This window comes from Paraburkholderia sp. BR10882 (assembly GCF_040948855.1).
GTDB lineage: Bacteria > Pseudomonadota > Gammaproteobacteria > Burkholderiales > Burkholderiaceae > Paraburkholderia > Paraburkholderia nodosa_A.
Genome location: NZ_JBFPKP010000010.1, coordinates 56881 through 114551 on the forward strand (window position 1 = coordinate 56881; position 57671 = coordinate 114551).

Genomic DNA, 57671 nt, shown 5'->3' on the forward strand with positions numbered 1-57671 from the left:
AGAAGTCAGCGGGCGCCGTCCGTTGCCTGTGAAAGGGCAACCGGCACCGACGCTTCGCTTGTTGGCATCAAGAAAGTGAACGTTTCACGCAGATACAGCCTGACCGTAGTGTCGGTGTGGCCAAGATAGCCGATGGAAAGCTCCTCGCCGAAATGGAGCTCGTAGTCGCCCCCGCGTGTATCATGGCGCGCGCGTTCCAGTTGCGAGAGCCGGGGTCGCTGTTCACGACCGTGGTGGTGGCGTCGCGGTTGTCGGGCAAGTGTGCGGCCAACTCGAAGCGCAGGTCGATCGTCGCCGCAATAAAGTTCGCGAAGGCGCCGACGGAACGCATCACGGCTTGCGGCTCGGTACCTGGCCTCTTCATCGGGAGACTCCTGAATAACGATGTGTGATATCCACGCAGTCAATACGTTGAATCACACTGTTTCAGTACGGCGAGAAGCCGCCTTTCAATACACCGTGGACTATCCGGAAGACCGCGCCCGGGGTTGGGGGAAATCGCGGCGAAACCAAAAAGGGACAATTTGACGATTGAATTCTATTGTCGGATTCAGCGGATGTGAACATCTCGCCATCCGATACTTTATATCGGCGAATTCATGACCGAGCCAATTCACGATATCAGGTATCGGGTTCAAGAGAGGAACCCGACAATTTTGCGTGGTGAATTTCGATGTACGATTTGTCCAATGTGGCGATAAATGCATTGCATTGCTCACACGAAATGCATGAGGCGCCGTTCGGCCCCGACCTGATCACGGGGTCTTGATTTTTGGTTTCGTCAGCTGCCGCCGGTCCGGTAGCGCTTTCCAACGGGGTTCAGTGATGAAATTCGATAACGAGGCGAGCGCGCGTGTGGATGCGCCCAAAAAAGCCGGGCCGCACCTGACTACGCACGAACATGTGGGGCTGAACGGCAAGATTGCGGTCGCCATTACCAATGTGGTGGGGACAATGTGGTGCGCTTATGTCTTTGCGGCGATTGCACTTGTGAGCTTACCCTCGGCAATCCAAAGCGGCATTTCAGCGCTCGTTGCGTGGATCGCCCAGACCTTTTTGCAGCTCGTACTGCTTTCGGTAATCATGGTCGGCCAGAAGGTGGCAGCAGCGGCATCCGACAAGCAGGCATTGCAAACCTACAAGGACGCCGAGGCACTCCTGAAACTGCAGGACGAAATGCGCAGCCTCATTGAAGTTAACAATACGCTAACGGAAGCAATTCATCGCGCAGTGCAGGAGATGAGAACCTCGACGACCGGACGGCCGGCCGCGCCGGCGGATTGACGACCAGCAGCCTGCGTTATCACGGAGACCCCGGATGGTGCCAACCGAGAATGTGACGTACAACGGGTTTGTGATAACGACACGATCCCGCAACAACGAGCGCGGCGGCTGGGTCGCGCACGTGGAGATTCGTCGCGACGGCCGTTTGTTTGTTTGCAGCCCTGACGCCGTCCAGCCGGAATGGTTGACGGAGACGGAGGCCAATCGGGATGGCCTCGAGCGAGGCTGCAAATTCATCGACCGTATAAAGAACGACCGTCAGGATCGCTCGTGGGTCGCCGTTCGCGAGCACGCGGAGCGCTGGTTCTTCAGACTCGAAACCTCGCAGGAAGCGCAGCAGATCGTCCGCGATCTCGATGCGCATTGAGGGGACCCGCTAGCGCAGTCGAACCACGCCATGCACCGTGGCTGTACCGCGCCGCATCAACTGTCGTCGACATTGTTGGCGTAGTGATCGATTGCGACCTTGCACTCGTCTACGATGACCCGAAGCTGGTCCGGCGTTGGCGACTCATATCGGTCGACCCTTTCCCTGGATGGTGAAGCTGTGCCGCGTGCGAATCAGGCTGCAACGCAACGCCTTACCACGATAGAGATTGTGTGAAGATTTTGCCGCCATAACCGCGCACGACGTCCTCCACTTCATTGTCAGGTGGATTCCTGGTTTCGAGAATGAGCGCGAAGGTCCCGGACGGAGTTCGAGTTCAATCGCGCCCGTTAGTTTCTTGTCCAGAACGTGCTCCAGCGCCCGACCCGCGAGCCCGGCACCCGCGCCTGCGACAGCGCCCGCGATTGCGCCGGGCGGCCCACCCAACAGACCGATCAGCGCACCGCTTACTGCGCCGATCACGACGCCCCAGTGCGGCTCGCTGTATTGCGTCAGCACGTGCAGCTTGCCGTCCGAAGTCTTTTCGACCATCACGCCGCTTTCAATCTTGAAGTCATCGTCCTTTTCGAAATTGTGCAGATCGCGCGAAGCTCTTTGAGCGACATCCAGATTGCCAAACGTTGCCACGATCAGTTTCTGAGTCATGCCCTCTCCTGTGATCATCATCCGGGACTCTTCAAGATAGTCAATCGGGATGCTCGCGTCATTGAACATTATTCCGATATTAACTATGGGTTCAACGCCTCCGAGATGTAGCTTCTGAGCGTGTCGACGACTTTACGGACCCGCAGGGCAATTGGACGCTGCGGCTGGATCAGCAGGTTCAGGGCAAGCGCGGGCACTTCATATTGGGGAAGCACCCGCACCAGTTCGCCGGTCGCGAGGGCGTCCTTCACGGCCGGCGCCTCGAGCACACCGAGCCCGAGTCCAGCCAAGACCAGTTCATACATCGGACGCCAATGCGTCGTCTTGATGATCGTCTGAACCGGCACGGAATCGATGAGCGCGCCGTCCCGGCAGATGGGTAGCAGGTCCGCATCGAAAGCACCCTTCACGCGGATCAGATTGTGTTGCGAGACATCCGCCAGGTCGTCGATCGCGTCGCTGCGGCTCAGATAATCCGGCGAAGCAACGAGCACGCGTTCGATGTCCCCAAGCGGCCACGCGATGTACGCACCGTCGCCCAGCTGTCCGAGACGAAACGAGATATCGACGCCCTCGGTGACAAGATCGGTGACCTTGTCGTTGAGCACGAGCTCGATGTCGATGCGCGGATAGCTTTCACGGATACGCTTGACGCCCTCCGGCAGAAGGGTTTCGCCGAAGCAATGCGGCGCTGCAATACGGATCGCGCCCTTCATTGCCTGTTCGTCGTTCGAGACTTCGGCCACGGCTTGCTCCACAGCGCCTAGAACAGCCTTGCTGCGTTCATGGAAGATGGTTCCCTCAGGTGTGCACTTGAAGGCGCGCGCGTTGCGCAGCAGCAGGCGGCATCCAAGGTACTTTTCGAGCCGCTCGATGCGCTCGCTGACGGCCGGCTGGCCGATGTCCAGATCTCTTGCTGCGCCCGAGATGCTGCCTCTTTCCACGACTCTGACGTAAATCCGCATAGCCTCCAGCAGATTCACATTGCGTTCCCTGCCGTGGCCGGGGATATTCGCGGTGCGTCCTTCCGTAAGTGGCGTTGACATACGATTCCTCTCATTTCTTTAACTCCAATTCTTGCGTCGCATCCAGAAGAGGCGACGTGGCGATGGAACAAGAGTAAGAGGGGGGACTCATGCGTGGAACGCACAAATCGCACTCACTGAGTAGAGTACAGTTTGGATGCACGAGCGCCGGGTGAAGAGCGTAGATAACAGTTGGAGCCCTGGCCAGCCCTGAACTGTTATGGAAACTGGATCGCCCAGTGTCGGGAGCGCTGGCGCAAGCTGCCTGCACAGTGCCACGGCTGAGGACGCGCTCGCGTTGCGCTTTCTGCCGCTCGCGTCGGCACTTACGTCAATCGCGTGCCACGTGGAACTTTTCCACCACGCATGATCGAACCCGTACAGTTTCAGGGAGATCGGCTCAAATGAGCTTGCGTGTCCACTCAGGTAAGCTGATAGGGGCGAACGGGAGCAACCGGCTCGGGAACGGGACATCCACATAGCTCCAGAACGGAGCGTTCAATATTGCGCGACATCGCGTCGAGTGCGAGCGCATTGGGCGCGACGCTGAACGGATCGGCGACTTCACTGGCAATCGCTTCGAGCGCTATCAGCGTATAGGCAATGAAAACGCACAGCAGCGGCGTAAAAAATTCCGTGGAATCCACGAGCCCGAACGGCAGTAAAACACAGTAGGCATAGACGGTTCGATGCAACAACACGTTATAAGCAAACGGAATCGGCGTTGCGGCGATACGCTCGCAGCCGCCCAATGCCTTGCCCAGTTCGTCGATCTGTGCGTCGAGCATCCACAGCTTCGTGTCGGGCGTGTGAAGGCGATGCTTCGGGAGCGAGAGCTCGCGCCGTATTTCGTTGAGAATGTACATCGGTTGATAGATCTGGCCGCCTACGATCTCGGCCTGCTCGCGGCCGAGGAGCCGCTGAAAATCCACCGTGGGATCGGTGCCGCGCAGTTCGTGCTTGAGGGCGTAAATGAATCCGACAATCAGCTGGGCGATGCGCAAGGTGTCTGCGCGCTCCGGAATGTAACAAAGCATCTGCGAAGTGAGCGTGCGTGATGCGATCAGAAAAACACCCCAGAGATGCCGCGCTTCGTTGAAGCGCTCATAACTCGCATTGTTTCGAAACGCGAGGAAGATAGCCAGTGCGACGCCGAACAGGGTGAAGGGCGCGGTGTTGAGCGGGATCTTTTCTCCAAATACGCGCCCGTGCGTGAAGACCGCCAGTGTACTCACCACCGCCATGAAGCACAGTTGTGGGATGATGGATGACAGAACCGAGCCGTTCCAGACGAACAGCAACCGGAACCAGTTTTCTCGGGGCCGGACGATCATGATGGACTTTTATTATCTGGAATAAGGAAATACGTTCGCCTGGCCTTAAGGCATGCGTGATCCATTCAGGTTTCCTCGCTGGCGCGCGCCGTAGTTATTCGGAGCTTACGCGCGCCGCGAGGAATCATGTGCTTCAGTGATAGCCGTGGTCTCCTTCACGCACCTTGCCGCGGAAAACGCGATATTGCATCGCGTTGTAGACGAGAATGATCGGCAGCACGATGATTGTGCCGACGAGGGCGAACAGTTGGCTCGAGTGGCTCGACGACGCGTCCCAGATCGTGAGCGAGGGCGGAATGATGTACGGCCAGATGCTGATAATAATGCCGGTATAACCGAGGAAGCAGATTGCCAGGGAGAGCAGGAAGGGGGTCGACTCGTGGCTCTGGTTAAGCGCGCGGTAGATGCCCACGACGCACAGCACAACCAGGATCGGCACCGGCAGGAACCAGCCGAGATTGCCGCTGAAAAACCATCGCTGTCTCACGGCGGGCAGGCCTAGCACCGTCCAGAGGCTGACGATGGCAATCGCGAGGAGCAGAACCGCGAGCAGCGGGCGCATCACCACGCGCATCTTGCGCTGAAGTTCGCCGTCGGTCTTCAGGATCAGCCAGCCGCAGCCGAGCGTCGCATACGTGAGCAACACGCCGAAACCGCAGAAAACGCTAAACGGCGAGAACCAGTCGAACGGGTCGCCCGCGAACTTGTCGTCGACGATCTTGATCCCCTGCAACAGCGATCCGAGCGTGATACCCTGGCACATTGCCGCGAGCGCCGAACCGCCGATGAACGCGAGATCCCATGCATGTTGCGTGCGCGTGGCTTTTGCGCGCAACTCGAACGCCGCGCCACGGAAAATCAGGCCGACCACCATGAGAATCAGCGGCATGTAGTTGGCGGGCAGCAGCGTTGAATAGGCGATCGGGAACGCGCCGTAGAGGCCGGCGCCACCGAGCACGAGGAACGTTTCGTTGCCATCCCATACCGGCGCGACGGTATTGAGCATCACCTCGCGTTCGGCTTTCCCTTCGAAGAACGGAAACAGCAGCCCGATGCCCAGATCGAAGCCGTCGAGCATCACGTAGATGAAAACGCCGAGTCCGATGATGATTGCCCAGATCACAGGAAGATCGATTTGCATGGCCTCATTCCCCCACCACAGCGTCGAGTGCGCGATTGTGCAGTCCCGGATACTTGAGCGATTCGATGCTTTCCACTCCGGTGGCCGGACCCTTTTTCATCATCTTGAGCATGTAATAGACGCCCGTTCCGAACACGAGAAAATAGACAATCACGAAGATCAGCAGCGAAACACCCGCCTGCTGCGCGCCAATGGGCGACATGGAGTCGACGGTACGCACGATGCCGTACACGGTCCACGGCTGCCTGCCCACTTCAGTCGTAATCCAGCCCGCCAGTAGTGCCAGAATGCCGGATGGTCCCATGCATAATACGAACCACTGGAACCAGCGCGCTTCATAAAGGCGGCCGCCGCGACGAAGCAAAAGTGCGACCACGGCAGTGAGCAACATCAGCATGCCGAGTCCGGCCATGATGCGGAACGTCCAGAAGATAATTGGCGAAAACGGGCGATCCTCCGGGGGAAACTCCTTGAGTCCGCGAATTTCGCCGTTCCAGCTGTGGGTGAGAATCAGGCTGCCGAGATGCGGGATGCGGATCGCGTAACGCGTCACTTCCGCGTTCATGTCGGGAAAGCCGATTAAATTGAGCGCGGTGCCGCCGCGCTCGGTTTCCCAGAGCCCTTCTATTGCGGCGATCTTCGCCGGCTGATACTCCCGGGTATTGAGGCCGTGCGCGTCGCCGACCAGAATCTGAATGGGCGCGAGAAAGAGCAATATCCACAGCGCCATCGAGAAACTGCGCTTCACCGGCACGTCGCGCCGCCCCTGAAGCAAATGCCACGCGCCGCAGGCGGCCACGATAAAGCCGGCAACGATAAAGGCTGCGATGGTCATATGCGCCAGACGGAACGGGAACGAAGGATTGAAGATCACCTTCCACCAGTCCACCGGCACGATGCGGCCATTCTGAATCGCGTAGCCTTGCGGTGTTTGCATGAAGCTGTTTGACGAGAGAATCCAGAATGTCGAAATGAGCGTGCCGATCGCGACCATGAGCGTGGCGAAGAAATGCGCTTTCGGACTCACGCGATTCCAGCCGAACAGCATGACGCCGAGAAAACCCGCCTCGAGAAAGAATGCGGTCAGGACTTCATAGGTGAGCAGTGGACCCGTGATATTGCCCGCAATCGTCGAGAACCCACTCCAGTTCGTCCCGAACTCGTAAGCCATCACGACGCCCGAGACCACGCCCATGCCGAACCCCACCGCGAAAATCTTCGACCAGAAGCGGTACATGTCCTTATAGGCCGCATCGCCCGTGAGCAGGAGGCGCCATTCGAGCACGGCGAGAAAGCTTGCCATACCTATGCTGATCGCCGGAAATACGATGTGAAACGAGACGGTGAATGCGAACTGCAGCCTGGCGAGATGAAATGCGTCGAAGATGTCCATGATTCTTCTGAGCTCCTGGTGACGACTGCATTTGCCTGCCAAGGACAGGCCGGCCGCGGGAAGCCGGGCACCCGGCCGGACTACCGGAATACCATGAGACTAGTTTCCCGCCGCGCGCACGACATGCACGGGCACTGACTTGTACGAAGGCGTTCCGCTTTCCTTGTCGATATAGTCCAGTGGGACAAGCACGTTGGCTTCCGGGTAATAGGCCGCCACGGAACCGCGTGCGATGCTGTACACAATGGCCGTGATGTTCTTGAGCCGCAGCTTGCGGCCCGAGGTGACCGTTTCGATGTCGACAAGATCGCCGTGTTCGATGCCGTACGCGGCCATGTCGTCCGCGTTCATGAAGAGCACGTCGCGCCGTCCAAACACGCCGCGGTAGCGGTCGTCCATCGCGTAGATCGTCGTGTTGTACTGGTCATGACTGCGGATCGTGATGAGCCGCAGCACGTTTTCCGCACCCAGCACGTCGGCGTCTTCCTTCACGCCGCCATAGACGGAGAACTCGGCCTTGCCCGATGGCGTGTGCCACTGCCGTTCGGTTGGCGGAAGCGGCAGGCGGAATCCGCCCGGTACGCGAATGCGCCGGTTGAAGTCCTCGAAGCCGGGTACGGTCTGCTCGATCAGATCGCGAATCTTGTCATAGTCGGCGATCAGGTCCATCCACGCCACTTTGGTGGCGGGCAGCGTGGCACGCGCCATGCCGGCAACAATCGCGGGTTCGGAGCGCAACTGTTCGGAAGCGGGCGTGAGCTTGCCGGCCGATGCATGAACCATGGACATCGAATCTTCCACCGTGATGGATTGACGCCCGGTACCCTGCATGTCGAGTTCCGTGCGGCCGAGGCACGGGAATAGATAGGTTTCCTTCGAAACGAGCAGATGGGTTCGATTGAGCTTCGTGCCGATGTGCACGCCCAGGTCGAGTGCAGCCATCGCGGGAAACGACTGTTCGGAGTCGGGTAGCGCAACGGCGAAATTGCCACCCAGGCAGAGCAGCGCCTTGGCCTTGCCGTCGATCATGGCTTGCATGGCTTGCACCGCGTCATGACCGTGCGCTTCGGGCGGCGTGAATCCGCAGGCCTTCTCGATCAGCCCGAGAAACGCTTTCGACGGCTTTTCGGTGATGCCCACCGTGCGGTTGCCTTGCACATTCGAGTGGCCGCGCAGCGGACAGATGCCGGCGCCGGGCTTGCCGAAATTGCCGCGCAGCAACAGCAGATCGGCGATCAAGCGCACGTTGGCGGTGCCTTTATTGTGCTGCGTGACGCCCATGCCGTACGTGACGATCGTCGCGTTCGATTTGGCGTAGGCGATCGCCACATGTTCGAGGTCGGGCCGCGTAAGGCCACTGGCTTTCTCGATGTCTTCCCACGAAGTGGCTTCGAGGTCCGCCGCGAAGGCGTCGAAGCCTTCGGTGTGCTGAGCGATGAACGCCTTGTCGAGTATGTCGCCTTGCTCCGACTCCATCTGCAGCAGCGCTTTCATGACGCCCTTGAGCGCGGCCGCGTCGCCGCCGGCGTCCAGCTGAAAGTAGGTCGACGCGATGCGGGTCGAGCCGAACGTCGCCATTTCAATCATGCTTTGCGGATCGGCAAAGCGTTCGAGCGCGCGCTCGCGCAGCGGATTGAAGACGATGATCGGCACGTTTCGCCGCGCAGCTTCGTGCAGCGTGCCCATCATGCGCGGATGGTTCGTGCCCGGGTTGTGACCGATGGAAAGAATGAGTTCGGTCGAATCGAAATCTTCGAGCGAGACAGTGCCTTTGCCGATCCCGATCGATTGCGGCAGACCAACGCTCGTCGGCTCGTGGCACATGTTCGAGCAATCGGGGAAATTGTTCGTTCCGTACTCACGTGCGAATAGTTGATACAGAAACGCCGCCTCGTTGGATGCGCGTCCGGACGTATAGAACTCGACCTGGTCCGGCGTAAGCGAGCGCAGGATCTCACCGATGCGCGCGAATGCGTCTTCCCAGTCGACGGGCTGAAACTTGTCGGTGGCGCGGTCGTATACAAGAGGATGTGTGAGCCGCCCCATGTCTTCGAGCTCATAGTCCGTTTTCTGCAGCAGCGAGCTGACTGTGTTCGCAGCGAAGAATTCCGGCGTCACCCGCTTCGTGGTGGCTTCCCAGGTCACCGCCTTTGCACCGTTCTCGCAGAACTGGAACGTGGACCGGTGTTCCTTGTCCGGCCACGCACAGCCGGGGCAATCGAAACCATCGGGTTGATTGGTCCGCATCAGCGTAATGGGCGCCTCGATGCTTTCCATTTGATCGTGAATCGCCTGCGCGGTTGCTTTGAGCGCGCCCCAGCCGCCGGCGGGGCCGGTGTAGGGATGGACGCCGGGCACATCACGTAGCTTCGTCATGGGAAACTCCATTGGGTTTTCTACGCACGCTGCGAAAAGCCGGGACAATGCCATACCGGGACCGCACAAGTCCGCGGATGATATCCGGCGTGCCACGCTTGATTCTAGGCAATCCCGAATTCGGAACAAGAATTAACTTATTAACTTCGACTTTTTATTTTATCGTTGTGTATATTCGAATATCTCGATCTCCATTGCTGGACAGACACCGTCACATGACGATCGTCCAAACAAAAATGAGGTGGAGCTAAAATTCTCCACCCCATTCTAGGGATGCAGCGCGTTGTCGTGAACTGCCGCCTAACCGATATTAGCTATCGGGAGCGCAGGCGTTAGTGCTTGACCGGTACCACCTTGCCTCGGAACAGATAGAGGTTGTACCCGATGATGACCGGAAACACGATACCAATGCCGAACAGCATAGGCGTAAGCGTGGTGCTGTCCGAGGCGGCGGCGGCCACGGGCGTGAATACGGCGACGATTGCCGATGCCGACCGTTGTCGGCAGGCCGCGGCTCGTGGCCTCATGGCGCATGTTCGAGCAGTCGGGGATATTGTTGGTGCCGTACATGCGTACGAACAGCTGATAGAGGAACGCAGCTTCGTTGCTTGCGCGGCCCGATGTGCCCATGAGGGTGTGCGCGGTATCTGGATAGGCGCAAGCGTAGAAGTTAAGAGGGGCTTGCATGACACACAGAATCCACCTGGAACATGGAGTACAGTTTCGTCCGCCGCAGTACACTGTATGAACTGTGCTGTGAGAGATTGCCGGGGAGACCACAGTGAAACTCTATGAAAAACTCGCGGACGATATCGAGACGCTGATTCGCAAGGGCGTCTACCGCCCCGGCGACCGCGTGCCGTCGGTTCGCCAGGCGAGCCAGCAGCACCGCATCAGCATTACCACCGTGATACGCGCCTATCTGCTGCTGGAAAGCCGCGGCGTGCTCGAGAGCCGCCCGCAGTCCGGGTACTTTGTGAGCACGCGCGTGGGCGAAGGACGCACGCATTCGGACGAATTGCGCACGAGCCGGCCGATTGCGGTGTCGGCGACGGTCGATGTGAGCCGCCTCGTGCTGTCCACGCTGCGCTCCATCGGCGCCGACGACGCTGTGCCGCTCGGTTCGCCGTATCCGGACCCGCAGCTTTTTCCCTATGAAAAGCTCAACCGCTACGCGTCGGCCGCGGGACGCACGAAGTCACTATGGGGCGTGACCAACGCGCTGCCGCCGGGCACACCGGAACTGGTCCGGCAAATTGCACGGCGGTACCTCGAAAACGGGATGGCCGTGGACCCCAACGAGATCATCGTGACGGTGGGGGCGACGGAGGCCATCAATCTGTGTCTGCAGGCGGTCGCCAAACCGGGCGACGTGATCGCCGTGGAATCGCCCACGTTCTACGCCATGCTTCACGCCATCGAGCGCTCGGGCATGAAGGCGATCGAGGTGGCGACGCACCCCGAGTACGGCATCGAAATAGAGGCGCTGGAGAAGATCATTGAATCAGGGCCGATTGCCGCCTGCATGGTGATGCCGAATTTCCAGAATCCGCTCGGGTTTCAGATGCCTGACGAGCGCAAGCGCGAACTTGTCGCCCTGCTAGCGAAGGCGGGGATACCGGTGATCGAAAATGGTGTGTACAACGAACTGTATTTCGGCGATTCGCATCCCACCACGCTCAAGTCGTATGACAAAAAGAACATGGTGCTTCACTGCGGTTCATTTTCGAAGAGTCTGACAGCGGCGTATCGCATCGGCTGGGCTTTACCCGGCCGTTATCGCGACGAAGTCGAAAAGCTGAAGTTTCTCAATACGCTGACGACTTCGGTGATTCCTCAGCTCGCGATCGCCGAATATCTCGAACGGGATGGTTACGAGCATCACTTGAGGCGCATCCGCAAAAACTACGCGCAACAGGCCAATCTGATGAAGTCGATGGTCGCGCGCTTTTTTCCGGCGGGCACGCGCACGTCGAGTCCGACGGGTGGATACGTGTTATGGATCGAATTGCCGGCGAAGGTGGATTCGATGAAGCTCTACCAGCTCGCTCTGGCGCGGGGAATCACGATCGGACCGGGCCATATGTTTTCCGTCTCGGACAACTATCGCAACTATATCCGGCTCAATTACAGCACGCCGTGGTCGCCGGAAATCGAGCAGGCGGTCATCACGGTCGGCAAACTCGCAGCGTCGTGCGCGCGATAGGGAAAGCGTGCTGCTCAGGTAAGCCAGCAACCAAAGTCATAATATCGGACGAGTTCGCGCGGTCGTACATTTGTACCGGGCCGTGATGTGCCGTCAACGTTTGGTCAACGGCATGCACCACGCAACTTGAATGTTATTTGTCGATCTGATGCGGCGCGGCGCGCAGTGGATTCCTGTGAAATAACCCTCTGCGTATTCCTACTTCTTCATCATGGCCATAACGAGAAAATGAAACGGTAGCGTGAGTAGAACGGTCGCGCCGAATCCGACGCACCAGAGAATGGCCATCCACTTCAGATCGTGCAGAAAACGGTGCCTTCGGCTCTTTCGCTCAAGCGCCACGATTGACTCCCGCTGGTCGTCAGGAAACTGATTATGGCACCGGCACGCGAGAGCAAGCAAGACGGATTGGTCCAGCAGGCCCGCGAACACCGGACTTACACGTGATGCCAAGTATCGGAAGAGATGAGGGAGATTTTATTTCGGGACTTGCTGCCGCGGCACAGACCATGGCGCAGCAGGCACAGGTACTGTGTACATGCGTTGCCATTTTCAAGCTCGATGGCGAGCCGGTGGGCCGACTCTCATCGAAGCCGTCAGTGGCCGATTCGTGGTGATATGCTCGAAGCGGCGCTCACGAGCCTGTCGCGAAGGCGGGCGGCCCGGGCTGGATTGAAGCGTCTGCTGCGTTCGTCGAACGGTACGCGTTGGAATCGTAGGGTGGACTGCGATCACGAGGTTACTCATGGCCATCGACTTCACGTTTTCGATGAAGGTCTTCTCCTCGCTCTTTGCGATCATGAATCCCGTCGCGAACATCCCGGTTTTTCTTTCGCTAACCGAAGGGATGGCGGAAGGGAAGAAGCGGGCCGTTGCGGCCACAACCTTTATCGGCGTGACAATTGGCTGTGCCATCTCCGTCACGCTGGGCGAGACGATCCTCAACGTGTTTGGGGTCAGCATCGACGATTTCCGTCTCGCGGGAGGCTTGCTTGTATTGCTGATCGCGCTGGACATGGTACACGGCTCGCCCAGCGCGCAGCACACGCCGCAGCAACGCGAAGTGGGGGAGAGCGGCTATGATCAGGACGTGGCGATCTTCCCGCTGACGACGCCTCTTCTTGTCGGCCCCGGCACGATCGCCACGCTGGTCGTGTTCGGGCACGCCGCAGCCGCCAACGGAGAGATTGGGAGTCTCGCCATTGGGCTGGTCGTATTCCTCGCATTGCTGGCCGTTGCGTTGTTTTCCGCGCCGTATCTCGGGCGCTTTCTGTCTGCCAAGGTGACGGCAATTGCCAGACGTCTGATGGGTATGATACTGGCAGCCATCGCAGTCGAAATGATGGCCGCAAGTTTGACGACAATATTCAAGGGTTTGGTTCACTAGCTCGCAGTGTCATTGATGGATCTTCGGGAGAATCGCTATGACTGGCCAGATATTGAGCGAAGCGTTCATCGAGAATCAGCGTCAGCGCTTGCTGGCGATGCAACGCGAGGTGCTCGGCGGTGAAGAAGGGACGATTTCGGCCGAGCGCAAGGAGGAGGAGGCGTCCGGCGACGAGGCGAGGGAGTTCGAGGACGATGCCCAGAAGATGGAGCAGGATATCGCCAATCAGGCGCTGCGCAGCGTGAACGACCGCAGGATCGCCGACATCCAGCGTGCGCTTGAAAAGATCGTCGAAGGCACCTATGGGTATTCCGATAGAAGCGGCAAACCTATTCCCATCGAGCGACTGAAGGTACTGCCCGAGGCAATCCTAACGGTACAGGAGGAAAGCGAGCGCGATGCCGGCCGCTGACTTCGCCCGCTTTTCACTTACTCCGCCACGCGACGGGAAGTAGCCGCGATCACCCTGCGATGCTGCTTAAAAATTGTCGCGCCGGCGCAAAGAACGTCACCCCCGTTACGGCCTTTGAGAAGTCCAGAATCCGGTCGTGGAGCGGTGGCGGATCACCGATAAACATTCGCTCGAGCATTTTTTCTATCACCCACAGATGGCGGGAATAGCCAATGAAATAGGTGCCGTACTCGTTACGACCCGGCGCGGCGAACGGCATGTTGTCGCGGAGAATATCGTGTTCTCCGTCTGCATCTTCAATGGTGCAGAGCGTCTTGTGCGATTTCTGGCCCGTCGTCGCGTCCGCCAGCTCGACATTATCGAATTTTTTTCGACCTATGATGGCTTCTTGCGTCTCCACGCTTTGTGCTCGCCAGGCAGCCATGTCGTGCAGATACTTCTGGATCACGACATAACTGCCGCCGGCATATTCCGGGTCTTCCTCCGCGATTATTGTTGCGTCGGGCAGATCGAGACCATCGGGGTTCGCGGTGCCATCGACGAATTCCAGCAGATCGCGTCCGTCGAAATAACGGAATCCCGCCACGTCGTCAATGACTTCGACTGCGGTGCCGAAGGCTTCGAGGAGAATTCTTTCGAATTCGACGATGACGTCCGTCGATTCCGCGCGTACATGATAAAGCAGATCGCCCGCGGTTGCGACGGCGGTGTGAGTCGCGCCCCGTACTTCCTGGAACGGTCTGAGCTCCTTCGGCAGCGGCTTCCCGGTGAGTGGCCCCCAGGCGCGATGTGAGATCCCTACGTTACAGCTAAAGTGGCCACCGCTGGCTCGAATCCGGACGTCTTTGACAAGATCGTCGGTGCTGGCGATGACGGATCGAGCGAGAGCGATCGACGCGTTGTCGTCCTTGACCACGAGTACGAGGAAAGCGGCGGCCGCCGAGCAGGGTGCATCGATCGATTGCGGTTCGACCGCGAGTGCTTGTTGTTGCGCGGATGGGATCTGCGAAGTTGGCACGTTCAAGGGCCCTCCTGTGGTGACGCGAACTGCCGGATCGCATCGGGACGATGTTCAGGGACGGCAGGTTTGTGGCATGAGCCGCTACACAATCACGATAACATCCATGCCGCTTCTCCATTTTTTGGGCAGACATTGGGCGCCCGCTTTCTTCGCCGAAGTCAGGAACAAACGGCAATAAACTTACGAATGACGGTCTCTTTCCGTCATATCTCTTGTAGTTTTGCGCGATCTGAAGCTGCGGCATGCTCCGATTCTTAATATCGGATGAAACCAATCTGAGGTAATGCGAGAACGGACCGAAACCAAAAAGTAATGCCTAGCGGATCGGCGCGGTCGAGTCGCCCGCAAGGAGCAATTGAGGGAGCTGCGAAAATGACCAGTTGTCCCCGGTGCGATCGAATATCCATACGACGTCGAAGCGGTCATCGGGCCACGTTGCAGGGACGATGGGCGCGCGCGGCATGTGCCCGATGAGCGACGGCAGCACTTTGTGCTCCCATGCAATCAACACGACGCCCGCGCGAGTGAGTACGTCTGCCATTAGCGCTCGACCGTCGTCTTTCAGATAAGTCGTGACGTAGTCGACCTGCGACGTCTCACGCAGCAGCGAAACAAGGGGCGCCACAGTTTGCATCGACCGCTTGCTCTTGCTCGAAGGACCTGCACCCGCAGCGAATACGGTGGCTGGTTTGAGTTGCGCCGCATGCGCTTTCTCGATTGGGCAAAAGAATCGTGCCAGAGCGCCAGCACGCTGCCAACCGCGAACGCAAAGGCTCTCCGCGTCAGGCTTGCCGTCCGCTTCGATTCCCATACCTTCATTTGCGGCGGGCTTATCCGCGTGCCGGATAAACATGATTCTGTCGGGTCGCATGCTGCCTCCAGAGGGTACCGGTTAAAACACGGTCTACGATGTTATAACGAATGTCGAGTCGACTGGCTGATGCGGTTCGATACGGGGCAGTGGCGGGTCGGGACTTGTGAGAAAAGCGATCGAAGAGCGGCGAGCGCCGAACAAATGGAGCGCAAGACGCGGCCGCCTTCTGTCAGGACTACTCCGCGGATGCGCAATACCAGCGAGCACGCGTCCAACGACCGGGCTTGGCAGCGCGAGACCGTATGCCGGGCGCGGATGCCGGAGCGCGCTGGGACTCCCTTTCATCGGGAGCACTCGTTCTGCGGGATGTTTCGCCCCATGGCGAATCCCCGAAGGTCTACAAGGTACCGGGTTACCCGGCCCTCGGAAACCGCAACTGCATCCTGCATCCGGGCTCGTTGTCCAGGATCTCGATGGCCGCGTCATGAACCCGCGCAATGGCGGCGACGAGGCTCAGGCCAAGGCCATGGCCCGGGATTGAGCGTCCGGACGTGTGTCCGCGATAGAACGCCCGCAGCACAGCACCGCGCTCGGCAGGTGCGATGCCGTGCCCTGTATCGGCTACGACGAGCAAGGGTTGCCCGCCGTCGATCCGCGCGCTCAGCTTGACTGCACCGCCTTCGGATGTGAACTTCAGCGCGTTGTCGACAAGGTTTTCGATTGCGCCGAACAGGAGATCGAAGTCCCCATTGACTTCGACTGGCATGGACGTATCCAGAGTCAGCGAAAGGCCGCGATGCTCCGCAAGGGGCTCATACAGTTCGGTGACATCGCGCATCACGGCGTCGAGGGAGACCCTTCGAAAACTCGCGCGGCGGCTGCCGGACTCGACTTCCGCAATGCGTAGCAGCGCGCTGAAGCGATTGAGCACGAGGTCCGACTGGCCAATTGCCTCATCGATTGCGCGAGCGTACTCGTCGGATGTGCCCGTGCGCCGGCGTGATCGCTCGAGTCCAGCACGCAGGGAGGTCATCGGCGTGCGCAGATCGTGCGCCACGCCCGCACACACGCCGCGCACTTCCTCCACTAGCCGTTCGATCTCGTCGAGCATCGTGTTGACGATCGCGGCAAGGTGGTCGAGGTCGTCATTGGTGCCGCGCTGCGGGAGCCGCCGATTCAGCTTGCCCGCCATGATTTCGCGGGCGGTCTCGCCGATTGCCGCAATCCTGCGGTTCGCGAGGTGGTTGAGTGCCGCGCCGCAAGCGAGCGCGAGCAGGCTCGCCAGCGCCACGCCGGCGCACAGCGTCTTGAGCAGGGTGCGGTCAAAGCTGAGCACTTCGTCGATCGAATGGCCGACCACGATGCGCAACCCGCTCGTGGTCGGAATGATGATGCCGCGATAGTGCGTGGTCACGGTGCGGTTGCCGTCCTGGATCGTCTCCGTATAGTTGAATGGCTTGCGATCCTTCTGCGGCGGCAGTATCGAGACATTGCCCGCGAGCCGTATGCCATTCGCCTCGAACACGCCATAGGGCCGCGTGCTGGCAATGTCCCGATGGCTGAGCGCGCCAATGGTCGCGATCGCCTGGTCGCGACTGATCGCATGAAACTCGGCAAACTCGCCGCGCAGGCGTTCGTCGACCTCGTGCAGCAGATAGCTGCCCGTGAGCCAGTAGAGAAGCGCGAAGAGCATGATCGCCGAGCCGACGAACGCCAACAGCAGCCAGCCGACGCTCCTCATCCGCGCATGCCCGCGCCTCTTAAGCCGTTGCATGGATGATGTAGCCCGCGTTGCGCACCGTAACGACCATCGCCGAGAGGCGCCCGTTGAAGCTCAACTTGCGGCGCAGGTTGCTGATATGCATGTCGATTACGTTCGTCTGCGTGTTGAAGTGATAGTTCCAGACTGACTCGAGCAGCATCGCGCGTGTGACCACCTCGCCCGCGTGACGCATCAAGTATTCGAGGAGGCTGTACTCGCGCGGCTTCAGTTCGACGAGCTGTGCACCGCGCCGCACGATGCGCGTTTGCGTGTCGAGCGTGAGGTCGTCGACCCGTAGCAGTGACGCTGCGGGCGTGCCGCTCGTTGCCGCATACCGGCGGCGCAGCAGCGCGTTCAGTCGCGCCGTGAGCTCGAGTCCGTCAAATGGCTTGACGAGATAGTCGTCGCCGCCCGCCCGCAAACCCCGAACGCGTTCGTCCACCGCATCGAGCGCGCTCAGAATCAACACGGGCGTTTCCTTGCCGATATTGCGCAACGTCGCGAGAATCGACAGGCCGTCGAGGTCCGGCAGCATGCGATCCAGCACGATGGCATCGAAATCGCCATTGGTCGCGCGCAGCAGCCCATGAAAGCCGGTGGGCACGCATTCGGCGTCGAACCCGTAGTCTTCGAGCGCTGCGGTGATTTCGAGCCCCGCGCCGGGGTCGTCTTCGACGACCAGAACGCGGGAGCGGCTTGAGGACGGACTGCTCATCGGGGGCTCATTGGCGGGTCGATGGCCGCGCTGCGGCGTTGGCGTTCTTGTCGTCATAGGCGAGCGAGCCCGTCGCAGTCCAGCGCGTATCCGGCAGCACCGGTGTGCCTTCGAGCTTGACGGCCTGTAGTGCATCGGGCGGGAGGCCGAGCGCCGCGAGTATCGATGGCGCGACCTGGGTCGTCGATACAGGCCACGTCACGCTGCGGCCCGCTTGTGCAAGCCGTGGGCTCGATATGAGCAGCGCGACATGGGTGTCGTCGTCGTGGAACCCCCCGTGTTCGGCGAGCTTACCATCGTGAGGCGGCGTAAATATGACGCCGTTGCGCGACACGATCACGATGTCCGGCGTGCGGCTATCGGCGGCGGGCGCGGGGAACCGCAGCGCGAGACGCTCACCGCTGATGACGTCGACGATACCCAGTTCGCGCGCATGCGCACGCAGCGCGGCGGTGATGCTTTGCGCGGCGGACGGGTGGCGCAGCCAGACGAGCGCGCCGTGGTCCGTGGTCAGTTGCGCGAGCGCGCCGGGCGCTGCCTGGTCGATCACGCCAGCGAGGCGCGCCTCGTCGATCTTGTCGAGGCGTGCTCGATCGATCGGCCCGTTGCCGTGCTTGGCAGTCACGATCACGAGCGTGTCGTCGCGCAGGTGCTGTCTGTCGAGTTCACTCAGGAAGCTGCGCAACTGTGCATCGACATGCGCGATCGCGCCGTCGAGACCTGGCGTGAGCTCGCCGTTGGCGTCGCGATAGCCGTAGATTTTCTGGGCGACGTTGACCGATTGCAGGTTCAGGCCGAACACGTTCGGCACGGTTGCCGCTGCGCTGCCGTCGTGAGTGCGGCCATCGATCTCGTTGACGATGGCGCGCGCCTTCATGTCGTCATAAGCCTCGGTTTTCGCGAGCGAGCCGGTGATTTCGCGGGGCTTCGCGTCGCTCAGGCCTTCGTAGTTCGCGCCGATCTCCGGCAGGAACAGATCGTCGACACCATGGCCGGACGGGCCTTCCACCAGTTCGTAGGTCGGGTGCTTGTCGATCCAGGCGGTGTAGCCGCCCGCGTCGCGCACCGCCTCGAAAATTGTGTTCACACGCAGGTACGCGTGCGGGTAGACGGGCGCGCAACCGTGTCGCGGGTCGCGCGGCAGCTTGGCCGGGTCGATCATGTCGTGGCCGTGGCCGTCGTCCTCGTCGAGCGATTCGTCGTAGCGCACGCGCGTGCCCATGCGGCTGCAGTCGCTGCCGGGAGGGGAGAGGGCGCGGTCATAGGAGTCGTCGTAGTAGACGCCGGTGGCTGCGGGAGTGCCGCCCGTCACGAGTGCGAGCAGGCCGGGGAAGGAGTCGGCCGGCACGACCGCGCGGGCGTGTGTGTAGTTGACGCCCTGCGCCGCAAGCTGCGCCAGTTCGCTGTCCGGATGCGCGGCAACGAAGCGGGCGAGATCGCTCGCATGCAAGCCGTCTACGCTCACGAGCAGCACGTGGTGGACGTTCGCTTGCGCGGGCAACGAAGCGGCGGCTGCGGCGCTGCCCGTCAAGAGGGCGAAAGCGCCGGCGAGCGCGGCGGCGAGCGTGGTGACCATGGAAGGCAGCAGACGATTCATTCCTGATCGGCGAGATTGAAGTTGACCCATAGTTGTTCGGTAAGAGTTTTTCCTGCGAAGTCGGATTCCGGCATCGGATAGTTGGCGTCATGCACGGCGGCCAGCGCGGCGCGGTCGAGCAGGCCGATGCCGCTGGACACGAGGACCGTGGCGCCCGACACGACGCCGTCGCGGTACTGGAACGCGACGCGCGTTCGCCCTGACATGCCCGCCATGCGTGCCGACTCCGGGTAGTGCAGCGCGGCCTGGATCGCGGCGCGTAGCGCGCTTTCGAAGCTGACACTGGCGCGTGCGGGCGCGGGCGGAACAGCAGGCGCGGGCGGCGGCGCCGGTTCGGGCGGTGCGGCCGTTGGCGCGGTCGCCGGCGCCGGAGTTGGCGCTGGTATCGGCACGTTCGGCTGCGGCGCCTCTGCGTGCTGCCGCGCAGCGGCATGCACCACGCGGCGCACCGGCGGCGTCTCTCGAGGCCGTGGCGGCTGAACCGCCGGATGCGGCGGCTGCGGCTTCGGAACCGGCGTTGTAACGGGAACTGCAGCGGGCGCGGGCTGCGGCACCGGTGCGCTCGTCAGCGCAAGCAGCGTAGGCGGCCGCTGAGGCGGCGGCTCGGCGCTTTTCTGCCGGAGCATGAACCACGCACCCGCGAGCAACGCACTTTCCACGACCAGCGCGACAGCCGCCGCCGCGTACAGGCGGTGCTTTTCCGGCGCGAGGCGTGCGGTGGACAAGGTTGTCATGTCACTTCGCCGCCGGCTGGGCCGCGAGGCCGACCTGGCTCACGCCGGCGGCGCGGCTCGCGTCCATCGTCGTGACCAGATACTGCAGGCGTGTGGTGCCCGCGCCCGCAATCGTCACGACGGTATGCGACGGGTCAGCCTGCGCGGCCAGCAACGCCGTGAGCTGCGCGGGCGTGAGCGTGCGGCCGTCGACCGAAAGCGCGCCGTCCTCGGCGAGCGTGACCGTCACCTTCGGCGGCGGCAACGTTTGCGTGGTCGAACTGGATGGCAGCTGCGTGGCGAGACCCGCGTTCGGAATCATGTGCAGCGTGATCATGATGAAGAACACCAGCAGAAAGAACATGATGTCGATCATCGGGATGATCTCGATGCGCGCTTTGCGTGCTTCAAAATACTTCATCGTCACGCTCCCTGCGGGGCGATCGCGGCCACACCATGTACCGTGTCACGCGCATTCTCGCCGGCCTCGAAGCGCGCCTCGTGCGCATGGCCCGCCATGCGGTTGACGAGCGACACTTTCAGCGTTTCGAGCTGATGCGCGGCGAGCCGCACACGGTTATGCAGACCGTTGAAGAACAACAGGCCGATCATCGCAACGAAAATGCCGGATGCGGTTGCCACGAGCGCTTCGGCAACACCACCCGTCACCTGCGTGGGCGCGTTGCCGGGATTCGAGAGCACCTGAAACGCGTGAAACATGCCGACGATCGTGCCGAACAGGCCAAGCAGCGGCGCGAGCGTCACGATGGTGTCGAGCACCCACAGGAAGCGGTCGATGCGCGGGGCTTCACGCATGATCGTTTCATCGAGCGACGCCGTGAGCGTGTCGCGGTTGTGCTCGCCGCCCATACGCGCGGCGCCAGACAGAAGCCGCCCCACCGGCAGCTCGCGATAGCGGGCCGCCAGCGTCGAAAGCGTGGCCGTATCGACGCGGCCGGACCGGTCGAGCTGATTGAGGACCGTACGGCCGCTGGCGGCCACGCGTTGCAGGAACCAGGTGCGCTCGACGATCAGTGTCAGTGCAACGAACAGCATCGCCGCGATGACGTACAACACGCCGCCCGAATCGCTCGCTAGTTTCATCAGAGTGTCGGCAGTCATGGAAGGGAACTCCAGTCAAAGTTAAAAGTCGGTGGACACCGTCGCGAAGACCGCGCGACCCGGAATGGTCCAGTAAAGCGGCGTGTTGTCCGCGACGGTGTAGCCTGCGAGCCCGTTGATGCTCGTCCGGTTGAAGAGGTTGTCGATCTCGAGGCCGATTCGCGTGTTGCGCATCCAGGTAGTCGGCGACTTGATCGTGTACGCGCCGGCGAGATTCGTGACCATGTAGCCGCCAATGGGCTGCTGGTTGCCGGTATCGCCATACTGGTGGCCGACGAACTTGCCTATGAGTGAGCCGTGCAGCGGGCCGCGGTCGTAGATCACGCCAAGCGCGGCCGTTTGTTGCGGCGCATTCGGCATCCAGTCGCCGGTGCTCTTCTGCTTCGCCGAATTGAAGGTCAGGTTGCCGTACAGGCTGAAGCCGTAGCCGGCGTAGAACGTCGCTTCGGTCTCGAAGCCCTTGTAGACCGCGCCACCGGCGTTAGAGAAGATCGTATTGCCGCCGATCGTCGTGCTCGTCACGGCGTTGCGGAAGTTGATGTAGTAGAGGTCGGCGGATACCGTAAAGCGGTCCGACTTCCAGGTCGTGCCGATCTGGTAGTTGTCGGTACGCTCGGGGTCGGGCTGTCCCGATGCCGAAGGGTCCGGCACGTAGAAAACGTTCAGATTCGGCGCGAGAAAGCCCTGAGCGTACTGCACATAGGCGCTCCAGTTGCGGTTGATCTGATCGTGCAGCGTGACGGAAGGAAGCACCTTCGACCACGTATGGCTGAAGTCCAGCGGCTCGCCGGTCTTCTGATTGAGCGGCGAGTCGATGCTCCGGCTAAACGACACGTACTTCACGCCGGGCGTGAGCGTGAGCCCGTACGGCAGCTTCCACGCGTACTGGATATACGGCTGGAACGTGAGCAGATCGTCGTGCATCGTGAAGTTCAACTGCTCGAGCGCGAAGTTCAGCGAGGCGTCCACGTTCATGTTGTCGCGGAAGTTCGACTGATGCGTGAGCCAGCCGCCCATCTGCAGCGTGCCGGGGCCGAGTTCCCGCTGTGCGTTGAACACGTCGCCAAACGCGCGATAGTTGTTGGCCATCTGCGTGGCCGGCACGTTGTTCGGGCCGAAGCTGGTGCCGTTCGGCGTCTCGCCGTTGGGGTCGAGGCCGTTGAAGCCGTCGTGGTAATAGCCGTACGTGTACAGCTTGTTGTCGAGTTTCCAGCCGCCCAGTAACGTTTGCACTCCGATGTACTCGAAGTCGGTATTGATGCGGTCGAAGTTGTAGCCTGAGTAGGCCTGGCTCGTCGGGTCGTTGTTCAGCGCGAAGTTGGGGCCGAATTCGCGGATCTGCGCCGCCGTCGCGCCGAGCGACGTGTTCTGGTAGATCCGGTTGTAGGTTGCGAACAGCGTGACCACCGTGTTGTCGCCGATCGGTTTGTCGAGCTTGAAATAGACATTGTCGCGCCGCTGCCCGACATCGTTCAGATACCCGTCGCTGCTGGAGTGGTTGTAGCCGACCACGGCGCGCGCATCGCCCCATTGCTGGAGGTCGCCGGTATTGAACTGCGCCCCCGCGAGCCAGGTGTTCCAGCTGCCGTACGAACCCAGCACGCTGAAAGCGGGCGTGAGCGACGGCTCGATCGACGTGATGGCGACAGTGCCGCCGAACGTAGCGAAGCCGATTTGCGAAGCGTCACCGGGGCCGCGGTCGACGGCAAGGCTGCCGATCGTCTGCGAGCTGAAGAACGACGTCGAATGGTGCGTGAAGTCGTTCGAGTCGCCGAACGGAATGCCGTCGAACGTCACGTTGTACTGGCCGTCCTGGAACCCGCGGATCGACAGGCTCTGGGTTTCCATGAGGCCCGGGCCGTTCGGGTTGATGCTCGAAACGCTCGGTGCGATCTGCAGGATGTCGCTGTAGTTCGACGTGGGCGGTGTGCTGTTCTGGATGTAATTCCGGTTGATGATCGACTTCGGCTCGGTCGCGGTGAGCGAGCCCTGTGTGGGCGCTTGCGCGGGAGCCGACTGCGGGTTGGACGATGCGCCGGTGTCGCTCACGGCGGCTGATGAAGTCGCGGTGCTCTGAACGGAGCCGAGATCTCCGCTGGATTGCGCGAAGGCGAGCGGGGCGCCCGTCGTGCAAAGCGAAGCCAGAATGAGTTGTGCAAGCGGCTTTCTGCGCAGCCGCGGGTGAGGGTGTGTCATCCGTAGTAGTCCTTGCTTTCGATTGACGCTCTGCTTGAGTAACGCTGCAATCGTATGCACAAGGAGTTAATCGACCGTGATGGCAATCTTACGAAGTTAAGGAGTCGGGGCGGGAATGAGAGGCGTGGGAAAAACTGGCTTTTCCGGTCGCGTCGATTGTTGCGCGCGCACCGAAAAGCAAGGGATTGTGAAGGGGAAGTGTTTCAGTTCCAGGAAGAACTGCTTACATTGCTTACGCCACCATGAAAAACGGCCTCGCTCGAGGAGGAGGCCGTCTTGTCGCTATTTTTTAAGCACCTGCGGACGCCTGCGCTTGCTCAGCTTACGATTTCGCCGGAACGAGCGTTACGCCGCGCAGCACCTGGCCGTACGGGGCGGTCTGCATGACGGTGAAGCCGCTCGTCGTGACCGTCTGACCGCTCACGCTCAGCTTGAGCGTAACGAGCTGGTTCGAGTCGGCGCCTGCGTCGAACGTCGTGCCGAGGCTGTTGCCGATCGTCGAGGTGACCGCGTAAAGCGTGTACGAACCATCGCTATTGATCTGGCCCGTGACGTTGCGCAGACCGTCCGGCGTGGTCGTGTAGTTCGCGCCCGCGGTGCCGTAGGTGCCGGCTGTGTCGGTGATCGTATAAGGCTGGCCCAGGTTCAGGCCTTGCGTGATGTGCGCGATCGCCGTCCACGTGCCGCCCGACTGCTGGTACACCCACAGGCCGCCGCTGCCGCTCGGTGCGTACGCGCTGGTGCCGCCATCGCCTTCGTCGGCCACGAACATGAGGTTCGTGTTGTTCGACGGCACCCACATACCGAACGGGTAACCCACGCCCTGCGAAAGCGTCCATGCCGGCGGCGTGGTCGTGGCCGAGGAGGCGGTGAGCGTGGCCGCGCTCGTGGTCGGGAAGCCCGGCACGATGGTCATCGACGCGTTCTGCGGGAGCTTGCCACCGTTGGCGAGCGCACCTGCCGCGCCGACCTGGTAGACCGTGTTCACGCCGTTGCCGCCGCTGCCCTTCGACACATACATCGTGCCGTTCGGATCGACGAAGAGGCCGCGCAGATTGTCGTCCTTGCCGGTCTTGTCGAACACCTGGCCGGCAACCGAGGCGAGCGTAAAGCCGAACTGGTTGCCGCCAGCGTTGGTCTTCTTGCTGAACACCTGGGCCGAAAGCGAGTCCGTGATGGTGCCGAGGCTCGCGAGCGAGCACGCGGTGCCTGCAGCGGCCGGCGTGTAGGTGCTGCCGTTGCCCGTATTGAATGCGCCAATGACCTGCGTGAAGGCGCAGGCGCTACCGGGCACGATGCTCTGGACACCGGTGTCCATCGTCAGGGTGTCGAGCGTGCCGTAGGTCGGGTTCGGGTTCGAGCCCGAGTTGCCTGCGTTGCCGACCATGTAGTACATGCCGTTGGCGAGCACCGCTGCGCGGCCGTTGTTGCCTGCGTAGGCGTTGGTGCGCGTGAACGACAGCGTGTTGCTGGCGAGGTTCAGCTGCGCGACCGTGCGGTAGGTCGGTGCGGCCACGTCGGTGTTGGTCGGATCGATCACGCCCGGCGTGTTCGAGTTCGAAATGTCGACCTGATCGATAGGCGCGTTGTAGCCCATGAACGTGATCGCGCTCTTGTCGAGCGAGACGTTCATGCCAAGTTCCGATTTCGACGGGAAGCTCGTCGAGAAGTCGAAGCCGCTCTGCCTGGCCATTGCCGTGATGTCCGTGGTCTGCGCGGCGCTGGTGGCGCCCGGCGCCCATTGGTCGAGATAGATCTCGGCCGTGACGCCGAAGTTGGGGTCGTTCGCATCATTCGTAAATACGTTCGGGAAGCCGCCCGGCGTCACCGCGGTGACCGCCGCAGCGGCCGTGCCCGTGCCTTCAGGATTGCCGTTGTTCGGCAGTTGGCCCGCCACGGTGAAGCCCGCGTCGTAGACCGAGCGCGACACCAGCAGATTGCCCGCGGTATAGGGGCCGGTCGATGCGTTCGACGTGCTGGCGGGAGTGCTGTTGTGGTTCGAACCGCCACATGCGCACAAAACCGAGGCGATGGCGGCGATAGGCAGCAGGCGCAAAGTCGTATTGCTCATGTTCCCCTCATTCTCATTGGATAGATGTTATCGGTTTAAAAGTAGCAGTCCTGATTCAATACGCGGCCGGGCCTCGGAACGGTGAACCGAACCGGAGGCAGACATGTTGGCTTACGGAATTGAGGCGGACGACCGTGCAACGACCGGAGCCAGGCACAGAGCGTTGATGTTTGAATACGTGCGCTTGCCCGGTTGCCAGCGGAGAATCACACCCCGGCGTGACACGAACATGGCGCAAGGCTTACAACCGCGTTGAGGAAGCAGACGCGCCAGGTGATGACGGCTTGTGGATGCGGTGGCTGGCGGAAATTTTTTGCGTCGAGCGGGAATATTTGAAGAACAGCGGTCGTTTAACCTGCGGCGATATTTCGCCAGTCAGACGCGGAGGGAAGTTATGTCTCAGATCTCGTGGGGTCTCAAAGCGGCGGCCGTGATCGTCTTAGCCGCCGGTTTCACAATCGGGCATGCTGCCGCCGATGAAGCTTACGTCGTCACACCGCTTGTATCCAACCTGGCAGGCTCTGCCCCGAAGGTCGACGGGGTCCTGCAGAACGCCTGGGGTATCGCCTTTAGTCCGGCAGGAAGTCCGTTCTGGATCAACGACAATGCCACCGGCTGCTCCACGCTGTATGACGGCCAGGGCACAAAGGTGGCGCTGCAGGTCTCCATCCCGCTGCCAGGCAACGTCATACCGGCCGGCGCCTGCCATCCCGTCTTTCCCAGCAATCCACCGAAACCCACGCCCGCGGCACCCACGGGGATAGTTTGGAATCCTTCGTCGTCTTTTCTCGTCCCAGGTACCAACATCCCGGCCGTATTCATCTTCGCGACCGAAGACGGCACGATTTCCGCCTGGGCCGGTGGGTTGAATCCGGCGAACAATGCTGTCATCGCGGTCGATAACTCGTCCAATCCCTCCGCCGCCAGCGGGGCCGTCTACAAGGGGCTCGTCTTCGGAGTGAACGCGCAAGGGGGATTCCTCTTTGCGACGAACTTCCGTGCGGGCCGGATCGATGTATTCGGACCGAACGGTTCGAACGGGTTGTTCACGCCCGCGACGACCGACGGTGGCTTCGCCGACCCGAACATGCCGGCCGGCTACGCCCCGTTTGGTATCGCGAACATCGACGGGGACCTTTTTGTCACCTATGCGCAGCAAGACGGTCCGAAGCATGACGACGTTGCAGGCCGCGGTCATGGATTCGTCGATGTATTCGATACCGACGGCCACCTGCTGCGCCGCTTTGCGAGCCAGGGGACGCTCGACTCGCCCTGGGGCGTAACGCGAGCGTCGTTTGCGTTCGGGCGCTTCAGCGGGAAGATCCTCGTTGGCAACTTCGGCAACGGCCGAATCAATGTCTTCGACAACGACGGCACGTTCGTCGATCAACTGGAGAACGAGTTCGGCAATCCACTGGCTATTGACGGTCTGTGGACGCTGACGCTCGGAGGCGGGCGCAATTCAAGCCCGGACGCGCTGTACTTTTCGGCGGGGCCCAACAAGGAGTCCAATGGACTCTTCGGTATCATTGCGCCAGTCAATGGCACCAAAGGACGAACGTCCGCTCAGAACGGGCAATGAACCGCAGCGTGGTTCCACGGTGATGTCGATTCGAGTTGAGCCGAAGGACTCCACCTCGTAGCTTGTGCAACCGTAAGTGCGCAGCGGCAGCTGATGAAAAAATTGCCCGCCAACGTGGCGGGCAATGTTCTACGCCAATGCCGAATGCGATATTCCTCTCGCAGTCCGGGTACAACAATCCGGCTCGGTGGCCGCGGTATGAAGGTTCTGGCGGCCGCTTAGAAGCGGGTCAGCATGCCGATCGCAGCCATCACCTGATTGCTCGTCGCCGAGAAACCGCCGGCGTTGTACATCACTGCGACGTTGTTGTGACCGATCGCGCGCTGGTACATCGCTTCTCCATACACTTCCGTGCGCTTCGACAGCGAGTAGCGCGCAATCGCGTTGACCTGATTCCACTTCGGATCGGAGCCGATGTTCGACTTGCTCACTCCGTTCAGATGACCGTCCGTGAAAGTATCCATGAGGCCAAGATTCAGCGCCGGCGTGAGTGCGTACTTGACGTTCAGTTCATAGTTGTCGAAGTGAGTCGAACCGCTCACCGGGTTCAGGCCGAACGCGGACGTGTTCTGGTACTGGCTGTGCGTGTAGACGAAGTTGACCGCCGCCGGGCCGAACGTGTAGCCGATGCCTGCACCGACCGTGCGCTGCACATTCGCCGTCAGGTTGCCGCCGCCCGCGGTCGCCTTGAACTCGCTGGGGTCGGCCGCAACGTTCTGATTCGCTGTTCCGGCAGGGGTGCTCGCCGCTGCCGAGCCGTTGATCTGGAGGTAGGCCGCTGCCAGTCGCAGCGGGCCGTTGTTGTAGCTCGCGCCAGCACTGTACGCACGATCGACGGCGAAGCTGGTGCTGTTGCTGAATGCGTACATGCCGCCAAACTTGAAGCCGGCGTAGTCGATACTGGAAAATTTCACCGAGTTGCTGAAGCGGACAGTATGTTGCAGGTTGTCGTTGTCGTACACGTGCGCGAAGCCAGAGTCGCCGAACGTGCCCGCCGTGCCGGACAGCGGCGAGACGTAATCGACCATCGAGTCATACTGGCGCCCCATCGTCAAGGTGCCGTATTGATCGCCGGTCAGGCCGACAAACGCTTGACGGCCGAACATGCGACCACCCTGGCCGAGTGTGCCGTTGTTGACGTTGAAGCCGTTTTCGAGCACGAAGATCGCATGCAGACCGCCGCCCAGGTCCTCGCTGCCGCGCAGGCCGAAGCGGCTGCCGCTGATATTGCCGCTCGCGAGTGCGACGCGCGAGCTACCGTGGCTGGGCGCGCCGTTCTGGACGTTGTTCGTATAGGAGATGCCCGCGTCGATCAGGCCGTACAGGGTGACCGAGCTCTGAGCACTGGCCGCGGACGCTGCAGATGCTGCGCAAACGGCGACGGCAATGGAAATCTTCTTCATGAGATGCCACTCGATGACGTGAGAGAAACGATCGCGCCAGTCTATAGCCGCGCCCGGCGCAGAAGCCGAATCGCCCTTGAAAATAAGTGCTGCAAGAGAATGGGTTCTTTCATCAAATTGCAGCAATTGAGCGGCGATTTGACTTTGCGACCTGTGGCGAGACGACCGGCATACGTATCGTTTCCATAACGAGTTGTGCCACCGCAACAACGTTGGTTAAGTAGGCGTTTCCTTGGTTCAGTGAGGACGGGACTTGCTTGCATGAAAATTTGCAAACGATTAATTAAGCAGATTTTTAAGGCGGCTTTCACCCGTATGCGACAAGAACGGGTGGCGTGGGCACGACATTGAGTGTTGAACCGCGTTAAGGCCGGGGATCAATTGTGAACAGACTTAAGTCTGCGGCCGTTGATTCGCGAAGCGACAACAGACAATTGCGTTCGTCGTTTCAACGTCTGACGCACATATACTTTCCAGCGCCACCTATCGTTATACCTATAGGAGTACTAGTGGAAAAGTATTTGATCGCCAGGAGCGGTAAGGCGAAACCGGAAAACGTCCATCAGATCGTTCAGGAGGCGCTTCGCAGTGCTGCGACGGCGTCCACGCCCAACAGTGCTATTGACGTGCTGGGCGACGCGTTGCTGGAACTGGAGCGTCTGCTTGAGCTAAAGAGCGGGCGTATGCATTGATGGCCTGGCGCAGTGCCACTTCCCGTCAGTCGATCACGTTCTGTGACGTCGCGGGCAGTGGGCACCGGGCGATCCTCTCCGCCTCCAGGTATTTGAGGCCGAACGCCTGCAAAACGATGGCCGCTGTGTCCTCGGCGAACTGTTCGGCTCGGGTCCGGAGGACCTTGCGCAAACGATTCGCCGGCTTGGGTGACCCTGACAGGTCAAGCTCAGCAGCGACCGCAGCGAGCACAGTGCCAATCACTGAAATAACGCACATTAAGACATCGGCCACCGTGAAGCGCTTTTCTGAAATCCCTTTCGCAGTATCTCTCAATAGCCGTTGACCAAGCCCCCTGCTGAGCGCGCGCGCGGACAGCCCTTCGCGTATCAGCAGTTGTCCCCAGACCGGTTCACGGCAGGCGCGCATGAGCGTGTGGCGTACCGACACGGCGATCACTTCTGCCGGGTCGGAGAGTCCGCTGACAACGTGATCGAGCGTCTTTCCGAATTCGTCGAAAAGCCAGTCGCCGAGTGCAGCGAAGATCCCTTCCTTCGAGTCGAAGTGATTGTAGAAAGAGCCGAAACCCACGTCGGCGGCCTCGGTGATCTCGTTGATCGTAACGCCGTCCATTCCCTTTTTCGCTACCAGCACGAATGCGGCGTTGAGCAGCCGGACACGCGTCTCGTGCTTGCGTCGGGCTCGACGGGGCGATTGCCCCGTCATCGGCGCGCGGCTCGCGCCCGGCCCCTTGATCGGTGGCCGATGCCTCGCACTCAGGTTAGGGACATCTGGCAATCCTGCCTCCCAATTCGCAGTTTCTTCATATTTTAGATGTACATCTCATAGTTGACAATGATATCAGTTATGGGTCTAATGTCATCCGTGCGGAGGGCATGGCGGAAGCACCGCCTCATCTGTCCGCGCGGATGACTTTTTCACCTGGATTCATCACCTGCCTTTTGAACATCGTGAAACTTTCCGGACCCGTCGCGCCGAAACAGGCGCGCCCCTCGATTTCTTCCCTGTTCCAGCCGACGCACCGGTTGCCCGTCGTCATCGCGGCGTGCAGCGCGATCCTCCTTGGCGCATGCCATCAGCGAGAAGCCGTCGTGCCGGAGCCCAAGCCGGTGGTGGCACGCGCTGTTCATCCAGACGGACATGTGGCCAGGGCGTCACTGCCGGCGCAGGTGCAGGCACGCTATTCCACGCCGCTATCATTCCGCGTCGGCGGCAAGGTCATTGAACGGCGCGTGCGCATTGGCGACACGGTGAAGGCCGGACAGGTCGTCGCGCTGCTCGATCCGACCGATTTGCAGAACAACCTCGTCAACGCGCGCGCGCAGCTCGATGCGGCGGAGCATCGCCTTGTGTTTGCGAAGCAGCAGCTTGACCGCGATGAGGCACAGGCACGCGCGAACCTCATCGCAACCGCGCAACTGGAGCAATCGCAGGACGCCTATGCTTCCGCACTCGCACAGCGAACCTCTGCTCTCGCGCAGATGGCGCTTGCGACGGATCATCTGCGCTACGCGACGCTAACGGCCGATCACGATGGCGTCATCACCTCGGAAGACGTCGATACCGGGCAGAACGTGCAGGCCACCCAGGCCGTGTACCACCTCGACTGGACGGGCGATGTAGACATCGTTTGCGACGCGCCAGAAAGCACGGTCAACGCGCTCAGTGTCGGCAACAAGGCGCGCGTGTCGTTGCCGGCGCTTCCCGGCAAGTCGTTCGATGCAACCGTGCGCGAGGTGTCCGCTGCCGCGGATTCCCAAAGCCGCACGTGGCGGATCAAGCTGACCCTGACCGCACCGGGTCCCGAAGTACGCCTCGGCATGACGGCGAACGTGAGCTTCGCTGTCGCAGCCGATGATGCTGCGAGCGTGCCGTACACGCTGCCGGTGACTGCGCTTTTCCATCAGGGTGAAAACGCTGCCGTATGGGTCGTTCGCAAAGATAGCGACACGCTCGAGCTGCGCCCCGTCACGATTGATCGATTCGACGAACGCACGGTGTCGATCGCTTCCGGTTTGCACGATGGCGACCGGGTCGTGTTGCAAGGCGTGCATGCAGTGAGTTCGGGAGAGCGTGTGCAGGTGGTGCCTCCGCTGCGTCAGGAGGACCCCACGACATGAACGCCCGCGACCATGAAAACACCCGCCATAGCGCGCCCGTCAGCGCTCCCGGCAAGGAAGCCGCCGACGCAACCGGCTTCAATCTCTCATCCTGGGCGCTGCGGCATCAGCAGCTCGTGATCTTCCTGATCGGCCTCGCCACGCTTTTCGGTGTGATCGGCTATGTGCACCTCGCGCAATCGGAAGACCCGCCGTTCACGTTCCGCACGATGGTCGTCAAGACCTACTGGCCGGGCGCGACCGCACGCGAGGTGCAGGAGCAGATCACCGATCGCATCGGCCGTCAGTTGCAGGCTGCGCCCTATGTCGACAACATCAAGAGCTACTCGCGGCCGGGCGAGTCGATGATCTTTTTCGCGATGAAGGATTCGGCGCCGGTCAAGGAAGTCCCGGAGACGTGGTACCAGGTCCGCAAGAAAGTCGGCGATATCGCGGCAACGCTTCCAAAGGGAACTGTCGGGCCGTTCTTCAACGACGAGTTCGGCGATGTCTACACGAACCTCTACGCGCTCGAAGGCGATGGTTTCTCTGCCGCGCAACTGCACGACTACGCGGACAAGCTCCGTACGGTGCTGTTGCGCGTCCCGGGCGTCGCCAAGGTCGACTATTTCGGCGACCCCGATCAGCACATCTTTGTCGAGATCTCGAACGCGCGGCTGACGAGCCTGTCGATCTCGCCGCAGCAACTGGCTCAGGCCATCGACGCGCAGAATACCGTCGCGCCGGTGGGCACCTTCACGACGGCGGATGATCGCGTGTTCGTGCGCCCAAGCGGCGCATTCAAGGACGAACAGGCGCTAGCGGACATGCTGATCACGGTCAACAAGCGGACGTTCCGCCTTGGCGACGTCGCGAGCATCAAGCGCGGCTACGACGATCCGCCCGTCACGCAGATGCGTGTGGGTGGCCAGGCAGTGCTCGGCATCGGCATTACGATGCAAAAGGGCGGCGACGTGATCGACCTCGGCAAGGCGCTCGACGCGAAGACGGCCGAACTGCAGGCAACGCTGCCGGCGGGGCTAAAGCTCGTGCCGGTTTCGAGCATGCCGCACGCCGTCAAGCACTCCGTGGACGAGTTCGTGCGCTCGGTCGGAGAAGCCGTGGCGATCGTGCTCGTCGTCAGCCTGGTGTCGCTCGGTCTGCGAACCGGCATGGTGGTCGTGATCACGATTCCGATCGTGCTTGCCGTGACAGCGCTGTGCATGCATCTGTTCGGCATCGGTCTGGATAAGGTGTCGCTCGGCACCCTGGTGCTTGCGCTGGGGCTGCTGGTCGACGACGCGATCATTGCGGTCGAAATGATGGCGGTGAAGCTGGAGCAGGGCTGGAGCCGGATGCGCGCGGCAGCATTTGCCTATTCGAGCACCGCGTTTCCGATGCTGACCGGCACCCTGGTAACGGTCTCGGGCTTCCTGCCGATCGCGCTCGCAAAATCGAGTACGGGTGAGTACACGCGCTCGATCTTCGAGGTGTCGGCCATCGCGCTGATCGTCTCGTGGTTCGCCGCGGTCGTACTGGTGCCACTGCTGGGCTTTCATATGCTGCCCGAGCGCAAGGCTCATGCTGGCGCGGGCCATGGCGATGAGCAGGAGGTGTACAACACGGGCTTCTACCGCCGCCTGTCGGGCTGGGTGTCATGGTGCATCGAGCGGCGCTGGGTCGTGCTCGGCGTCACCGGCGGCCTGTTCGCGCTTGCCATGATTGCGTTCACCCGCGTGCCGCAGCAGTTTTTCCCGAACTCCGAGCGGCCAGAACTTCTGGTCGATCTGAGGCTGCCGGAAGGCGCCTCGTATCAGGCCACCCTGCGTGAAGCGCAACGCCTCGAAAAAGTCCTGCACGGCAGGCCTGGCATCGATCATTACGTCGACTTCGTTGGCACCGGTGCGCCGCGCTTCTATCTGCCGCTCGACCAGCAATTGCAACAGCCGAACTTCGCACAGTTCGTCATCACCGCGAAGGACGTCGAGGCACGTGAGGAGCTGATGCACTGGCTCGACGCGAAACTGGAAATGGACTTCTCCGGCGAGCGCACGCGTGTCGCACGACTCGAGAACGGGCCGCCCGTCGGCTTCCCGATCAAGTTCCGCGTGAGCGGAGACGACATTGCAACTGTGCACTCGATCGCCGAGACGGTCGCGGAGCAGGTCCGTGCCGACCCGCGTACACGCAACGTGCAATTCGACTGGGATGAGCCGGCCGAGCGCTCGATCTCGTTTGAGATCGACCAGAACCGCGCGCGCCAGCTCGGCGTGACGTCGCAGGACGTGTCCAGCTTCCTCGCGATGACGCTGTCTGGCTACACGGTCACGCAATATCGCGAGGGCGACAAGCTGATCGATGTCGATCTGCGTGCGCCGAAAAGCGAGCGCGTCGATCCTGCAAAGCTCACGAGCCTCGCCGTCCCCACACCGAACGGCCCGGTTCCGCTCGGCTCGCTCGGCCATGTGCGCGACGGGCTCGAATACGGCGTGATCTGGGAACGCGATCGCCAGCCGACGATCACCGTGCAGGCTGACGTGCGCGGCGACGCGCAGGCCATCGACGTGACGCGCAACATCGAGCACGCGCTTGCCGCTGCGCGCGCCAAATTGCCGGTCGGCTATCGCATCGAGGTGGGCGGCGCGGTCGAGGAAAGCGTCAAGGGCCAGACGTCCATCAACGCGGAAATGCCACTGATGATCATCGCGGTGCTGACGCTTCTGATGATCCAGCTGAAGAACTTCGCGCGCACGTTCATCGTCGTGCTGACCGCGCCGCTGGGCCTGATTGGCGTGGTAGCGGCCCTGCTGCTTTTCGGCAAGCCGTTTGGCTTCGTCGCTTTGCTGGGCGTGATCGCGATGTTCGGCATCATCATGCGTAACTCCGTGATTCTGGTGGATCAGATCGATCAGGACATCGCAGCGGGGCACGCGCGCTTTGACGCCATCATCGGGGCGACCGCGCGGCGCTTCCGCCCGATCATGCTGACGGCCGCCGCCGCCGTGCTCGCACTGATCCCGCTGCTTCGCTCCGGATTCTTCGGACCGATGGCGACCGCGCTCATGGGCGGCATCACCGTTGCCACATTGCTGACGGTGTTTTTCCTGCCCGCGCTCTATGCGACCTGCTTCAGGGTCCATCGTGACGAGCGCGGCGCGCAACAGGTCGTCGTCGAGCATACCGAGGGTTGATCATGAGTTTGACTTACAAGACATCCGTGGCTGCCGCGGCTGTGGCGCTCGCCATGACGGCGTGCTCGTTCGGGCCGAGCGGCGAGCCACCGGCCATGCCGGCGCCCGAGCATTACGGTGCCGACGCGCAGCCGGCGAAGACAGTGTCCGCAGGTGGTGTTGCGCAGACCTTCGAAATCGGCGCGACGCCTGGCTCGCAATGGTGGCGGCTCTACGGGTCCTCCGACCTGGATGCACTCGTTGACGAAGGATTGCACAACAGCCCGACCCTCGCGGCGACGCAGCGTACGCTCGCGTCCGCGCAGGAGGAATTGCGCGCACAGGTCGGCGCATCGACGCTGCCGTCGATCGACGGCGCCGCGCAGGTCGAGCGCGCGCGTACGGCCGTGGTGCCGGGCCTTGGGCCCGAGCAGGTCCAATACAATTTTTTTGCCGGACAGCTGTTTGCGCATTACACGTTCGACCTGTTCGGCCAGACGCGGTACACGAACTCCGCGAGCGCGGCCCGTGTGAATGTGCAGGCTTATGAGCTGGAGGCGTCGCGTCGCGCGCTTGCCGCGAACATCGTCGGCACTGCTATCAATGTGGCGGCCCTCGACCGGCAGATCGCACTTACCGAACGGCTCGTTGCCGTGTCCAACGATGCTGCGCATGAGGACCAGCAGCGCTACGCGCTAGGCTCCGTCTCGCGCGCACAGGCGCTTGCGTCAAAACAGGACGCGGCTGCCATCGCGGCGACGTTGCCGCCGCTGCGTCAGCAACGCGCGTGCGCGATCCATGCGCTCGCCGTGCTGATGGGCCGCACACCGGACAACGCGCCGAGCGTGCCGGCCCTCGACAGCCTGTCGCTGCCCGGGCAGGTGCCCGTCGCCGTGCCGTCGGACCTGTTGCGCTCGCGCCCAGACATCCAGGCAGCGGACGCTGCCGTCAAGGCGGCTGCCGCGGATGTGGGCGCCTCGACGGCCCAACTCTTTCCGAGCCTCTCGCTGACGGGCTCAATGGGCCGCGGCGGGTTCAGCTGGCCGATGTTGCTTTCCGGCGCGGGCGGACTGTGGGCTATCGGCGCCAGCCTGTCGCAGCCCATCTTTCATGGTGGCGCGCTGTTCGCGCAGCGCCGCGCATCGATCGACGCGTACGACGCCGCCGTGCTGCACTACAAGGCGACCGTGCTGTCTGCGTTCCAGGACGTGGCGAATTCGCTCGCTGCACTGGATAACGACGCGCAGACATTGGCCTCGACGGACGAAGCCGCAGACGCCGCTCGCACGGCATTCGACGATACCGCGTCGCGCCATCGCCTGGGTGCGCTGCCTTCGGCTGCGACACATGCCAGTGAATCACGGTATCTCGACGCGCAGATCGCCGCCACGCGCGCCACAGGTCAGCGCATGAGCGATACGGCAGCGCTGTTCCAGTCGATGGGTGAATTGCCAGCCGCCCAGCAGACGGCAGCGATTACGCGATGAACGCGTGTTCGTGATAACGGCCAGTCGATCGTTCCCGCTGGGGCAAGCGCCGCAAGCAGGCGTTGCACCAGCGGAGGCAACCGCATTTCCCGCTAGATTCTCCATGGAATATCAGAGACTGATTGTCTGCCACGAATGCGATCTTCTGTTTCGCAAACCTCGCAGTGTCAGCGGCTACCGCGCTACCTGTTCGCGCTGTGGCGCGAACCTGACAGCGCTACCTGGCGCCGGACTGTCGCTTGACTGGATCTGCGCTGTGACGCTCGCCGCGTTGATCACCTTTTGCATAGCGCAGTCTTTTCCCGTGATCGAACTGCACGCCAACGGCATGACGTCGGAGGCGACGCTGTTTGGCGCAGTGCATACGCTTTGGACGGGCAACATGCGTGTCGTCGCGACGGTGGTGTTCTGTGCGTCGATGCTCTTTCCGTTGGTCGAACTGCTCGCACTCCTATATGTACTGGTGCCGCTTCGGCTCGGCAAGCTTGCGCCGCGGTTCGACGGGATGTTGCGCGTCGTGCAACTCGTCCGCCCATGGGGCATGGTTGAAGTTTTCATGCTCGGCGTGCTGGTGACGATCGTAAAAATGGTCACCGTCGCCCAGGTGGTCCCTGGGCCTGGACTGTTCGCATGGGGCGCGCTCACCGTCATGCTGGGCATAGTCGCCTCGTTTGACCCGAGCGGGCTCTGGGCCGTCCGTGACGAAATTTCGCTTTCTCGAATGGCCCGGGTTCGCTGGTCACGAGTGAGTTCAGGCCGTGGGCGTTTCACGCGTCCAGTGCGAATGCGCAAGGCCGGTGCGTCGTCCGCCATCACGGCACAACGTGCTGGACTCGTCGGCTGTCATGCCTGCGGTCTCGTTCAGACGCGTGGCGAAAGTCAGATCCACCAGCACTGCGCGCGATGCCGGCACATGCTGCATGAACGCCGGCCGGAAAGCCTGACACGGACGGTCAGCCTGCTTCTTGCCGCCGCGCTTGCCTATATTCCGGCGAACCTGCTGCCCATCATGCACGCGACGTCACTGGGCCGTCAGGAAGACGACACCATCCTGGGTGGAGTCGCGTACTTCTGGACGTCTGGAGACTGGCCACTCGCCATCGTCATTTTTGTCGCCAGCGTTCTGGTGCCGATGCTCAAACTGGTGGTTCTCACGCTACTCACGGTTGCCGCCCATCGAGGTTCCGGATGGCGCGCCCGGGAAAGGGCAGGTCTGTACCGGATTGTCGAGCGCATTGGCCGATGGTCGATGCTCGATGTCTTTGTCGTTGCCCTGACGGTAACGCTGGTGCATTTCGGCTCGTTTGCCGTCGTTACTGCGGGGCCCGCCGCGCTCGCTTTCGCCGCGGTGGTCATCCTCACCATGCTCGCGTCGCATCAGTTCGATCCGCGCCTCATCTGGGACAACGCGGATGCCGCGCTGTCTCCCGTCTCGACGATGAACGATGAAGCGCTGGCTGCGCCTCTCCTCACACACCGGAATTCCTGAAACCGATTTCGAACGATGCATCTTTCCAATCTATCTCCTCCTGAACTCAAGCCGCGCAAACGTTGGCTGCCATCCCTCATCTGGCTGGTGCCACTCATCTCCGCATTGATCGGTGTTGCGCTGGTGGCCAGGTCCATTGCCGACAAGGGACCCGTCGTAACCGTCACTTTCAATAGCGCAGAGGGCATGGAAGCCGGCAAGACGAAGGTCAAGTACAAGGACGTCGAGATCGGTACGGTGCAAGGCATCAGGCTGTCCGGCGATTTGCGGCGCGTCCTCGTGAGCGTCCAGTTGGACAAGGACGCCGGGAAATTCGCGACGCAAGGCACGCGGTTCTGGGTGGTGCGCCCGCGCATTGGCGCAAACGGCATCTCGGGCCTCGGCACGTTGCTCTCGGGCGCGTATATCGGCGTGGATATCGGGCGCTCGACCACAAGCCAGACCGCGTTTCTGGGTCTCGAGAACCCGCCCATTGTCACGACCGGACAGCCGGGGCATCAGTACACGCTACGGGGCGAGTCGCTGGGCTCGATCGATATCGGCGCCCCCATCTTCTACCATCGTATCCAGGCCGGTCAGGTGGTCGGATTCTCGCTCGATCCCGGCGGTGCAGGGGTCATCGTGAATGTCTTCGTCAATGCGCCGTTTGACCGCTACGTCAGTGCCAATACGCGGTGGTGGCATGCGAGCGGCGTCGATCTGCGTCTCGATTCGAGCGGTCTGAAGCTCAATACGCAGTCGCTGGCGACGGTCGTTGTCGGCGGCCTGGCGTTTCAGTCTCCGGCGGGGCAGGACGCCGGCGAGCCCGCTGCCGACAAGGCCGTGTTCCGGCTTGCCGCGGACGAAGCCGACGCCATGCGCGAGCCAGACGGCCAGCCGCTCAATGTGGTGATGCGCTTCGATCAGTCGCTGCGCGGGTTGTCCGTCGGGGCACCCGTCGATCTACGCGGGATCGTGCTGGGGCAGGTGACCGACATTGGCATCGAGTACAACGACGCGCAAAAGAGCTTCAGCATGAAGGTGTCGATGGCACTTTATCCGGACCGGCTCAGCCGGCGCTCCAGTGACGCGCTGCCCGCACCGGACACGCCAGGCGGTCACGAATTGCTGGAGCACCTGGTGATGGAGGGCCTGCGCGGGCAGCTACGGACCGGGAGCCTGATAACGGGCCAGCTTTACGTTGCGCTTGACATGTTCCCGAAGGCGCCTCGCGCGAGCGTCGATGTGCGTCGCAGTCCCATCGAACTTCCGACAGTGCCGAATACGCTCGACGAACTCCAGGTGCAGGTGGCGGACATCGCCAGAAAGCTGGACCAGGTACCGTTCGACCGGATCGGCGCCAACCTGAATGGCGCACTGGAAAACGCCAACCGGCTGTTCGGGCACATGGACACGGAAGTCGTACCGCAAGCCCGTGACACGCTGGCTGCGGCCCAGAAGACATTCAGCACCGCGGAATCGACGCTGCGCGAAGCCGCGCCGATGCAGTCGGATGTTCAGGATGCGATGCAGCAGCTAACGCGCACGCTGCAGTCGCTCAATGCGCTCGCCGATTACCTGGAGCGTCATCCGCAGGCACTGCTGTTCGGCAAGAAGGGAGACACGCCATGAACCTGATGCAACCCGCCTCGTGGCGCGCGATGGCGCAGACCGTGAGCACCATTGGCCTGGCCGTTCTGACGGCGTGTGCTTCGCCGGCTACGCGCTATTACACGCTCGGACCGGACGCGCCACAGACGATGGCGAGCAGCAAAGCAAGCCCTTCGTTGCGGATAGATATACGCCCGGTTCGGGTGCCGGCCGCCGTCGCGCGAAGTCAGCTCGTGGTGCAGGTCGACGCAACACAGGTCAAGGTGCTGGAGGATGATCGCTGGGCGTCGTCCCTGCCGGACGAACTCCGCTATGCGCTGATTGCGGGCGTGAGCCAGCAGGCCGGCGGTGCGGGCGCACAGACGGTCATGCGCGATGAGGACAGCCCCGTGTATCAGGTTGCCGTCGACGTCCAGCGCTTCGAATCCTGGCCTGGCTCACATGTGCTGGTTGACGTCGTATGGACTGTGCGCACGTCGCCAGGCGCCGATACATTGACCTGTCACAGCGTCGTGAGCGAGCCCGTGGCGGATGGATATCAGGCGATTGTGGTCGGCCATCGTCATGCGATAGGCGCCGTCGTCGGGCAAATTGCCGAGGTCGTGCGCGGCCTCGCTGCGAGGCCGACTGGCAGTCGATTGCTGACTGCGGGGGCATCGCGCGGAGCGGAGAAGACGCCGCTCGCTTGCCCGCAATCCGGGGACAGCCCGCAAACGGCAGCCAACGGGGCAGCTGCGCGCTTTGAGCGCTAGCTGTTCGGCTTACCGATCTCAGTTTTCGTCGACAGCTTCGTCCACGACGGGCAATGGGCGCGCGGCGATCTTTTCCGCCTCCGCGCGTTTTAGCCCGAGCGTTTGCAGCAACATCGCGGCCGTGCGCTCCGGAAAGTGCTCGCCGCTGAAGCCGAGTTCCTTCAGCACGCCCGCGGCGCTTGCGCCCGGCACAACGAAGTTCAGTTCGGCCGCGATGGCGCAGAGAACCGTTCCGCCCACGGCAAGAAAGCCGATAAAGGGGTCGGCAACGGCGAACCGCTTGGCCGCAATGCCACTGCCGATGTCGCGCAGCAGCCGCTGGCCGAGGCCGCGACTCATCGCGCGGGCAGAAAAACCCTCGCGTATCAGAAAACGTCCCCAGACAGGATCAGTGCGCGCGCGCAGAACCGTATGGCGCACGGAGACCGCGACCACCTCGGCGGGGTCGGAAATGCCCACCGAAAGGCGGTCAAGCATGTTCGCGAACTCTTCGAAAACGTTGTCGACGAGCGTCGCGTAGATCGCTTCCTTCGATTCGAAGTGGTTGTAGAACGAGCCGAAGCCCACGTCGGCGGCCTCGGTGATTTCGTTGATCGCCACGCCCTCCATGCCTTTTTCCGCCATCAGCCTCAGGGCGGCGTCGAGCAGCCGGGCACGCGTCTCACGCTTGCGGCGTGCACCGCGCGGCTCCCGTTCTTCGACAAGGGGGGGAGGGGCGACGGGTGCTGCCACCGTGGCACGTTTGACTGCCCGGCGATTTGTCGTGGTCGTCATGATGGATCCTGATCTGGTCATATTCCGCAGTATAGATTCGAACGTCTATATTGACAAAACGATCAGTCATGAGTTTAATGTCATCAACGGCCTCGTAGACCGATCTAACTAGAACTGATGGAGTGACTGTGGAGACAGCAATCAGACATGGCGCCGCGCCAGGCGGCCCGCATCACGTTATCCGTCTGCCCATCCCGGCACCGGGACCCGCTATCCATTGCGCGTCGGTGAATTGCCGCCCGTGGAAGGCCGCCAGCGATCCAGCGGCTGGCGTTCCGCTCTATCGCACCGTCGGCGCGACATCTCTCGAATCCGCATCGGCCACCGCAACCGCCTGATTACGTTCCGCCATGAAACTGACTACTTCACAACCGGCTCGTCACCCCCATCCGACGGCGAAGGCGACCGCATTGGCCTATCTGGTATTCGATCGGTCAGATCTCGAGCAAGCCGAGCGTTTTCTCAATGACTTTGGGCTTCAAACCGTATCGCGGGACGAGGCGATGCTGCTTTTGCGCGGCACCGGACCTTCGCATTTTTGTTATGTAGTGCGTAGGGCATCGAAAGCGCGGTTTGTCGGATTTGGCTTGCAAGTCGGCGGCCGGGCGGAGCTCGATGCGCTCGCAAAGCTGCCTGATGCATCGGAGGTCGAACGCTCTGCGCTGCCGGGCGGCGGCTACGTGGTGCGACTCACGGACCCGTCCGGGTTCGCTATCGAAGCGGTATGGGGCCAGGCGCCAGCGTCAAGCTTGCCGCATCGGCTACCGCTGCCCTTCAATTCCGTCGATGCCACCGTCCGGGTCAACGGTACGCAGCGACCGCCCGAAAATGCCCCGGAAGTCATCCGGCTGGGGCATGTCGTGCTCGAACTCGCCGACTATCAGGAGACTTGTGCGTGGTACACGCGCCATTTCGGTTTTATCCCGAGCGATGTCCAGGTGCTTCCCGACGGGTCGCCGGCTGTCGCGTTCATGCGCCTGGATCTCGGCGACAGGCCGGCCGATCATCACACACTTGCGCTTGCCCAGGGCTTTGCGGCGACGTACAGCCACAGCGCGTACGAGCTCATCGACGCGGACGCGGTCGGTATGGGGCAGCGCGTACTGCGCAATAAGGGCTGGACGCACGCCTGGGGTATCGGCCGACATATCCTCGGCAGCCAGATTTTCGACTACTGGCAGGACCCGTGGGGCGACAAGCACGAACACTACTGCGACGGCGACCTGTTCACCGCCAACGAGCCGACCGGCATTCACGCCGTAAGCCGCGAGGCGATGGCTCAATGGGGGCCAACCATGCCGCGCAGTTTCACGAAACCCAGGTTCACGTTCGCGAGCATGGTGGCGCTTGTCAGAAATCTACGCCGCAGCCCTGACCTGACGCTGAGCAAGTTGCGGACGCTGGCAAAGCTTTTTGCCTGAATCACACCCTATTCACAGACTCCGGAGCATTCTGCAATGGCAATTCACGTCCTGCATTACCTTCATGATGGGCGCGCCCAGTGGGGTGTCGTCGCGGATGGCGTCATCACGCCGATTCCCGGCGAGTTCAGCTCGACAGGCGCATTTATCGCAGCCAATCCGGTAGAGCGGCTTATGACGCTCAACGGGCCGTCGATTCCCGAAGCAAAAGTACAGTGGCTATCGCCTGTGACCACCGACCAGCAGTTCATATGTCAAGGCGCGAACTATCGCCAACATATGATCGAGTCGGGCATGGACCCGGACGTGAAGAAATTCAACATGATCTTCACGAAGGCGACGAGTTGCATCGTTGCGGCCAGCTCGGCCGTCGTGAAACCAGACGCGGTGCGCTTCCTCGACTATGAGATCGAGCTTGGACTCGTCCTCAAACGCGATATCACGTCCCGTGAAACGATCACCGACGAAAACCTGCATGAGTACATTGCCGGGGCGGTGATCGTCAACGACTACTCCGCGCGCGATATCCAGATTCCGCAGATGCAGTTCTACAAGGGCAAAAGCTACTGGACCTTTGGTCCTGTCGGTCCTTATCTTTGCCTGCTCGAGAAGCAAGACATGCCAAAGTTGAAAGAGCTCGTGCTGACGCTGACAGTCAACGGAACCGTGCGCCAGAATGACACGACTGCCGGGCTGGTCTATGGCCCCGCAGAGACACTGTCTGAGCTGTCTGGCGTACAGGACCTGCGCACCGGTGACCTGCTCGCAACGGGTACGCCTTCCGGTTGTGCACTGAGCATTCCTTCACCTGAGAAGCAACGCGCTGCCGCGCAGTTGCCTGAAGCGGAGAAGTGGCGGCTTTTCCTGAAGATGCAGGAGGACAGGCCGCAGTACCTTCAGATCGGGGACGTTGTCGAGGCACAGATCGTCAGCTACGACCGCTCCATCAATCTGGGCACGCAACGTAACCTCGTTGTCGAAGAGGCAGCATGAAAGACGTCGCGAACGCGCAGGACGTCCTTGCTGTCGAAGCACAGGAGCAACTGGCTGATCTTCCGTCGAGTACCTACGAAATGATCCGCCGGGGCGCCGCCATCAATCCATCGGCGCCCGCGCTCTCTTTCTTCCTGACAGCCGACGACTATGCCAGCCCCGAGTGCTGGACGTATGGCGAACTGGTGCGAGATATCACGCGCACTGCCAACATGTTTTCGCGACTGGGCGTGCAAAAGGACACGGTCATTGCCTATTTGCTGCCGAATCTCCCGGAAACGCATTTCGTGATCTGGGGAGGAGAAGCAGCGGGGATTGTCTGCGCGATCAATCCGCTGCTCGAAAGCAATGCAATAGGCGAACTGCTCAATGCCTCCGGCGCCAGTGTGCTCGTCACCCTCGCGCCATTTCCTGGGGCTGGGACTGAACTGTGGCAAAAAGTGCAACCGGTATTGCATTGCGTCCCCGCATTGCGGGACCTGGTGCTCGTCAACCTGGCCGACCGGATTCCTGGCGAAAGGGGATTTGCGTCACGGATGCTGCAGCGTGGTGAGAACGCCAGGCTGCATGGCGAGGGTGGTATGCGAAGCGTGGTTCCAGCGCAGCTTCGGATTCACGATTTCGCGTCCGCTCACTCGAGCGAGTCCGGGGTCGTGCTCAACGGCTCACGTCGACCGAGCATCGATGATGTTTCGTCCTGCTTCTGCACGGGCGGCACCACCGGACTACCGAAAATTGCCATGCGCCGGCATCACAACGAAGTGGCCAATGCATGGAATGCGGGGCAATTCTTTGGCGAAACCATCGGCCCGGGTAAGACAATATTTTGCGGGCTGCCACTTTTTCACGTCAACGCCGTGATGGTGACAGGACTGCTGGCGTTTTCGCGTGGTGCCCACGTCGTCCTCGGCACGCCGCAAGGCTATCGGGGTGAGGGCGTTGTGAAGCGCTTCTGGGAAATAGTCGAGCATTACCGCATTAACTTCTTCAGCGCTGTTCCGACGCTCTATGGTTCGCTGCTGGAGGTTCCAGTTGGAGAGAACGATATCAGCTCGCTCGAGTATGGCCTGTGCGGCGCCGCGCCGATGCCGGTCGAGCTGTTTCGCAGTTTCGAGCTTCGTACAGGGATTCGCATCCTGGAAGGTTACGGGCTTACTGAAGGCGCCTGCGTCAGCAGCGTCAATCCGCCATTTGGAGAGCGCAGGGTGGGCTCGATTGGTCTGTGCCTGCCTGGCCAGGCAATGAAGGCCGTGATGGTGGACGAAGCGGGACGGTATGTACGGGACTGCGCGGGCGATGAAGTCGGCCAGTTGGTGATTTCCGGGCCAAATGTGTTTGTTGGTTATTCCAGGCCCGAGCAGGACAGCGGAATCTGGACAGACCTCGGCGACGGCGAACGTTGGCTCAATACTGGAGACCTGGGGCGCTGTGATGCCGACGGATACTTCTGGCTCACTGGGCGGAAGAAGGAACTGATTATCCGGGGTGGACACAATATCGACCCTGTGGCAATCGAGGAAGCACTGCATCGTCATCCGGCAGTCCAGATTGCCGCTGCGGTGGGGCGTCCCGATATGCACGCGGGCGAGCTGCCTGTCGCCTATGTCCAGCTCAAGCCCGGCGTCGCCGCAACCGAAGCGGAGCTTGCCGAGTTTCTGCGTGCCGGGATCAACGAGCGCGCTGCGCTTCCGAAGGGCATACGGGTCGTCGATTCGATGCCGCTGACGGCCGTCGGCAAGATATTCAAGCCGGCGCTGAAGCGCAGAGAAGTGGCAGACGCGTTACGGTCGGCACTCGTCGAGGCTGGCGTCGGTAATGCGACCGTGAACGTTGCAGATGACACGTCACGTGGGATTGCAGTTCACGTCGATCTCCCCGGTGCTGAATCAGAAGAGCTAGCGCGCACTACGCTAGGGCGTTTTCCTTTCTCCTTTTCGCTGTCTGTGTCGGCAGGTCTGGCAGGCGACAGTAAGAGCACTAAGCAGATAGAGACACGCTAAGCGCGTTCACGCGCATACGCTGCGCGTTTACTGAGGGGGCCTGACGATTATAAGGCAACGCTAACAGCAAGAAAGACCGCGGACCCTGCAACTGGACGATTTCTGTTTCGGTTCAGAAGGCAGCGCTAAGGAGGGAAAGATCGGAGAGGTCAGAGAATGGTCCCATTTAACTTAGCAGGACTACATAACACACTGGCCGGACATTACCGGTTGTGATTAAAACAGATGAATGCCGACACAACGCAGTGCCGTTCATTCATTTGAGCGGAACGTGACAACTGTGCGAGCAAAAAATCCCGGCCTAAGAGACAGGAGAAGACACGTGAGGAATGACAGGAGAACGATTCGCTGCGCCGGTCTGGCGGTTTGTATCTGCTCGGCTGCGCTTGCCGTTACTGCAAACGCCCAGACCGCTGGGAGCTTTACCGTGGCGACAGGGTGGCTTCACGTCGCGCCGCAAAGCAGCGCAACGCCGCTCACCGTGGAAAGCGTGGGCGGAATGACGGTGAATCAGCAGCTACCGGGTTCCGGAGCGCACGCGACGCCCACGGATACGCTGGGGATCACGACCGAGTACTACGTCACCGATCACATTGGCGTTGCCACGTTGATCGGGCTCCCGCTGACAGTGAATTTGGACGGTGATGGCGCGCTCGCGAAGTATGGCACCCTGGGCTCGACGCGGCCGATGCCGCCCGCTATCGTTCTTCGCTACCACCTGCTCGACGCCCAATCGAAATTCCGACCTTTTGTCGGGGTAGGCGTGAACTACACCTGGTTCACACAGGTTCGCACGACAAACAGTCAGTTTGTCACTGACAGCCTCGGTCCAGGCGGGTCTGCGCACGCATCACTCAGTTCGTCATGGAATCCGGTATTCGAACTCGGGGCGTACTACGCAATTTCAAACCACTGGTCCGTTGGAGCCAGTGTCGGTTACGTTCCCGTAAAGACTCACTTGACACTGGACGGGACGACGGCGAACGGGACGCAAATCGTTTCCCGGTCAACGATCCGGATCAATCCCGTGAATGTCTTCCTGAATGTCGCCTACACGTTCTAACCCAACACGAGCGACGTCCCAGGCGGACGCCTGCGAGGGTGGCAGCGTTTCACCATTAGAGATTTCAATGCACAGCACAGAGGTTGAAAGCGACCCTTCGGTTCAAGCAGTTGACGCGTGTCTGGACGTAGCTACGGTCAAGCATGCGTTTGTTTTTTCTCCCTGCAGCGATGTGTCATTCCGGATGAAACGATGAAGCGACAAGTACTCAAATCGATTCTGTTCGCGCTGCCGAAGGTACTCGCTCTGACGGCGCGCCGCTTCCCCGACTATCGTGAACGCCTCAAGGAGCGAGACCTGGTTGCCTGGATCGGGTTGATGGATCGGAGCCTCGGTCGCCTCATTGAGATCAGGAACGGTCGCATCCGGTCGCGAGCATGCTCGTATCAGGATGCGGAAGTGAGCATGCTGTTCAAGGACGTCGCCACGGCCCTCGAGTTCCTTTCTCCGCGCCAGGATCATGCCGACATTATTCATGCGGCGAAGAACTTCAAAGTCGTGACGGAGGGCGACGATGAACTGCTGGTGTGGTTCATGCAGACGCTCAGCATGATGCAAACCATCGGCCTGCCGATGGGCACGCCGATGCGAGATGGCACGCGCCGGTACACCACCTGTACGAACGGCGGGCCGCTGTTCGTCTACGTCAAGGAGGATCGCATCGTTCGGGTGACGCCTGTCGATCTGGACGAAAAGGATGCTGCCAGTTGGGAGATAGAGGCACGCGGGCGCCGCTTCAGCCCGCCACGGCGAGGCCTCGTTGCGCCGCACGCGCTGGCGATCAAGTCGCTCGTCTATTCGGACAAGCGCATTCTTCGTCCATTGAAGCGGGTCGATTTCGATCCCGACGGGGAGCGCAATCCGCAGAACCGCGGCAAGTCGGGCTATGTACCCGTTAGCTGGGACGAGGCCCTTGACATCGTCGCCAAAGAAATTAACCGGCAAAAACGCGTTCACGGTCCCGGTTCGATTACGTTCCCGATGTCGTCTCATCACCAGTGGGGCAATGTCGGCTACTACCTGAGCGCGCTAACGCGCTTTGCCAACCTGATTGGCTTCACCCGGGTGGCTGCGAACCCGGATAGCTGGGAAGGATGGTACTGGGGCGCGATGCATCACTTTGGCAATTCGATGCGCGTGGGCGTTCCGTCAGGCTATGGCGGCATCGAAGACTGCCTGAGGGAAGCGGAAATGATTGTCTTCTGGTCGTGCGACCCGGAAAGCACCAACGGGGCATATGCGGGATTCGAGGGCACGCCGCGGCGGCTATGGGCCAAGGAACTGGGTATCGAGTTTATTCACATCGATCCGCACTGCAATCCGACCGCACAGTTGCTGGGTGGGCGCTGGATTCCCGTGTGTCCGCAAACCGACGCGGCCCTCGCGACCGCCATCATGCACGTCTGGGTCGTGGAGGGTCTGTACGACGAGGATTACGTTGCGACCCGCACGACCGGCTTCGATGAGTGGCGCGCCTATCTGCTGGGGGAATCCGATGGGGTCCCGAAGACTCCCGAATGGCAGCAGTCCGAGACTGGCGTGCCGGCGAAAGATGTGCGGGCGCTCGCGCGCCTTTGGGGAAAGAAGAAGGTCTATCTCGCGGTCGGTATGACAGGTGCGGGGTTCGGCGGCGCAGGACGCGGCGCGACCGGGGCGCAGTGGGCGCGCTGCATGATCATGATGATGGCCATGCAGGGATGGGGCAAACCGGGCGTCAATTTCGGGTGTCTGGAGCTCGGCGCTCCGCACGACCTGCACTTCTATTTCCCGGGCTACGCGGACGGCGGCATGTCCGGTGATCTCGCGTGGACCGCCAATGCGGTGAACAACTATCAGCGAATGCCGCACATTCTGACCATGAATCCCGTCAAGCAGATGGTTCCGCGGCAGCAGCTACCCGACGCCATCATCAACGGTCATGCAACGGGGTACCTGTGGGACGGTATGTCTCAGGAAGCGCAGTTCGCGCCGTTTACTTATCCAATGCCCGGCTATTCGCCGATCCACATGATTTATCGATATGGCGGATCTGCTTTCAGCACGGTCACGAAATCCGGACGCTGGGCCGACGCCTACCGGCACCCCAGCATCGAGTTCGTGGTCAATCAGTCGATCTGGATGGAGGGCGAGGCGCAGTTCGCCGATATCATTCTGCCGGCGTGCACGTCCCTGGAACGATGGGATATTGGCGAATGGTCGAATTCGGGCGGGTATGCGCATCACGGCTTCAACACCGTCAATCACCGCATGGTGATGATGCAACACAAATGCATCGAGCCGCTGGGCGAGTCCCGCTCCGACTATGACATCTTCACAGCGATTCTGACCCGCCTCGGGCTCGGCGGCGTGTTCACCGAAGGATGCGGCGAACTCGACTGGGTCAAGAGGGTATTCGAATCGTCGGATCTGCCGGATCACATTTCATGGCGCAACTTCTGCCGCAAAGGCTATTTTGTCGTCCCGCCCGAAAAGCCTGAACTGCGCCATCCGGTGGACATGCGCTGGTTCGCGGAAGGTCGTCGCAAGGATCTGCAGGAACCGCATCCGATGCCCTCGCAATACGCCGAAAAGTTCGGCATGGGGTTGCAGACGCCTAGCGGCAAGCTCGAGTTCGTGCCGGAGTTGCTGAAGCGGCACACCGCCGACAACCCCGAGCGGCCGCCGCTGAACCGGTATATCCCGTCGTGGGAGGGGCTGCGCAGCGAGCTGGCCCAGCGCTATCCACTGCAACTGATTGCGACTCATAGCCGGTACAGCTTCCACACTCATTGCGACGGCAAGCATTCGTCGGTCAACAGCGTCGACGATCATCGCGCGTTGATCGGTGGGCATCGCTTCTGGCTGCTGCGGCTCGGCCCCGCCGACGCGGCGGCCCGGGGCATTGCCCATCGCGATCTCGTCAAGGTCTTCAACGACCGCGGCGCGGTTATTTGTGCGGCTGACGTGTCGCCACTGGTGGCCGTCGGCGTCGTGAAGTCATACGAGGCGAGCGCTGAATTCCAGCTCATCGAAATCGCCGGTGAGCGTGTCGAGATTGGCGGCTGCATGAACATGCTGACGCCTGACCGGCCCCAGACGGCCGGGACAAGCAGTATGAGCCCGAATTCATGCCTCGTGCAGGTCGAAAAGTGGAAAGGCGCCGACGCGTTCATGCTCGGCCGCGCAGCATGAGGAGCACACGATGAGCAAGTGGAATCTGGTTATCAACGTCGGGCAATGTGAGAACTGCCAGAACTGCGTGATCGCTGCGAGAGACGAGCACGTGGGCAACGACTTTCCCGGGTACGCGGCACCCGCAGCGGTCGATGCCGAAAGCCCCATCCGCATCCTGCGCCGGGTCCAGGGCGACTCGCACATGGTCGAGACGACGTACCTGCCGGTCATGTGCAATCACTGTGACGACGCGCCATGCATGCGAGTGGGTGGCGATGCGATCCGCAAACGCGCCGACGGTATCGTCATCATCGATCCGGAGAAGGCCAGGGGCAGAAAGGACATCGTGAAAGCCTGTCCGTACAGGGCGATCGTCTGGAACGAGGCACTGCAACTGCCACAGATCTGGATCTTCGACGCGCATCTGCTGGACGAGGGTTGGCAACAGCCGCGATGCGGGCAGTCATGTCCTACCGGTGTTTTCGAAACCATCAGGCTCGATGACGCTGCAATGGCACACAAAGCGCGACGCGAAGGGCTCAGGGTTCTGGAGCCCAAACTCAAGACAAAGCCCCGGGTGTGGTATCGCGGCCTCGAACGCTGGGATACCTGCTTTATTGGCGGCAGCGTCAGCGCACGGGTGGGGCAGGTAGACGAGTGCGTGGCTTCGGCCGCAGTCGCGTTGTATACGGGCGGCCAGAAGGTTGCCGATACCGTCACGGACGCGTTTGGCGACTTCCGGTTCGCAGGACTGGCCAAAGACAGCGGGCGCTATCGAATCGAGGTACGCCATGACTTCGGCGATGCGTCGCGTGACTGTCAGCTGGGCGAAAGCGTCTATCTGGGCGAGATCGAACTCGCCCGGTCGACCAATGAAGTCGAGGCTGCCTGACGCCACTATCTCTTTCGCTCACGCCCTCAATTTTATGATTGACGAAAAAATCAGAAGTGAGTTTAATATACAAATAGAGCGATCCGAACGTGTGTTGACTCATTGAGAACCCGCCGCTGGCGCGCCTCGGTTCCGGTGAACGCAGAAGGCGTCGCTCGCCAGTGCTACATCATGAAGCACGAACGTTTGACACACGCACAAAGGAAGCGGCAGACCCGCGAGCGCCTCTTTGACGCTGCAAGAACCGTTTTCCTTGAGAAGGGCGTGGCCGCTACGAGCGTGGAGGACATTGCCGGGGCGGCGGGTTACACACGCGGAGCCTTCTACTCGAACTTCCGCGGCAAACGGGACGTGCTGGTTGAGCTGTTGCAGCGCGACGCAGTTCTGGCCCGCGAGAACATGCAGGCCTTCATTGAAATGGGCGGCACGCCCAAAGAGATGCTGGCACGCGCGATCGCCTGCTACGGCAATGGGGAATTTGACAGCGATTGCTTCCCCCTTTGGATCGAAGCGCAACTTCTCGCGCGTCAAGATAATTTGTTCGGGGAGCGTCTTGATGTATTGCGGCACGAGACGCTCTTCCATATCAGCAACTGCTTGCGGACGTTCGTGCCTGATGCCGACAGGCTATGGTCTGGAGGCGCTGATGCGCTCGCGGTCGCTCTGATGAGCCTGTCTGATGGGCTTCAGTTCGTCAGGATGTGCAACACGCAGACGGTCAAAGGCCAGGTTCGCGGTCCGTAGTCATCGGTTCGCGATTCAGACGTCACAAGACGATGTCCTCAGCGCGACCGGCAATGCCGTAACAGAGACACCTGGTTTATCTCAACGATGGAATATATCGAAAGTTTGCGCCTTTTCCGCACCATCGTCGAAGTCAAAAACTTTCGGCGAGCTGGCGAAATGATGGGCCTGTCACCCTCGGTCGTCTCCCGTGCGATTGCGTCGTTGGAAGAGCGCCTCGGGGCGCGACTGTTTCACCGGTCGACTCGACAATTTTCGTTGACGGAAGCTGCGGAGTGCTTCTACGACGGGTGTTGCCGCGTCCTCGACGATCTGGATTGCATGGAAGCGAGCGCCGCGGACCACGGCCGGCTACCGACGGGAGTGTTACGACTGGTTGCGCACACGACGGCCGCCCTGACGTGGCTGCCGCCGTTGATTGCGTCGTTCAGACGGAAACACGCAAATGTCACGCTCGATATCACGCTGACTGAGCGGCCAGTTGACCTGACGGCCGACGGTTACGATCTGGGTATCGTGCTGCCATTCATGCTGGCGACGGATCTGGCAGTGACACGGCTTCTGCAGCGGTTACCGCTCGTCATCGTGACAACGGAAGCTTACCTTGGCACGCATCCTCGGCCACGGCATCCTGCTGATCTCGAGCAACATGCATTCGTGACGGTTCCGCCGTCAATGCACAAGCCGTTTGTCACGTTTCGGACAGGAGAGGAGAAGATCGCCGTCCCGATCAACTACGAGATATCGTCGAACAATCCGATCTTTAACCGCGACGTCATTCTGGAGGGATTGGGCATCGGTTTGCTTCCCATCGCGCTCGTGGAAGAAGACATCAAGTCGGGACGACTCATTCGACTGCTGGAAGACTTCGAGATCGCGGATACCGCGGCGGAGGTCCGGCTGGCGTATATAGGGCGCGCGATGTTGCCAGCGAAGGTTAGAGCGTTTATTGATCACGCCGCGGCGTTCTTCGAGGTTAGTGAAGGCAGTGCCACTCGCCCACAGGTTGTCCGGGAACACCAATGATGCAGCAGACATTCAGAAAATTGATTTCTTGAGAGGGTCGAGTGTCTTGCGCATAATTGACACAACGATCAATATTGAATGTAATGTCATTAACAGTCTTTGCTGGTGTCCCGGTAGAGAGCGGTGTCATGGCGGAGTCGCATGCCAGGCGCGCAGTCGCGAGTGTGCGCGTACCACAGAAGGGAGTGTGAAGGCGAGGCGCTTAAGGCTATTGGATCACATGCCGCTGCCGACCGACTGCACGTGGACCTGCAATGTCCTGGCAAACACATTGGAGGGCAGGCGGCCCGTCGCCAATTGAATACGATGAATGCAACACTCTTATCAGCTACAGCGGCATTGTTCGGTGCAGCGATTGGCGGCCTGACATCTCTTGTTACTCAACGAACGCAGGCAAGGGCAGAGTGGCTCGCGCACGACCGCATCCGCCGACAGGACCTCTATAGAGAATTCATCGAGCAGGCATCGCAATGCTATGTCCACGCGCTACAGCACAAAGAGCCGGACGTTACCGCACTCGTCAGTCTGTTCGCTAAGATAAGTCGCATGCGTGTCCAATCCTCCACCGAGGTTTCCATTGAAGCCGATCAGATCGGGCGAAAGATTGTGGACACCTATGATGCCCCGGAGAAAACTTTCGTCGAACTGCGCGAAATGCTCGCCGATGGCTCGATCGACATTCTCAACCGATTCAGCGATCTTTGCCGCGACGAATTCGATTCGCTGCGGTCGGAGCAATTTTGAGTGAACCAATAGGCGTGAACAGCTCTGGCTTCCCGTCGACATTCGAGTAGAACGCGTCTCGAACAACTAGTGCGAAAGGTGCGGATATGACGACAGGTCGCTACAGGGCGGATAGGCAGTGGTTGATCGAGCATGATATGGAACTGGCGCGAAGTGCTTCCCACATCGCAAGCATGATGCATGAAGAAAGCATGCAGGCAGCCATCAGGGAAACCCTTCTTCAGTTCGAGGCCGCGCACGGACCTGAGGAGTTGAAAATATTCACGCGCGCACTCGCCAGGAAGCTGGAGGAGCGCGGAAACCTGAGAGCAGCCGAGGTAATCCGGGGGTTTGTAAAGCATGGCCCGTCGCCAGGGGCAACGCCTTAAACCTTCGCTTCGCTCGCGTTCGCGCAAGAGCGGATGGTTATGCAAAGCGCCCGTATCAGCATGTAAAGCAATGAGTTTCGAGTTTTCGCGAGTTGTCCAACAGTTCTAACGCGATTTTCGAGTGCGTGTAAAACGCGACTCATCGTAGCTGTACCTGAAAGCGTTTCGATCTACCAACGTAGCGCATGGGAGGCGGCAACAATGGCACAGCGAATTGCTTATGTAACAGGGGGCATGGGCGGAATCGGAACCGCAATATGCCAGCGGCTCCATAACGACGGATTTACCGTAGTCGCCGGCTGTGGGCCAAATTCATTGCGTCGCGAGCGGTGGCTGACCGAGCAGGCTGCACTCGGTTTTTCCTTCACCGCCTCGGAGGGCAACGTCGCGGACTGGGAATCAACTGAGGTCGCCTTCGCCAAGGTAAAGAAGGAGATCGGCGAGATCGATGTGCTGGTGAACAACGCGGGCATTACGCGAGACGGCGTGTTTCGCAAGATGTCACGTGAGAACTGGAACGAAGTCATTGCCACGAATCTGACCAGTCTTTTCAATGTGACCAAGCAGGTCATCGACGGGATGGTCGGAAGGGGATGGGGGCGCATCATCAACATCTCCTCCGTGAATGGACAAAAAGGACAGTTCGGCCAGACCAACTACTCGACCGCGAAGGCAGGCATTCATGGCTTTACGATGGCGCTTGCCCAGGAAGTCGCGACAAAGGGCATCACGGTGAATACGGTATCCCCCGGGTACATCGGGACGGATATGGTTCGGGCCGTTCGTCCCGAAGTGCTTGATGCCATCGTCCAGAGCATTCCAGTCAGGCGCCTCGGAGAAGCCAATGAGATCGCTTCAATTGTCTCGTGGCTCGCCAGCGATGAAGCGGCCTTTTCGACTGGAGCGGACTTCTCGCTGAATGGTGGGCTTCACATGGGGTAAGGATCTCAACCGAAGTCAATTTGCTCTCTCGCGGGTAACCGGGTGGCGGCGACACTCCCTCTCCGCCGCGTAACTGGTCGTCGGATCCCTGACCACTGCCAGTTGAGTCGAGGCCGCGGCACGAAAGGTCGCGGCGGCTTCGACATCGATTGATAACCACAGAACATCAATCGTTCAGAAAATTGCACTTATCGTTTTGCCGGCTCCGGGCGAATATGGCGAAAGCCACAATCGACCGGAACGCCGCGTATGTTCCAGAATTCAGGAGACACCTCGATGGACCCCTCGTCTAACCTTTCGACCAGACATTCAAAGGCCGCCGCGGTTTTCCGCGTAACAGGCGGGAATTTCCTCGAGCAGTTCGACTTCTTCCTGTTCGGCTTCTACGCCACGCAGATCGCCAACGTTTTCTTTCCCGCCAGGAGCGAGTTCGCCTCGTTGATGATGACGTTCGCGGTCTTCGGTGCCGGCTTCCTGATGCGGCCGCTGGGCGCCATCGTGCTCGGCGCCTACATCGACGACGTCGGCCGCCGCAAGGGCCTCATCGCTACGCTTTCCATCATGGCGAGCGGCACCATCCTGATCGCGTTCGTACCGGGCTATGCGACGATCGGACTTCTCGCGCCCGCGCTCGTGCTGCTCGGGCGGCTGCTACAGGGCTTCTCGGCGGGCGCCGAACTGGGTGGCGTGTCGGTGTATCTCGCCGAGATGGCCACGCCCGGCCGCAAGGGCTTCTTCACGAGCTGGCAGTCGGCGAGCCAGCAGGTCGCGATCGTCGTCGCTGCGGGCCTCGGCTTTGCGCTCAACCAGTGGCTGAGCGCACCGGCCATCGCCGCGTGGGGCTGGCGCGTACCGTTCTTCGTCGGCTGCATGATCGTGCCGTTTATCTTCATGCTGCGTCGCAATCTGGAGGAAACGCAGGAGTTCAAGGCGCGCCAGCATCGCCCGAGCATGAAAGAAGTATTCGGCACGCTGGTCCAGAACTGGGCCGTCGTCGTCGCCGGCATGATGCTGGTGGCGATGACCACCACGAGCTTCTATCTCATCACCGTCTACGCGCCGACCTTCGGCAAGACGGTCCTGCACCTGAGCACCGCCGACAGTCTGCTCGTGACGCTCTGTGTCGGCGTGTCGAATTTCGTGTGGCTGCCGATCGGCGGGGCACTCTCCGACAAGATCGGCCGCCGGCCGCTCCTCGTCGGCATGACGGTGCTCGCTATCGCGACCGCATACCCGGCCCTGTCGCTGCTCGCTCACGCGCCGAGCTTCGTCAACATGCTGCTCGTCCTCCTTTGGCTCTCTTTCATGTACGGAATCTATAATGGCGCGATGGTCGTCGCGCTCACGGAAGTGATGCCGGTGCAGGTACGCGTTGCTGGCTTCTCGCTCGCCTACAGTCTCGCTACGGCCGTGTTCGGAGGCTTCACGCCGGCGATCTCGACGGCGCTCATTCATATGACCGGCGACAAGGCCGCACCCGGCTACTGGATGAGCCTGGCCGCAGCGTGCGCCCTTTTGGCGACGTTCGCGCTCTATCGCCGCCGCGCAGTGACACTGACGCCGGCGCACTGATGCGTTTCCCCCGCTCGCATCGCAACCCAGCACGACCACGACCATGAGAAACCTGCTTCTGAAACTTTGCGCGGCAGCGCTCGTCGCAACCTCGGCCGCTGCGGCGAACGTGCAGGCCGCCGATCTGCACGTCATGAGCTCGGGGGGCTTCACCGCTGCGTACAAGGTGCTCGGCCCGAGGTTCGCTTCCCAGACGGGCAACACGCTCGACACCGCGCTCGGCCCGTCGATGGGCAAATCGCCCGAAGCGATCCCCAACCGGCTCGAGCGTGGCGAGCCTGCGGACGTCGTCATCATGGTCGGCTACGCACTCGACGACCTGATCAAGCAAGGCAAGGTCATTCCCGGATCGCGGGTCGAGCTGGCCGATTCGCGCATCGGCATGGTCGTGCGTGAAGGTGCGGCAAAGCCCGACATCGGCTCGACGGAAGGCCTCAGGCAGACCTTGCTGCATGCGAAGTCGATTGCCTACTCGGACAGCGCGAGCGGCGTCTATATCGAGCGAGAGTTGTTCAGGAAGCTCGGTATCGAGGATCAGGTCAGGTCGAAAGCGAAGATGATTCCGCGCATTCCAGTGGCGTCGGTGGTGGCGAACGGTGACTACGAAGTCGGCTTCCAGCAGGTGAGCGAATTGCTGCCCGTCCAGGGGGCAACGTTCGTTGGCAAGATTCCCGAGTCTCTGCAGTCCGTCACGCGTTTCGCCGGCGGCATCCCCGTGGGCGCGCAGCATCCGAAGGAAGCGAAGGCGCTCCTCGACTATCTCGCATCGCCCGATGTGCAAGCCGAAGTGAGATCGACCGGGCTCGATTCCGTCTCCGCCCATTGAGGCAGAACCATGGGAAGGCTTGTCTCAGCCAGCCTCACGATGCGGTCTTCCTTCTCGTCTTCGCCGTCGTCGCGCTGTTGCCCACGACATCACTGCGTGCGACGCCGGCACGCTTCGTCTCGATGATCGTCCGGTGAAACTCCTGTGCAGCCGGTGTGAGCGGCCGTCCGCGCCGTCTTACGATTCCCACGCGTCGTTTCACCACCGGTTCGACGAGCGGCACGCTCGTGAGGATTGGATGGTCATGTCCGGGCATGGCCATTGAGGGCACGGCGGCGACGCCGAGCCCCGCCTCGATCAATCCGAGCATGGTCGTCACGTGCCGGGTCTCGCAAACGCTCGGTGCTCGCGGCGCCACGGCAGTGAGCGCCTGGTCGAGCAACAGGCGGTTACCGGAAGTCTTGTCGACCGAGACGTAGTCGTGTTCGTAGAGCTCGTCCCAGGTCACGCGCTTCTTGCGTGCAAGCGGATGGTCGCGGCGGCAGGCAGCAACGAACCGCTCCTGCAGCAGGACTTTGAACTCGATCTCGGACTCTTGACTGCCCATGAAGCTCACGCCGAAATCAGCCTCGCCGCTGATGACGGCGCCAAGCACCTCGTTAGCGCTCGAATCGAGGAGCTTGACCCGGATGCGTGGAAAGCGGCGATGATAGCTCGCGATGACGCTCGGCAGAAAGTAATACGCCACCGAAGGCACGCACGCGATAGTCACATGACCCAAGTGGCTCGATGAAACATCGCGAATGCCGAGCAGCGCGACGTCAAGATCATCGAGCAGTTGTTCTGCGCTTTGGGCGAACACGCGGCCGACGGTGGTGAGCGTGACGCTGCGCGTGGTGCGCTCGATGAGACGCACGCCGAGCGCTTCCTCGAGCTTGTCGATCCGACGGCTCAACGCTGGCTGGGATATGCTCACCGCCTCCGCGGCCTTTCGGAAGCTTCCCAGCTCCACCACCGCCCGAAACGCCTGCAAGTCATTCAAATCAAAGTTCACGCCCACAACCGGCCTCCGCATCCTGGATGCCGACTATTTTGCATGATTCAGCAGAGATCCCCACCACCCAAATGACGCCCGTATCCGCAGCTTTGGGACTGCCACCGACATGAGTGTGACGGACTGGTTTCGCACAACCACATTCGTGTTCGCGACGCAGTTGTCTCTTTATGGCCGACCTCTGTCCGCGCTACCGCGCAAAACGTGCGGGCCGTGCCGGCCGCCGGCGCGGCGAAGAATTGAGCATCCTCGTACAATTCATGCGGTGGCCTTGAGCTTCCTGACAAACCTG

Annotated in this window: 47 protein-coding genes and 2 pseudogenes; 27 read left to right on the top strand and 22 right to left on the bottom strand. The window is 61.2% G+C overall.

All coding sequences use genetic code 11. The features are described from left to right. Window positions 1–5: 5 nt before the first annotated feature. Window positions 6–179, bottom strand: a pseudogene (locus AB3X99_RS24340) (encapsulin); the annotation flags it as partial. On the opposite strand from AB3X99_RS24340, the gene AB3X99_RS24345 reads away from it, so the two are divergent. The 3 genes from AB3X99_RS24345 to AB3X99_RS24355 all read left to right on the top strand — a co-directional run bounded on the left by AB3X99_RS24345 (window position 117) and on the right by AB3X99_RS24355 (window position 1651). Further along, window positions 117–392, top strand: a complete 276-nt coding sequence (locus AB3X99_RS24345) for a hypothetical protein (RefSeq protein WP_368618500.1) — start codon at window positions 117–119, stop codon at window positions 390–392. The pseudogene AB3X99_RS24340 and the gene AB3X99_RS24345 sit on opposite strands and share 63 nt — an antisense overlap. Before the next feature lie 433 nt (window positions 393–825). Beyond that, a complete protein-coding gene (locus tag AB3X99_RS24350; RefSeq protein WP_218108667.1) occupies window positions 826–1284 on the top strand; it encodes a hypothetical protein in 459 nt (152 codons plus the stop codon). Between the two features lie 34 nt (window positions 1285–1318). Beyond that, the gene (locus AB3X99_RS24355) at window positions 1319–1651 is read left to right on the top strand and encodes a DUF6566 family protein (protein ID WP_368618398.1); all 333 of its coding nucleotides are present in this window, start codon (window positions 1319–1321) and stop codon (window positions 1649–1651) included. A 144-nt stretch (window positions 1652–1795) separates the two neighbouring features. Here the strand turns inward: AB3X99_RS24355 and AB3X99_RS24360 are convergent, their stop codons facing one another. From AB3X99_RS24360 to AB3X99_RS24390, 7 genes and pseudogenes are all read right to left on the bottom strand, one after another. Further along, window positions 1796–2317 (bottom strand): hypothetical protein, encoded by a 522-nt coding sequence (locus AB3X99_RS24360; RefSeq protein WP_368618399.1) that lies wholly within the window; start codon window positions 2315–2317, stop codon window positions 1796–1798. Between the two features lie 83 nt (window positions 2318–2400). Then, window positions 2401–3300 carry a LysR family transcriptional regulator gene (locus AB3X99_RS24365; RefSeq protein WP_368618492.1) on the bottom strand — a complete coding sequence of 300 codons (900 nt, stop codon included), beginning with the start codon at window positions 3298–3300 and terminating at the stop codon, window positions 2401–2403. Window positions 3301–3764: 464 nt separating this feature from the next. Beyond that, on the bottom strand, window positions 3765–4676 hold the full coding sequence (locus AB3X99_RS24370) for a bestrophin family protein (protein ID WP_368618400.1): 912 nt from the start codon (window positions 4674–4676) through the stop codon (window positions 3765–3767). 133 nt (window positions 4677–4809) lie between these two features. Further along, complete coding sequence (gene cydB, locus AB3X99_RS24375; protein ID WP_342946406.1) at window positions 4810–5817, bottom strand: cytochrome d ubiquinol oxidase subunit II; 1008 nt, start codon at window positions 5815–5817, stop codon at window positions 4810–4812. Window positions 5818–5821: 4 nt separating this feature from the next. Further along, window positions 5822–7210, bottom strand: a complete 1389-nt coding sequence (locus AB3X99_RS24380; RefSeq protein ID WP_342946405.1) for a cytochrome ubiquinol oxidase subunit I — start codon at window positions 7208–7210, stop codon at window positions 5822–5824. Between the two features lie 99 nt (window positions 7211–7309). Continuing rightward, complete coding sequence (locus tag AB3X99_RS24385) at window positions 7310–9586, bottom strand: FdhF/YdeP family oxidoreductase (RefSeq protein ID WP_368603001.1); 2277 nt, start codon at window positions 9584–9586, stop codon at window positions 7310–7312. A gap of 332 nt (window positions 9587–9918) precedes the next feature. Continuing rightward, a pseudogene (locus AB3X99_RS24390) lies at window positions 9919–10038 on the bottom strand (cytochrome BD ubiquinol oxidase subunit II); the annotation flags it as partial. Between the two features lie 329 nt (window positions 10039–10367). On the opposite strand from AB3X99_RS24390, the gene AB3X99_RS24395 reads away from it, so the two are divergent. From AB3X99_RS24395 to AB3X99_RS24405, 3 genes are all read left to right on the top strand, one after another. After that, complete coding sequence (locus AB3X99_RS24395; protein WP_368618401.1) at window positions 10368–11792, top strand: PLP-dependent aminotransferase family protein; 1425 nt, start codon at window positions 10368–10370, stop codon at window positions 11790–11792. A 745-nt stretch (window positions 11793–12537) separates the two neighbouring features. Continuing rightward, window positions 12538–13179 carry a MarC family protein gene (locus AB3X99_RS24400; RefSeq protein ID WP_069266293.1) on the top strand — a complete coding sequence of 214 codons (642 nt, stop codon included), beginning with the start codon at window positions 12538–12540 and terminating at the stop codon, window positions 13177–13179. 37 nt (window positions 13180–13216) lie between these two features. After that, a complete protein-coding gene (locus AB3X99_RS24405; protein ID WP_368618402.1) occupies window positions 13217–13591 on the top strand; it encodes a TraR/DksA family transcriptional regulator in 375 nt (124 codons plus the stop codon). Window positions 13592–13640: 49 nt separating this feature from the next. On the opposite strand, the gene AB3X99_RS24410 is transcribed toward AB3X99_RS24405, so the two are convergent. From AB3X99_RS24410 to AB3X99_RS24455, 10 genes are all read right to left on the bottom strand, one after another. Then, window positions 13641–14609, bottom strand: a complete 969-nt coding sequence (locus AB3X99_RS24410) for a Dyp-type peroxidase (RefSeq protein WP_368618493.1) — start codon at window positions 14607–14609, stop codon at window positions 13641–13643. 319 nt (window positions 14610–14928) lie between these two features. Continuing rightward, window positions 14929–15246 carry a hypothetical protein gene (locus tag AB3X99_RS24415; protein WP_368618403.1) on the bottom strand — a complete coding sequence of 106 codons (318 nt, stop codon included), beginning with the start codon at window positions 15244–15246 and terminating at the stop codon, window positions 14929–14931. 592 nt (window positions 15247–15838) lie between these two features. Continuing rightward, complete coding sequence (locus AB3X99_RS24420; RefSeq protein WP_368618404.1) at window positions 15839–17167, bottom strand: sensor histidine kinase; 1329 nt, start codon at window positions 17165–17167, stop codon at window positions 15839–15841. A 19-nt stretch (window positions 17168–17186) separates the two neighbouring features. Then, complete coding sequence (locus tag AB3X99_RS24425; protein ID WP_368618405.1) at window positions 17187–17903, bottom strand: response regulator transcription factor; 717 nt, start codon at window positions 17901–17903, stop codon at window positions 17187–17189. Between the two features lie 7 nt (window positions 17904–17910). After that, window positions 17911–19500 carry an alkaline phosphatase family protein gene (locus AB3X99_RS24430; protein WP_368618406.1) on the bottom strand — a complete coding sequence of 530 codons (1590 nt, stop codon included), beginning with the start codon at window positions 19498–19500 and terminating at the stop codon, window positions 17911–17913. Further along, window positions 19497–20234 (bottom strand): energy transducer TonB, encoded by a 738-nt coding sequence (locus tag AB3X99_RS24435; protein WP_368618407.1) that lies wholly within the window; start codon window positions 20232–20234, stop codon window positions 19497–19499. The genes AB3X99_RS24430 and AB3X99_RS24435 overlap by 4 nt, the downstream gene beginning before the upstream one ends. 1 nt (window position 20235) lies before the next feature. Further along, entirely contained in the window at window positions 20236–20634 is a 399-nt protein-coding gene (locus tag AB3X99_RS24440; protein ID WP_368618408.1) for an ExbD/TolR family protein, read from the bottom strand. Window positions 20635–20636: 2 nt separating this feature from the next. Continuing rightward, on the bottom strand, window positions 20637–21335 hold the full coding sequence (locus tag AB3X99_RS24445) for a MotA/TolQ/ExbB proton channel family protein (protein WP_368618409.1): 699 nt from the start codon (window positions 21333–21335) through the stop codon (window positions 20637–20639). A 21-nt stretch (window positions 21336–21356) separates the two neighbouring features. Further along, window positions 21357–23531: a TonB-dependent receptor gene (locus tag AB3X99_RS24450; RefSeq protein WP_368618410.1), complete on the bottom strand. Its 2175-nt coding sequence runs from the start codon at window positions 23529–23531 to the stop codon at window positions 21357–21359. A 322-nt stretch (window positions 23532–23853) separates the two neighbouring features. Beyond that, window positions 23854–25602 (bottom strand): hypothetical protein, encoded by a 1749-nt coding sequence (locus AB3X99_RS24455; RefSeq protein ID WP_368618411.1) that lies wholly within the window; start codon window positions 25600–25602, stop codon window positions 23854–23856. Window positions 25603–25996: 394 nt separating this feature from the next. Between AB3X99_RS24455 and AB3X99_RS24460 the strand changes: the two genes are divergently transcribed. Next, on the top strand, window positions 25997–27184 hold the full coding sequence (locus AB3X99_RS24460; protein ID WP_368618412.1) for a TIGR03118 family protein: 1188 nt from the start codon (window positions 25997–25999) through the stop codon (window positions 27182–27184). A 218-nt stretch (window positions 27185–27402) separates the two neighbouring features. Here the strand turns inward: AB3X99_RS24460 and AB3X99_RS24465 are convergent, their stop codons facing one another. After that, window positions 27403–28587, bottom strand: a complete 1185-nt coding sequence (locus AB3X99_RS24465) for a porin (protein ID WP_368603006.1) — start codon at window positions 28585–28587, stop codon at window positions 27403–27405. A gap of 509 nt (window positions 28588–29096) precedes the next feature. Between AB3X99_RS24465 and AB3X99_RS24470 the strand changes: the two genes are divergently transcribed. Continuing rightward, window positions 29097–29279, top strand: coding sequence for a hypothetical protein (locus AB3X99_RS24470; protein ID WP_069266298.1), 183 nt, complete (start codon window positions 29097–29099; stop codon window positions 29277–29279). A gap of 25 nt (window positions 29280–29304) precedes the next feature. Here AB3X99_RS24470 and AB3X99_RS24475 read toward each other — a convergent pair whose 3' ends face one another. Further along, on the bottom strand, window positions 29305–29985 hold the full coding sequence (locus tag AB3X99_RS24475) for a TetR/AcrR family transcriptional regulator (protein ID WP_368618413.1): 681 nt from the start codon (window positions 29983–29985) through the stop codon (window positions 29305–29307). Between the two features lie 236 nt (window positions 29986–30221). Between AB3X99_RS24475 and AB3X99_RS24480 the strand changes: the two genes are divergently transcribed. From AB3X99_RS24480 to AB3X99_RS24505, 6 genes are all read left to right on the top strand, one after another. Next, the gene (locus tag AB3X99_RS24480) at window positions 30222–31400 is read left to right on the top strand and encodes an efflux RND transporter periplasmic adaptor subunit (RefSeq protein ID WP_368618414.1); all 1179 of its coding nucleotides are present in this window, start codon (window positions 30222–30224) and stop codon (window positions 31398–31400) included. Beyond that, on the top strand, window positions 31397–34570 hold the full coding sequence (locus AB3X99_RS24485; RefSeq protein ID WP_368618415.1) for an efflux RND transporter permease subunit: 3174 nt from the start codon (window positions 31397–31399) through the stop codon (window positions 34568–34570). The genes AB3X99_RS24480 and AB3X99_RS24485 overlap by 4 nt, the downstream gene beginning before the upstream one ends. Window positions 34571–34572: 2 nt before the next feature. Further along, window positions 34573–36036 (top strand): efflux transporter outer membrane subunit, encoded by a 1464-nt coding sequence (locus tag AB3X99_RS24490; protein WP_368603011.1) that lies wholly within the window; start codon window positions 34573–34575, stop codon window positions 36034–36036. A gap of 103 nt (window positions 36037–36139) precedes the next feature. Then, window positions 36140–37525, top strand: coding sequence for a paraquat-inducible protein A (locus tag AB3X99_RS24495; protein ID WP_368618416.1), 1386 nt, complete (start codon window positions 36140–36142; stop codon window positions 37523–37525). A 15-nt stretch (window positions 37526–37540) separates the two neighbouring features. Beyond that, a complete protein-coding gene (locus tag AB3X99_RS24500) occupies window positions 37541–39136 on the top strand; it encodes an intermembrane transport protein PqiB (RefSeq protein ID WP_069266303.1) in 1596 nt (531 codons plus the stop codon). Then, window positions 39133–39867, top strand: a complete 735-nt coding sequence (locus AB3X99_RS24505; RefSeq protein ID WP_368618417.1) for a membrane integrity-associated transporter subunit PqiC — start codon at window positions 39133–39135, stop codon at window positions 39865–39867. Before AB3X99_RS24500 ends, AB3X99_RS24505 begins: the two co-directional genes overlap by 4 nt. Before the next feature lie 18 nt (window positions 39868–39885). Here AB3X99_RS24505 and AB3X99_RS24510 read toward each other — a convergent pair whose 3' ends face one another. Further along, window positions 39886–40641: a TetR/AcrR family transcriptional regulator gene (locus AB3X99_RS24510; RefSeq protein WP_069266305.1), complete on the bottom strand. Its 756-nt coding sequence runs from the start codon at window positions 40639–40641 to the stop codon at window positions 39886–39888. Between the two features lie 350 nt (window positions 40642–40991). Here AB3X99_RS24510 and AB3X99_RS24515 point away from each other — a divergent pair, with 350 nt between their 5' ends. From AB3X99_RS24515 to AB3X99_RS24575, 13 genes are all read left to right on the top strand, one after another. Continuing rightward, entirely contained in the window at window positions 40992–42062 is a 1071-nt protein-coding gene (locus tag AB3X99_RS24515) for a VOC family protein (RefSeq protein WP_342946392.1), read from the top strand. Between the two features lie 36 nt (window positions 42063–42098). Next, complete coding sequence (locus AB3X99_RS24520) at window positions 42099–43055, top strand: fumarylacetoacetate hydrolase family protein (protein ID WP_368618418.1); 957 nt, start codon at window positions 42099–42101, stop codon at window positions 43053–43055. Then, window positions 43052–45055 carry an acyl-CoA synthetase gene (locus AB3X99_RS24525; RefSeq protein ID WP_368618419.1) on the top strand — a complete coding sequence of 668 codons (2004 nt, stop codon included), beginning with the start codon at window positions 43052–43054 and terminating at the stop codon, window positions 45053–45055. Before AB3X99_RS24520 ends, AB3X99_RS24525 begins: the two co-directional genes overlap by 4 nt. Before the next feature lie 322 nt (window positions 45056–45377). Further along, window positions 45378–46118, top strand: a complete 741-nt coding sequence (locus AB3X99_RS24530; protein ID WP_069266309.1) for an OmpW family protein — start codon at window positions 45378–45380, stop codon at window positions 46116–46118. 192 nt (window positions 46119–46310) lie between these two features. Then, complete coding sequence (locus AB3X99_RS24535) at window positions 46311–49289, top strand: molybdopterin-dependent oxidoreductase (protein ID WP_368618420.1); 2979 nt, start codon at window positions 46311–46313, stop codon at window positions 49287–49289. A 10-nt stretch (window positions 49290–49299) separates the two neighbouring features. Then, window positions 49300–50163 (top strand): 4Fe-4S dicluster domain-containing protein, encoded by an 864-nt coding sequence (locus AB3X99_RS24540; protein WP_368618421.1) that lies wholly within the window; start codon window positions 49300–49302, stop codon window positions 50161–50163. 171 nt (window positions 50164–50334) lie between these two features. Further along, window positions 50335–50907, top strand: a complete 573-nt coding sequence (locus AB3X99_RS24545) for a TetR/AcrR family transcriptional regulator (RefSeq protein ID WP_368618422.1) — start codon at window positions 50335–50337, stop codon at window positions 50905–50907. 87 nt (window positions 50908–50994) lie between these two features. Next, on the top strand, window positions 50995–51933 hold the full coding sequence (locus AB3X99_RS24550) for a LysR family transcriptional regulator (RefSeq protein WP_069266312.1): 939 nt from the start codon (window positions 50995–50997) through the stop codon (window positions 51931–51933). 306 nt (window positions 51934–52239) lie between these two features. Then, entirely contained in the window at window positions 52240–52677 is a 438-nt protein-coding gene (locus AB3X99_RS24555) for a hypothetical protein (RefSeq protein ID WP_368603020.1), read from the top strand. Between the two features lie 86 nt (window positions 52678–52763). Beyond that, window positions 52764–53045 (top strand): hypothetical protein, encoded by a 282-nt coding sequence (locus tag AB3X99_RS24560; protein WP_368618423.1) that lies wholly within the window; start codon window positions 52764–52766, stop codon window positions 53043–53045. Between the two features lie 201 nt (window positions 53046–53246). Then, window positions 53247–53987 (top strand): 3-ketoacyl-ACP reductase, encoded by a 741-nt coding sequence (locus AB3X99_RS24565; RefSeq protein ID WP_069266315.1) that lies wholly within the window; start codon window positions 53247–53249, stop codon window positions 53985–53987. A 276-nt stretch (window positions 53988–54263) separates the two neighbouring features. Then, on the top strand, window positions 54264–55559 hold the full coding sequence (locus AB3X99_RS24570) for an MFS transporter (RefSeq protein ID WP_069266316.1): 1296 nt from the start codon (window positions 54264–54266) through the stop codon (window positions 55557–55559). Window positions 55560–55602: 43 nt separating this feature from the next. Beyond that, window positions 55603–56385, top strand: a complete 783-nt coding sequence (locus AB3X99_RS24575; RefSeq protein ID WP_368603022.1) for a substrate-binding domain-containing protein — start codon at window positions 55603–55605, stop codon at window positions 56383–56385. Window positions 56386–56419: 34 nt separating this feature from the next. Here AB3X99_RS24575 and AB3X99_RS24580 read toward each other — a convergent pair whose 3' ends face one another. Then, entirely contained in the window at window positions 56420–57385 is a 966-nt protein-coding gene (locus AB3X99_RS24580) for a LysR family transcriptional regulator (protein WP_368603023.1), read from the bottom strand. Between the last annotated feature and the right edge of the window lie 286 nt (window positions 57386–57671).

Coding starts and splice junctions, on each gene's coding strand:
- AB3X99_RS24425 (WP_368618405.1), bottom strand. CDS start 17,903: ATGAGCAGTCCGTCCTCAAGCCGCTCCCGCGTTCTGGTCGTCGAAGAC.
- AB3X99_RS24575 (WP_368603022.1), top strand. CDS start 55,603: ATGAGAAACCTGCTTCTGAAACTTTGCGCGGCAGCGCTCGTCGCAACC.
- AB3X99_RS24510 (WP_069266305.1), bottom strand. CDS start 40,641: ATGACGACCACGACAAATCGCCGGGCAGTCAAACGTGCCACGGTGGCA.
- AB3X99_RS24550 (WP_069266312.1), top strand. CDS start 50,995: ATGGAATATATCGAAAGTTTGCGCCTTTTCCGCACCATCGTCGAAGTC.
- AB3X99_RS24500 (WP_069266303.1), top strand. CDS start 37,541: ATGCATCTTTCCAATCTATCTCCTCCTGAACTCAAGCCGCGCAAACGT.
- AB3X99_RS24440 (WP_368618408.1), bottom strand. CDS start 20,634: ATGAAGTATTTTGAAGCACGCAAAGCGCGCATCGAGATCATCCCGATG.
- AB3X99_RS24465 (WP_368603006.1), bottom strand. CDS start 28,587: ATGAAGAAGATTTCCATTGCCGTCGCCGTTTGCGCAGCATCTGCAGCG.
- AB3X99_RS24570 (WP_069266316.1), top strand. CDS start 54,264: ATGGACCCCTCGTCTAACCTTTCGACCAGACATTCAAAGGCCGCCGCG.
- AB3X99_RS24475 (WP_368618413.1), bottom strand. CDS start 29,985: ATGACGGGGCAATCGCCCCGTCGAGCCCGACGCAAGCACGAGACGCGT.
- AB3X99_RS24450 (WP_368618410.1), bottom strand. CDS start 23,531: ATGACACACCCTCACCCGCGGCTGCGCAGAAAGCCGCTTGCACAACTC.
- AB3X99_RS24545 (WP_368618422.1), top strand. CDS start 50,335: ATGAAGCACGAACGTTTGACACACGCACAAAGGAAGCGGCAGACCCGC.
- AB3X99_RS24360 (WP_368618399.1), bottom strand. CDS start 2,317: ATGACTCAGAAACTGATCGTGGCAACGTTTGGCAATCTGGATGTCGCT.
- AB3X99_RS24380 (WP_342946405.1), bottom strand. CDS start 7,210: ATGGACATCTTCGACGCATTTCATCTCGCCAGGCTGCAGTTCGCATTC.
- AB3X99_RS24535 (WP_368618420.1), top strand. CDS start 46,311: ATGAAGCGACAAGTACTCAAATCGATTCTGTTCGCGCTGCCGAAGGTA.
- AB3X99_RS24350 (WP_218108667.1), top strand. CDS start 826: ATGAAATTCGATAACGAGGCGAGCGCGCGTGTGGATGCGCCCAAAAAA.
- AB3X99_RS24520 (WP_368618418.1), top strand. CDS start 42,099: ATGGCAATTCACGTCCTGCATTACCTTCATGATGGGCGCGCCCAGTGG.
- AB3X99_RS24460 (WP_368618412.1), top strand. CDS start 25,997: ATGTCTCAGATCTCGTGGGGTCTCAAAGCGGCGGCCGTGATCGTCTTA.
- AB3X99_RS24405 (WP_368618402.1), top strand. CDS start 13,217: ATGACTGGCCAGATATTGAGCGAAGCGTTCATCGAGAATCAGCGTCAG.
- AB3X99_RS24385 (WP_368603001.1), bottom strand. CDS start 9,586: ATGACGAAGCTACGTGATGTGCCCGGCGTCCATCCCTACACCGGCCCC.
- AB3X99_RS24370 (WP_368618400.1), bottom strand. CDS start 4,676: ATGATCGTCCGGCCCCGAGAAAACTGGTTCCGGTTGCTGTTCGTCTGG.
- AB3X99_RS24355 (WP_368618398.1), top strand. CDS start 1,319: ATGGTGCCAACCGAGAATGTGACGTACAACGGGTTTGTGATAACGACA.
- AB3X99_RS24560 (WP_368618423.1), top strand. CDS start 52,764: ATGACGACAGGTCGCTACAGGGCGGATAGGCAGTGGTTGATCGAGCAT.
- AB3X99_RS24555 (WP_368603020.1), top strand. CDS start 52,240: ATGAATGCAACACTCTTATCAGCTACAGCGGCATTGTTCGGTGCAGCG.
- AB3X99_RS24525 (WP_368618419.1), top strand. CDS start 43,052: ATGAAAGACGTCGCGAACGCGCAGGACGTCCTTGCTGTCGAAGCACAG.
- AB3X99_RS24515 (WP_342946392.1), top strand. CDS start 40,992: ATGAAACTGACTACTTCACAACCGGCTCGTCACCCCCATCCGACGGCG.
- AB3X99_RS24565 (WP_069266315.1), top strand. CDS start 53,247: ATGGCACAGCGAATTGCTTATGTAACAGGGGGCATGGGCGGAATCGGA.
- AB3X99_RS24400 (WP_069266293.1), top strand. CDS start 12,538: ATGGCCATCGACTTCACGTTTTCGATGAAGGTCTTCTCCTCGCTCTTT.
- AB3X99_RS24505 (WP_368618417.1), top strand. CDS start 39,133: ATGAACCTGATGCAACCCGCCTCGTGGCGCGCGATGGCGCAGACCGTG.
- cydB (WP_342946406.1), bottom strand. CDS start 5,817: ATGCAAATCGATCTTCCTGTGATCTGGGCAATCATCATCGGACTCGGC.
- AB3X99_RS24485 (WP_368618415.1), top strand. CDS start 31,397: ATGAACGCCCGCGACCATGAAAACACCCGCCATAGCGCGCCCGTCAGC.
- AB3X99_RS24455 (WP_368618411.1), bottom strand. CDS start 25,602: ATGAGCAATACGACTTTGCGCCTGCTGCCTATCGCCGCCATCGCCTCG.
- AB3X99_RS24445 (WP_368618409.1), bottom strand. CDS start 21,335: ATGACTGCCGACACTCTGATGAAACTAGCGAGCGATTCGGGCGGCGTG.
- AB3X99_RS24420 (WP_368618404.1), bottom strand. CDS start 17,167: ATGAGGAGCGTCGGCTGGCTGCTGTTGGCGTTCGTCGGCTCGGCGATC.
- AB3X99_RS24435 (WP_368618407.1), bottom strand. CDS start 20,234: ATGACAACCTTGTCCACCGCACGCCTCGCGCCGGAAAAGCACCGCCTG.
- AB3X99_RS24490 (WP_368603011.1), top strand. CDS start 34,573: ATGAGTTTGACTTACAAGACATCCGTGGCTGCCGCGGCTGTGGCGCTC.
- AB3X99_RS24430 (WP_368618406.1), bottom strand. CDS start 19,500: ATGAATCGTCTGCTGCCTTCCATGGTCACCACGCTCGCCGCCGCGCTC.
- AB3X99_RS24415 (WP_368618403.1), bottom strand. CDS start 15,246: ATGCAAACTGTGGCGCCCCTTGTTTCGCTGCTGCGTGAGACGTCGCAG.
- AB3X99_RS24540 (WP_368618421.1), top strand. CDS start 49,300: ATGAGCAAGTGGAATCTGGTTATCAACGTCGGGCAATGTGAGAACTGC.
- AB3X99_RS24495 (WP_368618416.1), top strand. CDS start 36,140: ATGGAATATCAGAGACTGATTGTCTGCCACGAATGCGATCTTCTGTTT.